The sequence below is a fragment of the Streptomyces sp. NPDC001020 genome, assembly GCF_053599115.1.
Genome location: NZ_JBSFLQ010000007.1, coordinates 205331 through 260418, shown reverse-complemented (window position 1 = coordinate 260418; position 55088 = coordinate 205331). Strand labels below are relative to the sequence as shown.

General features: G+C 69.3%; 46 protein-coding genes and 4 pseudogenes. 20 read left to right on the top strand and 30 right to left on the bottom strand.

Translation table 11 applies throughout. The features are described 5' to 3' along the window. Window positions 1-136: 136 nt before the first annotated feature. A complete protein-coding gene (gene ribA / locus ACWDEX_RS09285; protein WP_450462637.1) occupies window positions 137-793 on the bottom strand; it encodes a GTP cyclohydrolase II in 657 nt (218 codons plus the stop codon). A 52-nt stretch (window positions 794-845) separates the two neighbouring features. Between ribA and ACWDEX_RS09280 the strand changes: the two genes are divergently transcribed. Then, window positions 846-1700 carry a creatininase family protein gene (locus ACWDEX_RS09280; protein ID WP_450462649.1) on the top strand — a complete coding sequence of 285 codons (855 nt, stop codon included), beginning with the start codon at window positions 846-848 and terminating at the stop codon, window positions 1698-1700. Window positions 1701-1835: 135 nt separating this feature from the next. Here ACWDEX_RS09280 and ACWDEX_RS09275 read toward each other — a convergent pair. From ACWDEX_RS09275 to ACWDEX_RS09255, 5 genes and pseudogenes are all read right to left on the bottom strand, one after another. After that, window positions 1836-2681: pseudogene (locus ACWDEX_RS09275) on the bottom strand (lysylphosphatidylglycerol synthase transmembrane domain-containing protein); the annotation flags it as partial. Continuing rightward, entirely contained in the window at window positions 2678-3538 is an 861-nt protein-coding gene (locus ACWDEX_RS09270; protein WP_450462636.1) for an SAM-dependent methyltransferase, read from the bottom strand. The pseudogene ACWDEX_RS09275 and the gene ACWDEX_RS09270, both read right to left, overlap by 4 nt. Window positions 3539-3627: 89 nt before the next feature. Next, entirely contained in the window at window positions 3628-4836 is a 1209-nt protein-coding gene (locus ACWDEX_RS09265; RefSeq protein ID WP_450462648.1) for a glycosyltransferase family 4 protein, read from the bottom strand. A gap of 20 nt (window positions 4837-4856) precedes the next feature. Continuing rightward, window positions 4857-5255: a 6-pyruvoyl trahydropterin synthase family protein gene (locus ACWDEX_RS09260; RefSeq protein WP_450462647.1), complete on the bottom strand. Its 399-nt coding sequence runs from the start codon at window positions 5253-5255 to the stop codon at window positions 4857-4859. A 172-nt stretch (window positions 5256-5427) separates the two neighbouring features. Next, a complete protein-coding gene (locus ACWDEX_RS09255; protein ID WP_450462635.1) occupies window positions 5428-6408 on the bottom strand; it encodes an NAD(P)-binding protein in 981 nt (326 codons plus the stop codon). 135 nt (window positions 6409-6543) lie between these two features. On the opposite strand from ACWDEX_RS09255, the gene ACWDEX_RS09250 reads away from it, so the two are divergent. After that, on the top strand, window positions 6544-7296 hold the full coding sequence (locus ACWDEX_RS09250) for a CDP-alcohol phosphatidyltransferase family protein (RefSeq protein WP_450462646.1): 753 nt from the start codon (window positions 6544-6546) through the stop codon (window positions 7294-7296). 19 nt (window positions 7297-7315) lie between these two features. On the opposite strand, the gene ACWDEX_RS09245 is transcribed toward ACWDEX_RS09250, so the two are convergent. The 6 genes from ACWDEX_RS09245 to ACWDEX_RS09220 form a co-directional block, all read right to left on the bottom strand. Then, window positions 7316-7798, bottom strand: coding sequence for an RpiB/LacA/LacB family sugar-phosphate isomerase (locus ACWDEX_RS09245; RefSeq protein WP_450462645.1), 483 nt, complete (start codon window positions 7796-7798; stop codon window positions 7316-7318). 786 nt (window positions 7799-8584) lie between these two features. Then, entirely contained in the window at window positions 8585-9244 is a 660-nt protein-coding gene (locus ACWDEX_RS09240) for a hypothetical protein (protein WP_450462634.1), read from the bottom strand. 143 nt (window positions 9245-9387) lie between these two features. Beyond that, the gene (locus tag ACWDEX_RS09235) at window positions 9388-10125 is read right to left on the bottom strand and encodes a DUF2690 domain-containing protein (RefSeq protein ID WP_450462633.1); all 738 of its coding nucleotides are present in this window, start codon (window positions 10123-10125) and stop codon (window positions 9388-9390) included. 290 nt (window positions 10126-10415) lie between these two features. Next, a complete protein-coding gene (locus ACWDEX_RS09230) occupies window positions 10416-10952 on the bottom strand; it encodes a hypothetical protein (RefSeq protein ID WP_450462632.1) in 537 nt (178 codons plus the stop codon). A 194-nt stretch (window positions 10953-11146) separates the two neighbouring features. Beyond that, the gene (locus tag ACWDEX_RS09225; protein WP_450462631.1) at window positions 11147-12403 is read right to left on the bottom strand and encodes a serine hydrolase domain-containing protein; all 1257 of its coding nucleotides are present in this window, start codon (window positions 12401-12403) and stop codon (window positions 11147-11149) included. 603 nt (window positions 12404-13006) lie between these two features. After that, window positions 13007-13129, bottom strand: coding sequence for a hypothetical protein (locus ACWDEX_RS09220; RefSeq protein WP_450462630.1), 123 nt, complete (start codon window positions 13127-13129; stop codon window positions 13007-13009). A gap of 176 nt (window positions 13130-13305) precedes the next feature. Here ACWDEX_RS09220 and ACWDEX_RS09215 point away from each other — a divergent pair. After that, window positions 13306-13926 (top strand): annotated as a pseudogene (locus ACWDEX_RS09215) (glycosyl transferase family 2); the annotation flags it as partial. 315 nt (window positions 13927-14241) lie between these two features. Here the strand turns inward: ACWDEX_RS09215 and ACWDEX_RS09210 are convergent. The 3 genes from ACWDEX_RS09210 to ACWDEX_RS09200 all read right to left on the bottom strand — a co-directional run bounded on the left by ACWDEX_RS09210 (window position 14242) and on the right by ACWDEX_RS09200 (window position 16716). Next, window positions 14242-14916 carry a hypothetical protein gene (locus ACWDEX_RS09210; RefSeq protein WP_450462629.1) on the bottom strand — a complete coding sequence of 225 codons (675 nt, stop codon included), beginning with the start codon at window positions 14914-14916 and terminating at the stop codon, window positions 14242-14244. Window positions 14917-15249: 333 nt separating this feature from the next. Further along, window positions 15250-15417 carry a hypothetical protein gene (locus tag ACWDEX_RS09205; protein ID WP_450462628.1) on the bottom strand — a complete coding sequence of 56 codons (168 nt, stop codon included), beginning with the start codon at window positions 15415-15417 and terminating at the stop codon, window positions 15250-15252. Window positions 15418-16065: 648 nt separating this feature from the next. Beyond that, complete coding sequence (locus ACWDEX_RS09200) at window positions 16066-16716, bottom strand: TetR/AcrR family transcriptional regulator (protein WP_450462627.1); 651 nt, start codon at window positions 16714-16716, stop codon at window positions 16066-16068. A 94-nt stretch (window positions 16717-16810) separates the two neighbouring features. Here ACWDEX_RS09200 and ACWDEX_RS09195 point away from each other — a divergent pair. Together ACWDEX_RS09195 and ACWDEX_RS09190 are read left to right on the top strand one after the other, a co-directional pair. Continuing rightward, window positions 16811-17069, top strand: a pseudogene (locus tag ACWDEX_RS09195) (transposase); the annotation flags it as partial. Window positions 17070-17249: 180 nt separating this feature from the next. Continuing rightward, a complete protein-coding gene (locus ACWDEX_RS09190; RefSeq protein ID WP_450462626.1) occupies window positions 17250-18104 on the top strand; it encodes a class I SAM-dependent methyltransferase in 855 nt (284 codons plus the stop codon). A gap of 216 nt (window positions 18105-18320) precedes the next feature. On the opposite strand, the gene ACWDEX_RS09185 is transcribed toward ACWDEX_RS09190, so the two are convergent. Further along, window positions 18321-18794, bottom strand: coding sequence for a carboxymuconolactone decarboxylase family protein (locus tag ACWDEX_RS09185; protein WP_450462625.1), 474 nt, complete (start codon window positions 18792-18794; stop codon window positions 18321-18323). Window positions 18795-19067: 273 nt separating this feature from the next. Between ACWDEX_RS09185 and ACWDEX_RS09180 the strand changes: the two genes are divergently transcribed. Next, complete coding sequence (locus ACWDEX_RS09180; RefSeq protein ID WP_450462624.1) at window positions 19068-20579, top strand: carboxylesterase/lipase family protein; 1512 nt, start codon at window positions 19068-19070, stop codon at window positions 20577-20579. Between the two features lie 78 nt (window positions 20580-20657). Here ACWDEX_RS09180 and ACWDEX_RS09175 read toward each other — a convergent pair whose 3' ends face one another. Then, entirely contained in the window at window positions 20658-21482 is an 825-nt protein-coding gene (locus tag ACWDEX_RS09175) for an alpha/beta fold hydrolase (protein ID WP_450462623.1), read from the bottom strand. A gap of 129 nt (window positions 21483-21611) precedes the next feature. Between ACWDEX_RS09175 and ACWDEX_RS09170 the strand changes: the two genes are divergently transcribed. The 3 genes from ACWDEX_RS09170 to ACWDEX_RS09160 all read left to right on the top strand — a co-directional run bounded on the left by ACWDEX_RS09170 (window position 21612) and on the right by ACWDEX_RS09160 (window position 24107). Next, complete coding sequence (locus tag ACWDEX_RS09170) at window positions 21612-22415, top strand: SAM-dependent methyltransferase (RefSeq protein ID WP_450462622.1); 804 nt, start codon at window positions 21612-21614, stop codon at window positions 22413-22415. A 223-nt stretch (window positions 22416-22638) separates the two neighbouring features. Beyond that, complete coding sequence (locus ACWDEX_RS09165) at window positions 22639-23454, top strand: ATP-binding cassette domain-containing protein (protein ID WP_450462621.1); 816 nt, start codon at window positions 22639-22641, stop codon at window positions 23452-23454. Then, complete coding sequence (locus ACWDEX_RS09160; protein WP_450462620.1) at window positions 23451-24107, top strand: hypothetical protein; 657 nt, start codon at window positions 23451-23453, stop codon at window positions 24105-24107. The genes ACWDEX_RS09165 and ACWDEX_RS09160 overlap by 4 nt, the downstream gene beginning before the upstream one ends. A gap of 44 nt (window positions 24108-24151) precedes the next feature. Here the strand turns inward: ACWDEX_RS09160 and ACWDEX_RS09155 are convergent, their stop codons facing one another. From ACWDEX_RS09155 to ACWDEX_RS09135, 5 genes are all read right to left on the bottom strand, one after another. Beyond that, complete coding sequence (locus ACWDEX_RS09155) at window positions 24152-24943, bottom strand: inositol monophosphatase family protein (protein ID WP_450462619.1); 792 nt, start codon at window positions 24941-24943, stop codon at window positions 24152-24154. Between the two features lie 38 nt (window positions 24944-24981). Beyond that, window positions 24982-26178, bottom strand: coding sequence for a cytochrome P450 (locus ACWDEX_RS09150; RefSeq protein ID WP_450462618.1), 1197 nt, complete (start codon window positions 26176-26178; stop codon window positions 24982-24984). An 86-nt stretch (window positions 26179-26264) separates the two neighbouring features. Then, window positions 26265-27488, bottom strand: coding sequence for a cytochrome P450 (locus ACWDEX_RS09145; RefSeq protein ID WP_450462617.1), 1224 nt, complete (start codon window positions 27486-27488; stop codon window positions 26265-26267). A gap of 28 nt (window positions 27489-27516) precedes the next feature. Further along, the gene (locus tag ACWDEX_RS09140; protein ID WP_450462616.1) at window positions 27517-30621 is read right to left on the bottom strand and encodes an amino acid adenylation domain-containing protein; all 3105 of its coding nucleotides are present in this window, start codon (window positions 30619-30621) and stop codon (window positions 27517-27519) included. A gap of 23 nt (window positions 30622-30644) precedes the next feature. After that, complete coding sequence (locus ACWDEX_RS09135; protein WP_450462615.1) at window positions 30645-31088, bottom strand: pyridoxamine 5'-phosphate oxidase; 444 nt, start codon at window positions 31086-31088, stop codon at window positions 30645-30647. 458 nt (window positions 31089-31546) lie between these two features. Here ACWDEX_RS09135 and ACWDEX_RS09130 point away from each other — a divergent pair, with 458 nt between their 5' ends. Both ACWDEX_RS09130 and ACWDEX_RS09125 read left to right on the top strand, forming a co-directional pair. Further along, on the top strand, window positions 31547-31900 hold the full coding sequence (locus ACWDEX_RS09130) for a YciI family protein (RefSeq protein WP_450462614.1): 354 nt from the start codon (window positions 31547-31549) through the stop codon (window positions 31898-31900). Next, on the top strand, window positions 31897-33150 hold the full coding sequence (locus tag ACWDEX_RS09125) for an RNA polymerase sigma factor (protein WP_450462613.1): 1254 nt from the start codon (window positions 31897-31899) through the stop codon (window positions 33148-33150). Before ACWDEX_RS09130 ends, ACWDEX_RS09125 begins: the two co-directional genes overlap by 4 nt. Window positions 33151-33292: 142 nt before the next feature. On the opposite strand, the gene ACWDEX_RS09120 is transcribed toward ACWDEX_RS09125, so the two are convergent. Beyond that, complete coding sequence (locus ACWDEX_RS09120) at window positions 33293-34891, bottom strand: MFS transporter (protein WP_450462612.1); 1599 nt, start codon at window positions 34889-34891, stop codon at window positions 33293-33295. Between the two features lie 549 nt (window positions 34892-35440). On the opposite strand from ACWDEX_RS09120, the gene ACWDEX_RS09115 reads away from it, so the two are divergent. The 3 genes from ACWDEX_RS09115 (at window position 35441) to ACWDEX_RS09105 (ending at window position 38147) form a co-directional block, all read left to right on the top strand. Beyond that, entirely contained in the window at window positions 35441-36433 is a 993-nt protein-coding gene (locus tag ACWDEX_RS09115) for an RNA polymerase sigma-70 factor (RefSeq protein WP_450462611.1), read from the top strand. A gap of 186 nt (window positions 36434-36619) precedes the next feature. Continuing rightward, entirely contained in the window at window positions 36620-37606 is a 987-nt protein-coding gene (locus tag ACWDEX_RS09110) for a DUF6528 family protein (protein ID WP_450462610.1), read from the top strand. 175 nt (window positions 37607-37781) lie between these two features. Further along, on the top strand, window positions 37782-38147 hold the full coding sequence (locus ACWDEX_RS09105; protein WP_450462609.1) for a hypothetical protein: 366 nt from the start codon (window positions 37782-37784) through the stop codon (window positions 38145-38147). A 24-nt stretch (window positions 38148-38171) separates the two neighbouring features. On the opposite strand, the gene ACWDEX_RS09100 is transcribed toward ACWDEX_RS09105, so the two are convergent. Continuing rightward, window positions 38172-39293, bottom strand: a complete 1122-nt coding sequence (locus tag ACWDEX_RS09100; protein ID WP_450462608.1) for a lipid II:glycine glycyltransferase FemX — start codon at window positions 39291-39293, stop codon at window positions 38172-38174. 144 nt (window positions 39294-39437) lie between these two features. After that, the gene (locus ACWDEX_RS09095) at window positions 39438-39926 is read right to left on the bottom strand and encodes a MarR family winged helix-turn-helix transcriptional regulator (protein WP_450462607.1); all 489 of its coding nucleotides are present in this window, start codon (window positions 39924-39926) and stop codon (window positions 39438-39440) included. A 160-nt stretch (window positions 39927-40086) separates the two neighbouring features. Here ACWDEX_RS09095 and ACWDEX_RS09090 point away from each other — a divergent pair, with 160 nt between their 5' ends. Then, complete coding sequence (locus ACWDEX_RS09090; protein ID WP_450462606.1) at window positions 40087-41451, top strand: pyridoxal phosphate-dependent decarboxylase family protein; 1365 nt, start codon at window positions 40087-40089, stop codon at window positions 41449-41451. Between the two features lie 151 nt (window positions 41452-41602). Then, window positions 41603-41788 carry a DUF1737 domain-containing protein gene (locus ACWDEX_RS09085; RefSeq protein ID WP_450462605.1) on the top strand — a complete coding sequence of 62 codons (186 nt, stop codon included), beginning with the start codon at window positions 41603-41605 and terminating at the stop codon, window positions 41786-41788. A 136-nt stretch (window positions 41789-41924) separates the two neighbouring features. On the opposite strand, the gene ACWDEX_RS09080 is transcribed toward ACWDEX_RS09085, so the two are convergent. Continuing rightward, complete coding sequence (locus tag ACWDEX_RS09080) at window positions 41925-44117, bottom strand: MMPL family transporter (RefSeq protein WP_450462604.1); 2193 nt, start codon at window positions 44115-44117, stop codon at window positions 41925-41927. 439 nt (window positions 44118-44556) lie between these two features. Between ACWDEX_RS09080 and ACWDEX_RS09075 the strand changes: the two genes are divergently transcribed. From ACWDEX_RS09075 to ACWDEX_RS09060, 4 genes are read left to right on the top strand one after another with little or no spacing between them, the layout of a single operon-like run. Then, window positions 44557-45525: a D-2-hydroxyacid dehydrogenase gene (locus ACWDEX_RS09075; RefSeq protein WP_450462603.1), complete on the top strand. Its 969-nt coding sequence runs from the start codon at window positions 44557-44559 to the stop codon at window positions 45523-45525. Window positions 45526-45561: 36 nt separating this feature from the next. Further along, window positions 45562-48513 carry a TIR domain-containing protein gene (locus ACWDEX_RS09070; RefSeq protein ID WP_450462602.1) on the top strand — a complete coding sequence of 984 codons (2952 nt, stop codon included), beginning with the start codon at window positions 45562-45564 and terminating at the stop codon, window positions 48511-48513. Beyond that, entirely contained in the window at window positions 48510-49370 is an 861-nt protein-coding gene (locus tag ACWDEX_RS09065; protein WP_450462601.1) for an ATP-grasp domain-containing protein, read from the top strand. The genes ACWDEX_RS09070 and ACWDEX_RS09065 overlap by 4 nt, the downstream gene beginning before the upstream one ends. Further along, window positions 49367-51148 (top strand): RyR domain-containing protein, encoded by a 1782-nt coding sequence (locus tag ACWDEX_RS09060; RefSeq protein ID WP_450462600.1) that lies wholly within the window; start codon window positions 49367-49369, stop codon window positions 51146-51148. The genes ACWDEX_RS09065 and ACWDEX_RS09060 overlap by 4 nt, the downstream gene beginning before the upstream one ends. A gap of 440 nt (window positions 51149-51588) precedes the next feature. Here the strand turns inward: ACWDEX_RS09060 and ACWDEX_RS09055 are convergent, their stop codons facing one another. The 4 genes and pseudogenes from ACWDEX_RS09055 to ACWDEX_RS09040 form a co-directional block, all read right to left on the bottom strand. Further along, window positions 51589-52176 (bottom strand): GNAT family N-acetyltransferase, encoded by a 588-nt coding sequence (locus tag ACWDEX_RS09055; RefSeq protein ID WP_450462599.1) that lies wholly within the window; start codon window positions 52174-52176, stop codon window positions 51589-51591. A gap of 64 nt (window positions 52177-52240) precedes the next feature. Beyond that, window positions 52241-53179 (bottom strand): MerR family transcriptional regulator, encoded by a 939-nt coding sequence (locus ACWDEX_RS09050; protein ID WP_450462598.1) that lies wholly within the window; start codon window positions 53177-53179, stop codon window positions 52241-52243. Between the two features lie 227 nt (window positions 53180-53406). Continuing rightward, entirely contained in the window at window positions 53407-54291 is an 885-nt protein-coding gene (locus ACWDEX_RS09045; RefSeq protein WP_450462644.1) for a peptidoglycan-binding protein, read from the bottom strand. A 156-nt stretch (window positions 54292-54447) separates the two neighbouring features. Next, window positions 54448-54979, bottom strand: a pseudogene (locus ACWDEX_RS09040) (DUF6519 domain-containing protein); the annotation flags it as partial. Window positions 54980-55088 lie beyond the last annotated feature (109 nt).

Below are 55088 nucleotides of genomic sequence, written 5' to 3'. Positions count from 1 at the left end.
ACATCCGGCCCGACCGTCTCCCCGGCCCATTCCCCCATCACCACACCAAAGAGTCTGGCCCCGCCGCTCACGCGGCGGGGCCAGAACCCCAAGATTTTCATGAGTCTTCTAGCGGTCCGGGCCGCCGCGGGCCCGCTCACAAGGAGTTCGCCACCGTGTCCAGGTGCGGCAGGTGGTGGTCGAGCCGTTCCCGCTTGGTGCGCAGGTAGGTGAGGTTGTTCTCGCACGGTGGGATCAGCAGCGGCACCTGCTCGTCGACATTGATGCCGTGCCTCAGCAGCGCCTCCCGCTTGCGCGGGTTGTTGGAGAGCAGGCGCACCGACCGTACACCGAGGTCGTGCAGGATCTCCGCGGCGACCTGGTAGTCGCGCGCGTCCACCGGCAGGCCGAGGGCGAGGTTGGCATCGACCGTGTCCAGGCCTTCCGCCTGGAGCTTCATCGCCCGCAGTTTGCCGAGCGGGCCGATGCCACGGCCCTCGTGGCCGCGGAGGTAGACGAGGATGCCGCGCCCCTCGGCCACGATCTCCCGTAAGGACGTCGAGAGTTGGGGACCGCACTCGCAGTGCGTGGAGCCTAAGGCGTCCCCGGTCAGGCACTCCGAGTGGAGACGGACGAGCATCCCCTCTGCCTCGATGTCGCCGTACACCAACGCCACTTGTTCGTCATGGCGGTCGTGGTCGAGATAGCCGACGGCCCGGAAATCACCGTGCTCGGTGGGCAAGGGGGCTGTCACGACCCGGGTGACTCCCGAGGAGTGGGCGTTTCCGCCGAGCACGCCGTCCAAGTCTGTCATGATCTGTCTTCCCTCTGATGAGCACAGTCGGTGGACGAAGGGCCTTGGGAACATGAGCGGTTCGGGAACTGCGGACACTGCTGGGACGCGGCCGACGGACGAGGCGGTTGCCTCCGGGCCGTCGCCCGCGCACTCCGCCGGGGTACTGCCGTCGGACACCTCACAGGACGTACGGGCGCGGGCGGCGGGCCCGTACCGTCAGGTCGCCGTCCTTCCCGTGGGCAGTTTCGAGCAGCACGGTCCATACCTCCCGCTGGCCACCGACACACTGGTCGCCTGCGCGATCGCCCGCGAGGTCGCCGCCGCGTATCCGGTTCATCTCCTTCCTCCGGTGACGATCTCCTGTTCGCACGAGCATGCTGCGTGGCCGGGAACCGTGAGCATCTCCTCCGTCACCCTCCATGCGGTGGTTCGGGACATCGCCGCGTCGCTGCGCCGCTCGGGCGTCGAGGCTCTGGTGCTGGTCAATGGTCACGGAGGGAACTACGTCCTCGGCAATGTCGTCCAGGAATCCGCCGACAGCGGTGTGCGGATGGCGCTCTTCCCCGCCCCGGAGGACTGGGAAGCGGCCCGACAGCGCACCGGTGTGCGCACTTCGCCGCTCAGCGACATGCATGCCGGGGAAATCGAGACCTCCCTTCTTCTGCACTGTCATCCCGAGTGGGTCAGGCCCGGTTACGAGACCGCGGACTTCCTCGCCGACGACCGAAGGCATCTGCTCACCCTCGGCATGTCGGCCTACACGGAGTCCGGTGTCATCGGACGTCCTTCGCTCGCTTCCGCGGAGAAGGGGAAGCGACTTCTCACGGCGCTCACCGACTCCTTCGAGGCGTACTTCTCCCTGGTCGCCGCCGACGAGGCCATCGGCGGTGTGACAGGGACCACGAGCCCGCAGGGCCTGCATTGATGGTGACGTCGCCGCGCCTGTCCTCGTGTCAGGTCGCCGAAGTCCCGTGCACCACCGCGCGAGGAGTACGAGAATTCCGGGCAGGCTCGCGGTGAAGCTCAGGACGCCGTAGACGACCGCGACACCCAGTCCCGTGTCCGTGCCCAGGCCGGCCGCTCCGAAGGCCCAGGCTGCGACGCCCTCCCGGGGGCCCCAGCCGCCGATGTTCAGCGGAAGCCCCATGGCGATGAGGGCCAGCAGGGCCAGCGGCAGGAGCGTGACCAGGGAGGCGTGCGCGCCTGCGGCCCGCGCGGCCACCAGGAACATCAGCAGATGCCCGGCGAGCACGACGGAGGACGATACCAGGACGATCGGCCAACTGGGGCGGCTCAGCAGGGCGTTGTACGCCTCGGCGCATACGGCACGGAGCGCGCGGCGACTGCGGGATCGGCCGGCCGCCCTACCCTTCCGCGTCACCGCCACGACGACGAGCACAGCGAGCGCGGCCAGTGCCAGCGGGGCGGAGAAGTGGCGGGTCCCGGTCAGCACAGGAGAGGGCAGCGTGAGCAGGACCGGCACGCCGACGGCCACGAGGGCCACCTGGCCGACGGTCCGTTCCAGGATCACGGCGCGGACGCCGCGGCCGACGTCACCCGCGCTCCGCCCGTGCCGCACCGCGCGGTGCACGTCGCCGAGCACGCCGCCGGGCAGGGCGGCGTTGAGGAACAGCGCGTGGTAGTAGTCGGCGACGGCCGGGCCGAGCGGCAACCGGATGTCGAGCGCACGGGCGACGCGGCACCAGCGCCAGGCGCTGGACACGGTGGTCAGCGCGCCGATGCCGAGCCCGGCGAGCAGTGTCGGGGCGTCGATCCGCCGCAGCCCGTCGAGGAAGACTCCCGTGCCGAGCCGCCACAGGAGCACCGCGAGGATGACGGCTCCGGCGACCGCGCCGAGGTGGGCGCACAGGTGGGGGCCGCGACGGGTGGGCGGGGCCGCGGTCATGACGCTCCTCCCTTCTGTCGCGGCAGGACCAGTACGTCACTGTGGTGGACCACGACGTGCAGCCGACCCGCCGCGCAGGCCGCCAGGCGGTCGCGTAGATAGGTTTCGGCCCGGGCCGCGAGCTTTGGCCGCTGCTCCACGGCGGCACCGACCCAGCCGCGCAGCCATTTCTCGGTCAGTTCGGCCTTCTGAGCGCCGAGCCGCCAGGGGCTGGGGCGCACGCTCACGCTCGCGCCCATCCGGTCGAACGCCTCACAGGCCTTGCCCACGGCATCGGGGCCGAGGAGCTTTCCGCGCCGCTGGTGGGCGTTGAACGCCTCGCCGACCTCCCGGTCCATGGGATGCGCGGGCGTGAGTTCCACCCGGCCGACCACGGACAGCGTCAGCAGCGCCGGACATCCGGCGCCCACGCACGCCACGGCAAGCATGTCGACCTCGTCGGCGGTGAGGATGTCGAGGAGTGCGGAGGCGGTCAGCAGTGAGGCCCCGGCCAGCGCGTCGGGGCTGAGTCGGCCGATGTCGCCGCGCAGGGTGGTGATGGTGACCGGGCTGCCGTCGGCGGCCGCCGGGGGCGCCCCCGCCATGGCCATGCGAAGCAGGTCGGGGTCACGGTCGTGCAGGATCCAGTGCTGGGTACCGTCGAGGAGCGGGGCGAGCCAGCGGCCCATCGAACCGGTGCCGCAGCCCAGGTCGTGCACCTCCAGGCTGGTGCCGCGCCCGGACCGGTTGGCGAGCCGGATCCGCAGGGGGTCGAGCAGTTCGTGCGCCCGGGCCGCGGCGTCGGCGTCTTCGCGCAGCCGCAGCCACTGGGGAGCGTACCGGGAGGCTTCTTCCTCTCCGCTGCCTGGCTGGGGCATCGCGGAGGGGGCCGCGGGACCGGAGCCATCCGCGGGTGACCAACCGGTCGCTGTGTGCGTGTGGGGCTCCGCCCGGCTCGCGCTCGTGTTCACGCCGCCCTCCGGGGCTCGTGGTGCAGCCGGCTCAGCACACCGGCCAGGTCGCGGGCCGTTGTCGCCCAGCCGTCCAGCCCGGCCCGGCGGCCGCGCGCTGCGGCCTTGAGCCGGCGTCTCAGGTCGGCATCGCCGAACCAGCCGCGCAATTCCGCGGCGAGCGCGGCAGGATCACCCGGCGGTACGAGGATGCCGGGCACCCCGCCGTCGGGCGCGCGCCCGACGGCCTCCGGGAGGCCGCCCACATCGCTGGCAAGGACCGGGAGGCCCCGGGCGAGGGCTTCGGCGGCGGCCATCCCGTACGTCTCGGCGTACGAGGTGAGGACCATGAGGTCGGCCGCGGCGTAGCTCGCGTCGAGTTCGGCGCCGGCCTGGGGGCCGGCCAGGTGGAGCCGGTCGCCGAGGTTGTGCGCGTCGATGAGGGCGCGCAGGCGTGCGACGTACTCGGGGTTCCGGCCGAGGCCACCGACGCAGACACAGGTCCAGGGCAGGTCGGTGACGGTGGCGAAGGCCTCGATCAGCCGGTGCTGTCCCTTGCGCGGGGTGAGAGCGGCGACGCACAGCAGACGGGAGACTCCGTCCGTGCCGGAGGCGAGCGGCGCGATGTCGGTGCCGGGAGCGGCACCATGGACGCGCTCGGGGGCGAGCCCGTGGTGGGAGACGAGCCGGCGCACCGCCCAGTCGCTGGTGGCGATGACGGCGGGCACGGCGCGCAGGGTGGCTCGTTCCTTGGCGTCCAGTTCGGCCGCGACCCGCGGGTCGAGGCCTGTCTCGTCGCCGAGCGGCAGGTGTACGAGGACGGCGAGGCTGAGGCGCCTGGTCTCGGGCGCGACGATTTCGGGGACACCGCAGGCGACCAGACCGTCGAGCAGGACCACCGTGCCGTCGGCCAGCTCCCGTAAGGTTCGGGCGAGTTCGGCTCGGGCGGCCGGCTGCGGCCGGGGCCAGGAGCCGTCGACGATGTGCTGGTGGGCCTGCCAGCCGAAGCCGGGCAGGTCGAGGCAGACGCGACGGTCGTAGACGTTGCCGCCGCTCGGGGCGGCCGGGTCGCCGACGCCGCCCGGCATGACGAAGTGCACGGTGTGCAGGGCCATGGGAATGGTGTCGGTGTTCCCGAGAGCCTTGTCCTGGGCGGGCACGTCGTTCGGGGACGCCCGGTCGGCGGCCTCCCGCCCGGCTGCCGGGCCCGCGGTGGCCGGGGTCATGTGGTCGCTGATCCTGTCGGTCACAGGGCACGCTCGTAACTCGCCCAGGCGATGTGCGACTCGTGCAGTGTGACGGTGACGGAGGCGATCTGGCGGGCACTCTCTCCCAGTGCGCCCTTGTGGATCCGCTCGGCGAGGCGGTCGGCGATCACCTTGGCCAGGAACTCCGTGGAGGTGTTGGTGTTCGCGAAGTCGGGTTCGTTGTCGAGGTTGCGGTAGTTGAGTTCGCTCACCACGGCGCCGAGCTCCTGCGTGGCCAGTCCGATGTCGACGACGATGTTGTCGTCGTCCAACTCGGCCCGACGGAAAGTGGCGTCCACGAGGAACGTCGCTCCGTGCAGGCGCTGCGCGGGCCCGAAGACCTCGCCTTGGAAGCTGTGGGCGATCATCAGGTGATCGCGGACGGTGATGCTGAACAACGAACGACCCTCCAGGTGCGGTGCGTTGATCCCCTGCTGGGGCATGCCCTGTATTACGGCCGCCCCCTGCGCGATGTTCAGCTGCCCGGTCGCCCTTGTCTCGATGCTCCGGGTTCCCTCGAAATCCCTCGGAACCCGCCTCCGAGGTCGGGCGGCTCGGGCAGGCGGGGGCTCAGTCGGCGTCGTACCGGACTCGGTGGCACAGTCCCTTGAGCTCGCCGCGGGCCAGGCGTGGCAGCACGTCCGGGAGGTCTTCGAAGGCGGACTCCCCGGTGATGAGCGCGTCGAACACGGGGTCGGCGAGCAGGTCGAGCGCGAGCGCGAGCCGGTCGGCGTAAGTGCGGGAGGGGCGGGCACGCGGCGAGACGGTGCCGACCTGGCTGCTGCGGACGGTGAGCCGGCGCGAGTGGAAGGCCTCACCGAGCGGCAGGGTGACACGCCGGTCGCCGTACCAGCTGAGTTCGACGACTGTGCCCTCCCGGGCGAGCAGTTCCAGGGAGCGTACAAGGCCCTGTTCCGTGGCAGTGGCGTGGACGACGAGGTCGCAGGAGCCGAGGGCGTCCTCGGGCAGGGCGAAGTCCACGCCGAGCGTGTGGGCGGTGCCGGCGCGCTCGGGATCGGCGTCGACGAGTTGCACGCGGACGCCGGGATGACGGGCCAGGAGGGCGGCGACACAGCAGCCGACCATGCCACCGCCCACGACGGCGATACGGTCTCCGATGAGGGGACCCGCGTCCCACAGCGCGTTGACGGCGGTCTCGACGGTCCCGGCGAGGATGGCGCGCCCGGCGGGCACGGCATCGGGCACGACGGTGACGGCGTCGGCGGGAACGACGTAGTGGCTCTGGTGCGGATACAGACAGAACACGGACCGCCCGACCAGGTCGGCGGGTCCCCGCTCCACCCGTCCGACGCTCAGGTAGCCGTATTTCACCGGTGCCGGGAAGTCACCTTCCTGGAACGGGGCGCGCATGGCGGCATGCTGGCTCTCCGGTACGCCACCGCGGAACACGAGGGTCTCGGTACCCCGGCTGACACCCGAGTACAGCGCGCGTACGAGCACGTCCCCGTCGGCGGGCTCGGGCAGTTCGACCTCGCGTAGTTCACCGTGCCCTGGCGAGCGGAGCCAGAAAGCGCGTGCCGTGCGGTCCATGTGCGTCCCTCCTGAACGGTCCGGCGCCTCTTCCCGTAGACCCCTGCGAGAAGTCGCGCACAACGTACGCGCGAAGACCTCGTCTGTCACTTGGCCGGAGGGTGAGCGGTGGCCGTGAACCGCGCATACGCGCTGATGTACCAGGAGACGACCGTAGGGGCGGGCGCGCAGGTGCTGCTGCTGGCCCTGCTGGGCACGGCGACCGATATGGGTCCGGCCGGCTGGCTGGCCGGCCTGGGGTTCGCGGTCGCCACCTGGACCGTCCTCACCCGCGCGGTGCTCCGCTGCCGTCCGCGCTCCTTCGGCCCGGCCAACCGTGTGACGCTGGGCCGGGCAGTCCTGGTGGGCGCTGTCACAGCGCTGGTGGCGGACTCGTTCGAGGGCACGCCGCCGGTGCCGCTGTTCGTGGGCCTGACAGCCGTGGCGCTGGTCCTGGACGGTGTGGACGGCACGGTGGCCCGCCGTACCGGTACGTCGACCGCGCTGGGCGCACGCTTCGACATGGAGGTCGACGCGTTCCTGATCCTGGTGCTGAGCGTGTACGTGTCGCTGGCACTGGGCCCATGGGTGCTGCTGATCGGTGCGATGCGGTACGTGTACGTGGCCGCGTCCTGGGTGCTGCCGTGGCTGAACGGTGGGCTGCCGTCGAGCATGGCGCGCAAGACGGTGGCAGTGTTTCAGGCGGTCGCCCTGCTGGTCGCCGGGTCGGGGCTGCTGCCGTACTCGGCCCCCGCGGGGCTCGTCGCATGCGCGCTGGCGTCGCTGGTGTGGTCGTTCGGGCGGGACGTGCGGTGGCTGTGGGGTGTACGGGACGGCGCCCGGGGGCCGGTCGAGGCGTCCGGCGCAGTCGTGGCGGAGCCGACCGCCGACCCGGTGGCGGGCCGCTGACCCTTCGGCACGGGCTCCCCTACGGGACGGTTCTGCTCACGTCGAGCCGACCGAGGTGGGTCAGGTTCTCCCGGTCGTCGGCGTCCTCACTGGGCTCGGCGGCGAACCATGCGTCGAGGATCTCCCTGAGCAGCGGCTCGGACGTCTGGCGCAGGCTCAGCGCCAGCACGTTGGCGTCGTTCCAGCGGCGTGCGCCGTCCGCCGTGTACGCGTCCGTGCACAGGGCCGCCCGCACTCCGGGCACCTTGTTGGCGGCGATCGACGCTCTCGTGCCGGTCCAGCAGCACACGACCGCCTGGTCCGAGGATCCATCGGCGACCTCGCGGGCCGCCGCCTCCGAGCATACGGCCCACTGTGTGCCGTCCCCGGGGCGCAGCGCCCCGTGCGTCAGGACCTCGTGGCCGCGACCGCGCAGTTCGGCGACGAGGGCGTGGGCCACGGGTTCGTAGCTGGGCTCGGTGTCGCGGCAGGAGACGCCGAGCGTGCACTCGACGGGTTCCAGCACCTCGTTGATGGCCTCCAGCAGCTCCGGTGCGGCGAACCAGGCCGATCGGGAACGGCGCACGTCCGGGATCACTTGGCTGCCGTCGACCGTGGAAGGCGCCAGAGCACCACGAGCCGCCGCGATGGCCCGCTCCAGCAGAGCGGCCGAAGCCCGCTCCCCCAGGAAGTTGGTGATGCGGCAGACCGTGACCGGAAGCCGCCAGACCGCGTCCATGGACACACGCGACGGCTGACGGCCTGCATCGGATGTCACCGTCAAGGAGTCCTGCACTGTCATCGATTCCTGCCTTCGTCATCGAGTTGAGCAAGCCGCCAGGCACAGGACGACCCGCCCAAGGAGCGCCGGATGCTGTTTCGTCGAGCTCCCTTCAAAGCAAGGCGACGGAGTGGTCGGCGGTCAACGTTCACGGCAAGCGCACGGGCAGACCGGCCCGGACCGACCCGCCAGAGGGATCGCAGCCGTCCGCCCCGGACCATGGGCTGACTTCAGCACCTGCGCCTCACTGCTGGGACATCAACCGACCTGGCGGGCGAGCCTTGCCTACTGCGCTTCCAGCCATGCCCTCGTCACCAGACAGTGAAGGTGATCGACCGGACAGAGCCTAAGGGTCCTTGAGGTGCCTGTACGCGTGAGGACGTGCCCAAGAGCCCACCTTCTGCGCAGCCAGATCCCACCGAATAGCCGTACGCCCGGTGCAAGGTGCCCCGGAGGTCCGGGACCGATGCGGGGGCACGTACGCGGACAAAGGGTGCCGGTCCCGGAAGCGCACCGCTTCCTCCTGGACTACTGGGCCCTCTCCTGCGCGCCCACGACACGCTCCTCGTCCAAGCGGTCGGCCTCCACACGGTCGAGCAGGAACGGCACCAGACCCCGCTCCACAATGGCGCGTTCCCAGGCCTCACGGGCTCGGCATACGGCGGGGTCGTGCTCCGCACGGTCGTAGCCGTCGCGACCCCGCGCGCGGGCCACCAGGAGCCAGGCGAGATCCCCGAGGGCCGCGCCCGCCGTCACCGCGGCGGCGATCACTCCGGCCATCACCAGCCCGTCGTCGATGTGGGGGCGCACGGCGAAGGCGCGCACGCCGAACCCGCACAGCAGGAACACGCCCGTGGCCACGGCCCCGAGGCTGGGCACGAGCACCGCAAGCCCCGGCAGGAATCCGCCTTCGGTACGGCCGTCGCGGCCCGCAAGGCCATCGCCGCACAGCGACCTGTGGCGGTCGGCCGCGGCGGCCAGCAGTGCGCGATAGTGGTCGCACTCGGCGGCGGCGGTGTCGAGGAGGAGGTCACGCGCCTCCAGGGCCTGTGCGCGCAGCCTCTCGCGCGACGGCTCCGCACCGGCGAGGTCGATCACGGCGGTGATCTCCGGGGAGTCCAGGGTCTTCTCGAGTATCCGCGCGAAGACAGCGTCACTCGCTGGTGATGGCTCGTCAGGCTCCTGCACCGGAATCCCCGATCGGCAACAACACCGCCGGACGGTACGACCGGCGGGCGGACGAGCCAAAACCTACAACAGGTAGGACATTCGCCGGGTCCGGCGCCGCGACACGGCGCGCACGTGACACCGAACGCTGCCCGATCATCCGCTCAACGCGCCCCGGGGAGTTCGGCGTCCAGGCCGGTGCACGCCACCTTGCCGTCCACCACGGCACAGGCTTCCACACCTTCGGGTGATGTCACGGCAAGCATGGGGCTCATCCGGCCGCCGGAACCGTCCCCCGGGTACGACGCGGACAACACGTTCCCTCCCGAACGGACGGAGATGACGCGGGCGTGCGACGGCACCACCTGGACCTCGGCCCAGGCGGTGCCGCAGGACGGCGAGTATTCCAGCCGCACGGCGTACGAGGCGTCATGGACCATGCTCTTGACCTGTGCGTCCCGGTCGCAGGCGGAGACGTCGGGCAGCTGCCCTTGGCAGGACTCCCTCTTGCACCGGGGCGCGGCGGCGCTGAGCTGACCGCTCGGCGCACCGGAGCGGCCGGCCGCGACGAGGGTGACGGCCACCGAGACAACCAGGACGATCAGGGCGAGCGCCGACAACGGCACCCGGGAGCGGACGGTCCGTGCCGCGCGGCCGTCGTACGACTGCGTGTCCGCGGCCGGCGGGCGGTCGGCCGCCTCGGCCGCCTCCCAAAGGGTCAGTACGGGGGTCGGGTCGACGCCCGCAAGTCCGGCGAGCGCCTCCACCGCTGAACCAGGGGGTCGCTGGACGCCATTGAGATAGCGGTGCCAGGCGGACTTGCTGTAGGGGGTGCGGGCGGCCAGGGCTGCGAGACTGAGACCGGTGCGCTCCTTCAGATTGCGCAGCTCCGTCACGAACACGCCATCCGCCTGTTCGGGCGAGGCGGGTTCCGGCCCGCAGCGCCTCGTCGTTCGTGCTGCGCCGGCCTTCACGGTCTCGGTCCTTGGGACTGTCGCATGACCTGTCTCTCAACGTGGCTTCTGGTTTGGGCGGTTCGCCCTGGTTGCCGGAATGTGTTCCCAGCAATGTGGTACCACCACACATCGAGACCGGGGTGACACAGGTGAGTTGACGGGGTGAAGGGCGCGCCGACGGCCCGCCCGGGCACGCATGGGTGACCGGGCAGGCCGTTTTCGACGGAGCACGCGCGTCAGCACCAGAGCACGGCGCCTCGCGTACGGACGTAATGGGCGGAAACGTACCCCTTGCCGTGGGCGAGCCGGTACCAGTACCGGTTCCCATGGACATACGAGCCGTTCGTCCTGCAGACCATCAGCAGTCGGCCCTGGCTGTGACGATGGCTGACGGTCCTATAGCCGATGCCGGGACCGGAGCGGACGTTCAGACGAACGTGGTGCGTGGCGACGCGTCCTGCGACCCCGGCGGTATGCCGGTGGTACGCCGTCCGCGTAACGAAGTGGGTGTGACGGAAGTGACGATGGCAGTGGCGGTAGTGGCGGTGGAGGCGGTGGAGGCGGTGGTGATGGCACCGCGCGGTGCGGTGCGCGCTGTGCCGGACCGGCGCGTGCCGGACGGAGACGGGGAGCAGCGTGCGATGGTGCCGAACCGTCGCGACGGCCGGCGCCGGTGCGGCATGGTCGCCCACGGCGGCCACGGCAGCGGTAGGCACGAGGGCGAACAGCGCGACGGCGGCCAGCAGACCGCCCTGCAGTGTCCGACGAATCATAGAAACCTCCGGGCTGACATTGCCGATCACGAAGCGTGATCTCACGTCTCCCAACGTTTCCGCGCGGACGGTCATGGATTCCGTCCCGTTGTTCCTGGGACGCCGAACCACGTCCCGCGGGACGAACAGCGGACGCCGAGCGCCGTCACACGGCGCTTCCCGGTCGAGACCGCCACACCGTCCCAGCTCCTCGGCTACGGCCCCAGGGCGAAGACATGTCCCGGTGTCACGATCTTCGTGATCGCTTCACCGAAGCGGGTGCTGGGCTGCGGGCCGCCGTGGTGGACGTCGGTGTTCAGCAGCACGACGAGGGTCGCGTGCGTCGAGGGGCGATATACGGTCAGGGATTCGTAGCCCGGCAGTGAACCGTTGTGCCCGATCCAGCCCCGGACGTCGAAGAGGCCGAGACCGTAGCCGGCGCCCCGGATCGTGGTCCCGAGCATGGTGAGCCGCTGTCTCTGCGTGGCCGGGCTGAGCAGCGCGGTGCCGTCCGCCAGTCGGCCCGTGGCCACCACACGCGCCCATACGCGCAGATCCCGCAGATCGGAGATCATCGCGCCGGCCGCCCAGGCCCAGGACGGGTTCCAGTCGGCCGCGTCCTCGACCTTCCTCCCGACGGTGCGGTCCGTGTACCCCCGCGCGTGCGGGACCGGGAACTTCGCACCAGCCGGAAAGAGCGTGTGGGTCAGGCCGGCCGGAGCCAGGACGCTCGCCTGAAGGAAGTCCCCGAGCGGCCGGCCCCCTGCCTTCTCGATGACCAGGCCGAGCAGGATGACGTTGGTGTTGCTGTAGTCGTATCCCTGGCCCGGCGGGGACCGAACGGGATGCCTGAAGGAGTAGTGGAGCAACTGCTGCGGCGTGAACGGCCGCCGTGGATCGGCCGCAAGCGCCCGACGGAAGCCCTTGTCGTCGGTGTAGTCGAACAACCCGCTGCGCATCCCGGCCAGTTGACGCAGGGTGACGGTGCCGCCACCCGGGACCCCAGGGACGTATGCCCCGATGGGATCGTCCAGCCTCACCTTGTGCTGGTCGACCAGCCTCAGCAACGCCGTCACCGTGAACGTCTTCGTCTCGCTGCCGATCCGCATCCGCAGGTCCGGCGACATCATCCGGCCGCCATGCCTGTCGGCGGTCCCGAACGACCGCACATAGCTGCCCTTGCCGGGCGCCCACAGCCCCACGGTCACCCCGGGGACGTGCGCCTCCCGCATGACCCGCTGTACGACCTCGTCGAGTTGCCGCGTCACGGCCGGGGTGAGCCCGCGGAACTCACCCCGGAAGGCGGACGCGGCCGACCTGGTGGCGGGCGGTGTGTGCGGTGCGGCGGCGGTGACGGCTGTGGGGCGCCCCTGCGCCCTGAACACGGTCCCGCTCGCGACCGGCAGGACGAGCATGCCTGCGGCAGCGACGGTCAAGGCCCCCTTACGCCACCGCGTACGGGCATACGTCATGGGCGGACTCCCACGTCGGACCTGCAGGTCCAGGCAGCCCGGGCAGACCGGGAAGGCCGGGAAGGCCGGGAAGGCCGGGAAGGCCGGGCAGACCGGGAAGGCCGGTTGGACCTGTCGCACCAGCTGCGCCCGTAGCACCCGTCTCGCCAGTAGCACCCGTCGCACCTGTAGGGCCCGCAGGGCCTGCTTCTCCGGGCAGACCTGGCAGACCTGTCGAACCCGTAGCGCCCGTCGCACCCGTAGGGACTGGCTCTCCGGGCAGACCCGGCAGACCGGTCGAACCCGTAGCACCCGTAGCACCCGTAGCACCCGTGGCGCCAGCCGGACCCTCTGGACCCGTCGGGCCCGTCATACCAACCCCTGCCGGACCCGTCGGCCCCGTCGGACCCGTGACTCCAGCCGGACCCGTCGGACCCGTCGCGCCCGTGGCACCGGCCGGACCCGTCGGGCCGGTGGCACCCTTGCACTTCTCCTTGTTCTTACCCTTGCCCTTGTTTTTGCCGTGGTGGTCACCGGGCGCGGCGGCGCGATGGGGGCTTTTGTCGCAGAAGTGGCCGGTGCCGTAGGACGTCGCCGCGTTCGTGGGCATGCTTCGCATGGCCGCTACAGCAGGGGGGCAACTCCGGTAGCCATCACCAGCGCGAGCGAGCCGAGCATCCCGGCCTTCTTGAACCTGTCCCGGGCCAGCGGCCCGAACAGTGAAGTTGTCCTGAACTCCGGACCCATTTAGGTGCTCCTTGCGTCAACCGTTTCGGGCAGGTCCCCGACTCCGAGAGCGAGCTTGACCCGGCCTCACCCGACCGCTTGACCTCCCCCACCGAAACACGCAGACACATCAACACATCGGACCAATTCCCACATTCCGGTGATGCGACGATCGAATGATTGATGAGTTGTGTGATGCGCCAGGCGAGGCCGACTATCTGCTCACTCTTGACGCGGACCACGTCCTGCGCCAGGACGCCCCGCTGCCGCACCTGACGGCGACGTCGTACATGCTGCGCTACGACACCCCCCGGCACTCAGCACCGCTTCAAGCACCTCATGCGTGGCGACGTCGAGTGGCGTTACGAAGGCGTCACCCACGAGTACCCCTGCAGCGACGAGCCCGACATCCAGGAAAACCTCGACGCGCTGGTCATCGAGGACCACGCCGACGGCGGCTGTCGCAGCGACAAGTTCGAACGCGACGCGCGTCTCTTGCGACGCGAACTCGAACGCGACCCGCACAACCCACGGACGGTCTTCTACCTGGCCAACACCGAACGCGATCTCGGCCATGCGGAAGAGGCGATCGCGCTGTACGAGCGGCGCGCCGCGATGGGCGGCTGGGGCGAGGAGGTCTACTGCTCGCTACTGGAGGCCGGCGTCCTGAGAGCGGAGCAAACGGACGACTGGGCCGGGGCGATGGACTCGTTCTCCCGCGCCTGGAGTCACGTCCCCAGCGGCTCGAAGCCTGCTACGAACTCGCCTCTCGGCTGCGCCTGCAGGGCCGCTACCACAGTGCACACGCCGTCCTCGGCGCCGGCTTTCTCCCCGGCCGGCGGACCGAAGGCAACGCGTGCGGGGCGACGGGACCGGGAACGTACGTGGTGTGGCGGCAAGAAGGTGTGATGGCATGGCAACTCCAACAAAGCGGGCAGTGGTGTGAAGGTCCAGCGCACGAGAAGGCCGGCGAACTGAGCTGCGGAGCAGGCTAGGGGCGAGCCGTGACCGGCCGCGGAGCCGGGTATGGGCTCTCACCCGTCCTTGTGATCTCCTCCACGCATTCGGCCCTGGACACACCGCCCGTTGCCTCAGTCGTCATGTCCGTCCGCCCTCCCGCGCCGCCGTAGAACTCACCGGCGGCCTGAGCGTCCGTCCACGCGTCGGAGGATGTCCTCGCTGAGCCGCCACCGGTCAGTGTCGCGGCGGAAGCGGAACCCTCGCTGCGATCTGATGACTTCGGCCAGCCGCCTCAGCTCCGCCTCATTCAGATCATCGATCATCTGAGCGGTGAGCAGCATGGCGTGGTACTGCTCGAAGGGACTGTGCGAATCTTCGACAGTCGCGAGCGCGGCCTCGAAGTTCCGCAGCTCACGGCTGGCCTGCATCATGGCCAGCGCGGTGACGCGTTGTGCGTCGCTTCCCTCCCGCAGCCAACGCAGGACTTCGTCGGGCTCGAACGTCTGCTCCTCCGAGAGATGACGAGCTCGGGAGACAACCTCGTCCATCGCGCGGGTGCGCGCTCGACCGGAGCGCATCGAGCCGCGCACCGACCTGCAGTCGGCCGCAATGGGCCCCGCGGCGTCCAACAGGGCCTGTGCCTCCGCACGAAGCCGGCCCGCCGTGGTGCTGTCCCCCCGGCGTTCGGACTCCTCGGCCAGTGCGAACCTCTCCGCCGCGGCCGCACGGAGCCTCAGCGTGGCTCCGCCGAATTCGAGGCTCTCTATGCGGTTACCGAGCAGAGCGAGAACGAGCAGGACGCCGCCGAAGCCGAGCAGCACCCCCGTACCGGTCCCGTTCTGGCTCACGAACACCGCGACCGCTCCTGTCCCGAAGGACCCAGCACCCAACAGCCCGATGAGCACACGCAGGACGGGCGTGAACGGAGACGACCCCGAGCGACGATCCACCGACTTCTCCCCTTCGTTTCGGTGGCAGGAAGCTACCGTGAGCAGCGTGCCGCGGTCCGCGGGATGCTGATATCAGGACAACGGGCCCTACCCAGCGGGTCGCCTCATGGGCCATAGCTCAGTCGTTCGAGTCGTTCGACGTCAGCAGCGCCTCGGCCACATGCGTCCGGGCGTACAGCACCACACGACCGGTGCGGTGGGCGCTGACCAGACCGGCCGCGCGGAGTGTAGTCAGGTGCTGGGAGACACCCGCCGGGTGTCAGACCGAAGGGTGGGTTGCCGCTCGTCCTCGACCAGGTTGGAGAAGATGCGCGGCCACACGAAGGCGGACGGGACGAGCAGCAGCCCCTGGCCGCCCAGTCGGCACACTCCCCGCCTGTAGCGGCTGATCAGCTGCAACGCATCGTTTCCCCAGCGCAGTTAAGGGAACGAGGTCGTCGAGGAGGAGCGAGGCGCCGCCCTCGGCGAAACGCCTCGCGCGGTGGAGGATGTCGCCCTCCAGTCCACCTTGATCGGGGCCTGTGGCTCTGGCTCGCCGGCGCGGGCTGGCTCCTGCTCACCGCCAAGACCGGCGTCAACAACGTGCTCACCGTCACCCTTCGCCAGCGCCTTACCCCCGGTCCGTTGCTCGGGCGTATGAACGCCACGTTCCGCTTCATGCTGACCGGCGCGCTCGCCGTGGGCTCCGCGCTGGCGGGACTGATCGGGGGATTCGCTGGTGTGCGCACCGCCCTGCGGGCGGGAGGCTGTTGCCTGGCTCTCGGCTTCCTCCCCAATACTGCTCTCGCCCGTGCGGTTCCGCCGAGAACTGCCATTGCAGGAGAGCGCACACGAGACCGGCCACGCCACCGGTGACCGGCACGGGTAGGTGCAGGACTCATCCCTGCTGTCGTCGCCGCGCCGCCCGCACCACATGGGGGCCGTTGCGGCCGGGATCTCCGCGACAGCGGCGAACACCACCGCCTGGCGCACCGCGGCTCAGGCGCTGTCTCTCGGTCAGGATCAGCACCGGTGCGCCGACGCCGACCGACACGGACCGCGTTGCCCTCACCGGCTGAGTTGATCAGAACCCGCTGTCGACAACAGCTGAAAACTGAGGGTGTGGTATGCCCATTGCTCCCACTCGGCCGGTGGCCACGCGCGGTCGCGGGTGAGGAGCAGGAAGAGCTCTGGGCTGAGGACGGCGTAGATGAAGTCCGCCGCCTCGTCGGAGGCGATGGCGGGGCGGGCGCCTGGCTTCTTCGTCAGGGACTCAGCCGCTGTGGAGATCACCGTGTACCGCGGATCCGCCTGATCCGGCCACAACTCTCGCATCTCCGGGTTGGTCGCCGTCGCGGCGCGGACCATCTCGTTGATGGCCGCGACGCGTTCGAGTGTTCCGCGGGTGCCCGTGACCAGTGCGGCCAGTGCTGAATCGGCGGTAGGCGCGGTCATGACCTCCGCGAACCAAGGCCGATCCATCGTCGGCACCGGTTCGTCGTCACCCGCGATCGCGACGTCGACGAGTTCCTTGAGGAGCGAGGGCTTGTTCCGGAAGACGAAGTAGACCGTCTGCACCGCCACGCCTGCTCGGTCGGCGATCTCCTGCAGCTTGGTCGCCCCGTAGCCCTGCTCGACGAAGAGCGCACCGGCCGCCTCGATGATCCGTCGCCGCGTCTCCTGAGCCTTTTTGCCCTGTTTTCCCTTTCCTTCACGCATGACTGGAGTCTATATCTAGAAATTCACTCTAGTGCCAGGCCAGATTCACTCACCGGTGGCGTGTCCGTTTGATCAACTGTGTCGTTGACCAGGCGTGATGCGTGGGGAGTTGGCCGCGGTCCGGTCTGATCCAGAGGATTTCGCGGCGGAGAGATCCGAGCTGTTCGTGTGGACGGATCAGCACCGGTGGAGAGCGGTGTCTGCGGGAGCTGCCGCTGGACGGGCAGCGCACGTCGGCGGAACCGATGGCCGCGCGGCTGAGCGAGGACGGCAACCGGCAGGCTCTGGCCCACTTCACCACCACCAGCCCGTGGGATGTGGCGCATGTGCGGGCCCGCCCCGCGTGGCGGGTGACTGGCCGCTGTCCCTGGGTGCGGCGTCGGCCTGAGCCTCTCCCGGGTCGCCCGCGAAACGCAGCTGCGCCTCGCAGTCCGGACCCGCGCCTGCCCCACCTGTCACCGCGACACACCAGAAGCAATACCAACCCGACCAAGCACTACCAGGGGCAGAGCCCAGACAGGGGACGATGAGCTGTGCACACCATCGCCAACCGGCAGCAGGCAGAGGCATGGAACGACTGGGAGGGCATCCACTGGGCCGAACACCCCGAGCGTTACAACGGGATGATGGACGCGTTCAACACACGCCTGTTCGCCGCCGCGGGCATCGAGGCCCAGGACCGGGTGCTCGACGTCGGCTGCGGCACCGGCCAGACGACGCGCCTTGCGGGGAAACGGGCGTGCAGCGGAAAGGTCGTGGGTATCGACCTGTCCGCGCCGATGCTGGAACGCGCCCGCCGTGACGCGGCCGCGGAAGGTCTCGACAACGTCACCTTCGAGCAGGGCGACGCACAGGTGCATCCGTTCCCGGACCGCGGGTTCGATGTCCTCATCAGCCGTGGCGGTGTCATGTTCTTCGCCGACCATGTCGCAGCCTTCACCCATCTGGGGCGTGCACTCGAGCCGACCGGCCGCCTCGCGTTCCTCGGCCCTCAGCCCGCGGGCCCGGACAGCGCCTACGCACGTGCGACCGCCGCGCTCTCACCGTTCCTGCGCGAGGCGTCCCCCGCTTCAAGGGGTATGGGGTCGCTCCTCGACCCTGCGCGCATCCGCCAGGTACTCGCCGCCAGCGGGTTCACCGACATTGAGGTGACTCCGTTCGAGGCGCCGATGAACTTTGGCGCCACCGCGGACGACGCCGCCGAATTCCTCTTCTCGATGGGCCCGACGCGCCACAACCTGCGCGATGTCGACGCGGCAACCATCACCCGTATCCGTACCGAAGTACACGACGCGCTCGCGGAGTTCGAGACCACAGAGGGTGTCTGCATCCCCGGTGCCGTCTGGATCGTCACAGCGACCCGTGAGCGTTCCTCTTCGAGCAAGTGACACATTGCGCGCATCAGGAGAGGTGTCCGGTGCGTGCACTACGGGTCCCCCTGGCCGAAGAGCTTGGAGGAGTGCCGGCCGGAAGCCCTCGTACGGGAGGTACGTGGGCATCCGGCCGGTGCGGTGAGCAGGGGCCCCTACTCGAAGCAGGACGGGCAGACCGTCCGGCGGAATGCACCGTTCCCTGGTCCTCGTGCTTGCCGCGAAGCGGTGTCGCTATCCCCACTGGCCGGGCTGGTAGTCGCCGGCGGGCTGCTGGGTGATGACGTTCAAGCGGTTCCAGGTGTTCATGATGGCGATGAGGGACACCAGGGCGGCGAGCTGGTCCTCGTCGTAGTGCTTGGCGGCGTTCGCCCAGGCCTCGTCGGTGACGCCGCCCGCGGCGTCGGCGATGCGGGTGCCCTGTTCGGCCAGTTCCAGGGCGGCCCGCTCGGCCTCGGTGAAGACCGTGGCCTCCCGCCAGGCCGCGACCAGGTTGAGACGCACCGAGGTCTCCCCGGCGTGTGCGGCGTCCTTGGTGTGCATGTCGATGCAGTGCGCGCAGCCGTTGATCTGGCTGACGCGGATCTCCACCAGCTGCCTCGTCGTGGCCGGCAGCGTCGAGTCCCACACGACCTTGCTCGCCGAGACGATGTACTTCATGACCTTGGTCCCGACCGGGTTGCTGCGGTAGTCGAAACGAGCTTCCATGCTGATCTCCTTGCCGTGTTGGTGTTGGCTGCTACACCCCTCCGACAAGACACTTCGGCAGAGTGTGAGCCATCCGAAAGCGATCTGCCTCTCCCGCCCGCGTCAGCCCGTCGTCCAGAGGCGAGGCTTGTCGGGGTCGCGTACCGCCCGGATGGTGAGGCGGGCACGCGCGCCAGGTGGTTCTCTCGGGCCCCGTGGCTCAGAGTCCAGCCACGGCTCGGGACCAACAAGTCGCTCGCGATGCGGCAAGAGACTGTGGAAGGCTTGCGGCATATGGATGACAAGTCGTGGGCAGAGTCGGATTTCCGGACGACCAGCGGCCATGTGCGGGGCCGGCGGTTGGGCGACGGCGTGACAGCCGTCCTCGGTATCCCGTACGCCGCCGCGCCCTTCGGCCCCAACCGTTTCCGTGAGCCGCAGCCTGTTCACGGCTGGAGCGCATCGCGAGACTGCACGAGTTTCGGGCCCATCGCTCCGCAGTCGGCGGAACTGCCCGGTTCGCCGGTGTGGCACCCCGGGGACGAGGACATTCTCACCGTCAACGTGTGGGTGCGACCGCGCGCCGACAAGCCGCTGCCGGTGCTGTTCTGGATCCACGGAGGCGCGTACACCTTCGGTTCCTCCGCTCAGCCCGACTTTGACGGCACGGCGCTCGCCCGTACCGGGTTGGTCGTGGTCAGCTGCAACTACCGGGTCGGCTTCGAGGGCTTCGGTCATGTGCCGGGTTTTCCCGACAACCGGGGGCTGCTCGACCAGGCGGCCGCGTTGCGTTGGGTTCGGGAGAACATTGCCGCGTTCGGTGGCGATCCCGACAACGTCACGGTCGCCGGGCACTCCTCAGGAGCGGGATCCATCGCCTGCCTGATGGCCATGGAGCAGGCGCGTGGGCTGTTCCGAAGGGCCATCGCCCACAGCGTGCCCAATGCCTTCTTCGCGGTTGAGGTCGCCGCGGCGCTCACGTCGAGGATCGCGGCCGAGGCCGGGGTGGCCCCGACGGGCGACGGCCTGCTGTCCGCCTCGCCGCAGGAACTGGTGACCGCCTCCGACAAGGTCGCCGAACAGTGCGCCGACGACCCCGTAACGGCGATCCAGGCATTCGACCCGGTGGTTTTCCAGCCTGTCGTCGACGGCGACGTGCTGCCCGTGGATCCTCTCTCCGCGCTGGCCGCCGGCGCATCCCGTGACGTGGACCTCCTGGTGTGCCACACCCTGGAAGAGTACTGGTTCCTGCACGAGGTCGGAGGAGTACGGGAGGTCACCTCGGAGACGGAACTCGCGGACCTCGCCGAAGCCCTCCGTCTCCCCGCCCGTTTGCTCTCTGGATACAGGGCACTGATGCCCGATGCGCCGGTGCTCGACCGATACCTCGCGCTCCTCGGCGACTCGCAGTTCGGCGAGTACAGCAGTCGGCTTGCCGAGTGCCACGCGAGAGCCGGTGGCCGAGCGTATCTCTCCCGTTTCGCCCGCAGACGTGTCACTCCGGGCGGTGAGATCAGGCCCTGGCACACCGCCGACATCCCGTTCGCGTTCGGCAACCTGGACGCGCAGGGCGCCGATTTCCTCATCGGAGGCATCCCCGACGCACAGGACCGGGCCCTGTCCGGGCGCATGCTTCGCGCATGGTCCGACTTCGCGGCCTGTGGTGACCCGGGCTGGCCCGCGGTCACCGCCGAGGCCACCCCTGTGCGGGTCTGGGCCGCTCCGGACGATCACCTGGCCGACGACGACGCCTCCGCCGTACGGGCGCTGTGGCGGGGTGTCCCGTTCGACCTCCTGCGGCTTTGATCCGGGCCGGCGGCCCCACTCACACTTGTACCAGCGCACTCAGCAGATTCTTGTGCGGCTCCTGACAGGCCGTTGCGGTCAGTTCCGCGCGACGAACTCCCGCAGTACGGAGGCGAGTCGCTCCGGTTGATCCTCCGCGATCAGAGTCCGGGTGCCCTCGATCTCCACCAGCCGCCCCTGTGGCAGAAGCTCGGCGAGGCGGCGGCCGTGGGCGCGGGGCATCATCAGGTCCTCGGACGCCCAGACGACCAGCGCCGGCTTGTCGAACTTCCTCAGCCCCTCGGCGGCCTCGACCAGTTCGGTCCTGCGGATGTGTGTGTTGTAGTGGCGGAAGTCGCGCCGGACGGCCGGGTCGGTACGCAGGGGACGCAGCCAGCCGTCGACGATCTCGTCCGGCACGGGGCGCTTGGTGAGGGCACCGATGCCGACGGGCAGCCGGCGCAGCGGCTTGAGGCCGAGGATCCGGACCATGAGTTGCAGCGCACCGGGCACCTTGCAGGCCGCGACGATCATCTTGCCGGGCAGGCCGGGCGGATAGTTGTCGAAGGCCTCGCAGGAGATCAGGACAAGCCGGGCCAGCCGCTCGGGGTGCCGGGCCGCGACCGTCTGGACACGGCCGCAGTCGCTCTCCACAAGGGTGACGTCCGTCAGGTCGAGCCGGTCGAGGAACTCCCCGATCAGATCGATGACGCGGTCGGGGGTGGGCGGCTGGTCCATGGCCCTGCGGTGGGAGCCGTAGGGAAGGGTGGGGGCGATCACCCGGTGGCCGGTCCGCAGGTCGGCGGTGACCTTACGCCACACGGTCGAATCGTGGACCAGCCCGTGCAGAAGGACCACGACCGGGCCGTCGCCGCCGGTGTCGTCGTAAGAGATGGTTCCCGTTGAGAGCACGATTTCGGGCATGACGGGATGTTAGGCCGGGCTTGAAACACCCATCAAGGGATCACTGCGGCTGCCGCTACAGGCGAACAACGACGGTCCGGCGGCAAGGGAGTTGATCAAGTCATGATTGCTGTGTGCAATGCTCTACCCATGACTGATCGAAGCGACTGGCACAGCAGACTGCAGACCGATCGACCCCACTCGGCGCGCGTGTGGAACTACCTGCTCGGCGGGAAGGACCACTACCCGGTGGACAGCGAGACCGGCGACGTGATCCTGCGGACGTTCCCCGAAATCGCAGAGATCGCACGCCAACAGCGGACCTTCCTGGTGCGGTCGGTACGGTTCCTGGCGGGCGAGGCCGGGATCCGCCAGTTCCTCGACATCGGTACCGGGCTGCCCACCGCCAACAACACCCACGAAGTCGCTCAGGGCATCGCGCCCGACAGCAAGGTCGTCTACGTGGACAACGACCCCATCGTCCTCGCCCACGCCGATGCGTTGTTGCGCAGTACGCCCGAGGGAGAGTGCGCCTACCTCGACGCCGATGTGCGCGATCCGAAGAAGATCCTCACCCAGGCGGCACGCACGTTGGACTTCGACCAGCCCATCGGCCTGATCCTGCTCGGCATCATGGGGCAGATCCCGGACGCCGAGGAGCCGGAGCGGATCGTCGCCGAGCTGATTGACGCTCTGCCACAGGGCAGTTACGTGGCTCTGAGCGACGGCACGGACACCAACGAAAAGCTCAAGTCGGCCATCGAGGCGTACAACGCTCAGTCCGCCAACTCCTACCACCTGCGCTCGAGCGAATACATCGGGAGCTTCCTGCAGGGGCTGCGTCTGGTCGAGCCGGGCCTGGTCAGGTCTGCCGACTGGCGCCCGGACCCCGGCTCGGCGGAAGTCGCTCTCGACCAGGGTCACGCTGTCGGGGCGGTGGGCCTGAAGGAGTAGGCGACTTCTGTTGATCGGACTCCGCGTCGCTCCTGAGCGGCGCTTCCCGGTGCTCTCGCCGTTTGCTGGACAGGGGCGCGCGCCGCGTTGACACGGACGCCGGCGCGACGCCCCCATCCAGTAGCGTGAGCCTGGATGACCACACCGAGGAGTCCCAGTGTTGCGGTGCGAGGCGGTCAGCAAACGTTACGGCGGAGGCCGGTGGATCCTCCGTGACGTAGACATGCAGGTCTCGGCCGGCAGGGTCCTCGCGGTAGTGGGCGGCAACGGTTCGGGGAAGTCGACCCTGCTGAGGATCGTCGTCGGGCTGTCGAGGCCCACCTCCGGGACCGTGTCGGGCCGACCCCCGCTCATCGGTTACGTACCGGACCGCTTCACCGCGCACGAGCGCGTCTCAGCGACCTCCTACCTCACCCACATGGGACGCATCCGCGGCATGTCCGCTTCCGCCGCCCGTAGCCGGGGTAACCAACTGCTGGAGCGGCTGTCCCTGGTGGGCGGCCCGAACGCGTCGCTGCGCACGCTGTCGAAGGGCAACGCGCAGAAGGTGGCGCTCGCCCAGGCCCTGCTCATCCAGCCCGACCTGCTGGTCCTGGACGAACCCTGGTCAGGTCTGGACGCCTCGGCCCACGGGGTCCTGGCCGACTTCATCGGCGAAGTGGCCGCACAGGGCGGGGCGGTGCTCTTCACCGACCACCGCGAGGCGATCACCGAGACACACGCCGACGGCGCCTACGCCATCGACGACGGACAGGTCACCTGGCGCGGTGGCCGACCCGCCGGGGGCCGCGCCTCGGTCGTCGAGATCGTCCTGGCCGAGCCGCCCACGGGCGTCACACCGGTCGAGGCGAACTGGTACGAAGTGCCGGGCGTGGTGGACGCCGCCCGGCGCGGCGAGGCGATCGTCCTGCGCGTGAGGCGGGAGCACTCGGATGCCGTGCTACTGACGGCACTACAGCACCGGTGGTCGGTGGAAGGCCTGACAGGGACCGCTGACGAACCCGGGCCACGGGCGGACATGAGGAGGGCCGCCCTGTGATCGCCCTGGTCCGCTACCTGTTCTCGGTGCTGCTGCTCTCCCAGCGCTACCTCGCGCCACTGCTGCTGTTCCTCGGCCTGGTGGCCGTGCTGACCAGCAGCGACACCGGCCCGCTTGCCGCCACCTACGCCTCGGTGGGCGGGGCCTTGTTGCTGTGCGCGGTCTGGCTGACCATGGCGCTGGTCGGTCTCGAGGACCGGTCGCACCGCTCGATCATCGTCGTGAACGCCGGCAGCCACCTTCGCGTCCTGCTCGGCACGGTCGCAACGGCCACCCTGTGGTGCCTGCTGCTGACGACGGCAGGCCTGACGCTGCCGCTGATGTTCGGAACGCACGCCCCCGGCCTCGCCGACCTGGCGCTGGGGACCGAGGCCCAACTCACCTGTGCTTTCACCGGAATGACCATCGGGCTGGTCTGCTCACGGCTGGTGTTCCGCAGACAGGGCTACGCGCTGGTCCTCGCCCTGCTGCTCCTGCTGGCCGCGCTGCTGGGCAAGGGCGTCTCACCGGTCAACATCATGCTCACCCGCCTGCAACACGCGTCGAACTCGACGGACGTCCTGGTGTCCACGGGCGTCCTGCTCGCCGCGGCCGCGGGCTTCCTGGCGGCCGGAGTGGCCATCACACAGGTGATCGCCCTCAGAAAGGGGTGAGGTCCTGCGCCGACCCGCCCGTTGAGGCCGGAACAGCGCAGGCGTCAGCCGCGGATCATCGACATCAGCAGACGGTGGGTTTCACTGTCGGCGGCCACGACGAGCCCGCGGCCTTCAGGACCGATAGGGGCGCCGTCGATTCCCGTGACCACACAGCCTGCGGCCTGGCACAGAGCGATACCGGCGGCGAAATGCACGCTCCCGGACAGGTCGCCGCCGTCGGTGACGTATGCGGCGCGCTTGCCGGCGGCGACCCAGGCCAACGCCAGCGTCGTGGACACGACCCGGGGACGGAACCGCTCGACGAACCCGGGGTGGGCCAGCAACTCCACAGCCCGGAAGCCGGGCGCGTTGGGGAACGGCGGGTCGAGGTTGACATCCACGAGTCGGGTGGCGGGCGTGGGCGCCAGCCGGGCGTCGGCACCGTCGTGCCGCACCCAGGCGGTGTCACCGTCGGTGTGGAAGATCTCGCCACTGAACGGGTCCGCCACCGCCGCCGCACCGCCGCGCAGCGCCACGTTTACGGCCACCAGCATGCTGCCGACGGCGTAGTTCAGCGTGCCGCACAAGGGATCCACCAACCACTCGCGCGCGGCCTGCGCGGCACCCTGCCGCCCGCTCTCTTCGCCGAGCACGGCGTCACCGGGCCGGGCGGCGTGGATGACGTCGAGGATCGTCTTCTCGGCGTCCACATCGGCGGCGGTGGCGAAGTCCCCGGCACCCTTGTCGATACGGGCGAGCCGCTGGCCGTACAGGGCGCGCACCACGTCCGCGCCGGCCCGTGCCGCGGCTATCGCGACCGCTGAATCGTCATTCCTCGTAAGCGAGTTGGTCATGTTCCGCAGAATACCGACGGCATCTGCGACGGCCTCGGTCACCAGCTGACGGGAAGGGTGAGAGGTGACTTGCTCGGGGACTCGTCCTCCCAGATGGGGTGGTGGTCCTCGGCCAGGCGCAGGCCGGGGAGCCGGTCGAACAGTGCCTCCAGACACACGGTCATCTGGGCCCGTGCCAGGTGGGAGCCGATGCAGTTGTGCGCTCCACGGCCGAAGGTGAGGTGGGGGTTGTCCGCGCGGCACAGGTCGAGCCGGTCGCCGTCGGTGAACACACTCCCGTCGCGGTTGGCCGCTGCGAGTACGGGCAGCACGGCGTCGCCGGCTCGGATCGTCCGGCCGTGCAACTCGATGTCCTCGACGGCCTGGAGGACGACGACGCCGTTCATCACCGGTACATAGCGCAGGAGTTCCTCCACGGCGCCGGGCATGAGGTCGCGGTGGTCGCGCAGGCGGGCGTACTCACCGGGCAGCATCAGCAGGGTCAGCACGGAGTCGGCCAGGAACATGGTGCTCGTGCGGTAGCCGGCGACCAGCATGGAGAGCCCGAAGCTCACCGCGCTCTCCGGGTCCAGAGTGCCGTGCTCGCACCCGCGGACCAGTTTGGTGAGCATGTCGTCACCAGGTTCGCGCCGTTTCCGGTCCAGCAACGAGGTGATGTAGGCGTGCAGTTGGGAGGTGGCCTCGCGGCCCTCCTCCAGGGTGAGTATGGCTCCGAGCGCGGCGTCGGCCTTGGGTAGGAAGTACTCGCTGTCCTCGTAGGGGATGCCCACCAGATCGCACATCACCATGACGGGGAAGGGCTCGATGAACCGGACGACCAGGTCGGCGGGCTGGTCGCCGCTGACGAACGGATCGAGCAGCCGGTCGGCGCACTGCCGGATGCGCGGCAGCCGACTCCGGACGGACCGGATGCTGAACGGCTCGCTCAGGGCCCTTCGCAGGGCGGCGTGCCGGGGGCCTTCCAGTTCCATCATCGTGATCAGGCCCGGCTCGTCACCTGGGGCCGGGTCTGTGCGGGACGGCCAGTCGGTGATGCTCGGCCTGATAAGCCGGGAGTCGGCGACCAGTTCCTTGACGTCGTCGTAGCGGGTGGCGTACCAGGCGGTGGCGCCGACCGGCAGCCGGACCTTGGCCAGGGGGCACTCCTGGCGCAGCCGGCCGTATTCCTCGGGCGGCCCCATGGTGCCCGGCGGCGGGAGGGGCATGTCGATGACGGGTTCCGGCGTTGTGTTCACGGGTGGGCCTCCCCTGGTCGTGTGCGCTCGTGCGCGAGGGCTCGGCCGTCGGGGCTTGTCCGAGTGTGAGGGGCCTGCGGGTCGGTTCACCAGCTGACCGGGAGGGTCAGTGGTGACTTGGTGACGGATCGGTCGTCCCAGAGGGGCTCCTGTCCGTCGGCCAGTCCCAGCCGGGGGAAGCGGTCGAACAACGCCTCCAGTCCGACGGTGAGTTCGGCGCGCGCCAGGTGGGCGCCGACGCAGTTGTGGGTTCCCCGGCCGAAGGTGAGGTGGGGGTTGTCCGCGCGGCCCAGGTCGAGGCGGGCGGCGTCGGCGAACACACTTCCGTCGCGGTTGGCGGAGGCCAGCACGGGGATGACGGCTTCGCCCTCGCGGATGGTCTGCCCGCCTGCCTCGATGTCCTCGGTGGCCAGCAGCAGCACGGTGCCGTTCATCACCGGCATGTAGCGCAGGACTTCCTCCACCGCCCCGGGCATGAGGTCGCGGTGGTCGCGCAGGCGGGCCCACTGATCCGGCCGTGCCAGCAGGGTGTGCACCGAGTCGGCCAGGAAGAAGCCGCTGATGCCGAAGCCGACGGTGAGCATGGACAATCCGAAGGCCATCACCTCGTCGTGGGTCAGCACTCCTTCGTCGCAGTCGCGGACCAGTTGGGTCAGTACGTCGTCGCCGGGCCGGCTTCGCTTCTGTGCGATCAGCTCGGCCGCGTAATCGCGCAGCAGGCCGGTGACCCTGTGTCCGTCTTCGGAGGTCACCATGCCGTCGAGGGCCGCGTCCAGAACCGGGAGGAACCAGTCCTGGTCCTGGGCGGGGATACCCACCAGGTCGCACAGCACGAGCAGCGGAAAGGGTTCGGTGAATCCTGCTACAAGGTCACCGGGCCGGCCGCCTTCCTCGAACTCCTCCAGCAGGTGCTCGGCGAGTTCGCGGATGCGTGGCAGTCGGTCCCGGACGGCTCCGAAACTGAACGCCGAGGCTATGGCCCTGCGCAGGACGGCATGCCGGGGGCCGTCCAGTTCCGCCATGGTGATCAGGCGCGGTCCGTCGTCGGTGGCCTGCCCAGGACGGGGCGGCCAGTCGTTGATGGTCGGCCTGATCAGCCGTGGGTCCGCGAGCAGTTCCCGTACGTCCTCGTACCGGGTGGCGTACCAGGCGGTCGCGTCCATCGGCAGCCTGACCCTGGCCATGGGGCAGCTTTCGCGTAGCTGCGCGCACTTCTCGGGCGGCCCCATCGTGCCCGGCGGCGGGAGCGGGAAGTCCAGGACATCTGCCTCACGGCCGGGTACCGGCGCGCTGGGTGACTGTGGGGTCATACTCGCTCCTCTTCCGAGGGTGCGTCGGCTACGGGCGCTCGATATAGCCGGTGGCGTAGAAGTACTCCAGGTAGCGGTCCAGCAGTTCGGCGTCGACGGGCGGGCAGCGCAGGCCGGTGGTGGCCAGGTCACGCTCGACGTTGGCCCGTCCCACGGTCGGGAAGGTGCCCTCGAAGTACATCTCCTTGACGGACATGTCCGCCTGCTTGCATCGGTCCACGCACAACGAGACGAACGGTGCGGTGGGGCTCGTGGGGTGCTGCGCGACATGGCGGACGAGCTCGCCCACCCACTCCTCGTAGGGAAGCCGGTGGATGCGGTGGCCGCCCGCGTCCATCCGGTCGAGCATGTCGGTCAGCGTCGCCGGGCGGGGGTTGGTCATGTGGTAGGTCCGGCAGGTGGCGCGGTGCGCGGTGGCGATGTGCACCACCGCCTCGGTGAGGAAGTCCACCGGGACGAAGTCCAGCGGCAGCGGGATGTCGGGGGCCAGCCCCGTCTCGGTGATCGTCTTGAACAGCGAGCAGATCGCGGTGTCGGTGTTGCATGCGCCGGTGTGCCGGTCACCGGTGATCTCGTACGGCCGGTAGACCGCGACCGGCAGCCCCTGGTCCGCGGCATCGCGCAGCACCCCTTCGGCCACCCACTTGCTCTCGGCGTAGCCCATCGTGAGCTGGTCGGCGTGATCCAGCGGCAGGTCCTCGTCCACGTGCCGTACGCCGGCGGTGCCGAAACCGGCCAGCACCGCGATGGTGGAGAAGAAGTGCATGGGCACGGCACGCCCGGCAGCCAGACGTACGAGCTGCCTGGTGCCCTCCACATTGGCGCGGCGCAGCGCCTCGTAGGGGTAGAGGAAGTTGACCTGCGCGGCCGAGTGGATCACGAGGTCGACGGCGTCGGCGAGCTCCTCGGCGTGGCCTGGTTCCAGGCCGAGGCCGGGCTCGGCGAGGTCCCCGGGGAAGCACAGGATCCGGTCGGCGGCTTCCGTGGTGGCGAGGTCGAAGCGGGCCAGGTTCCGCATCACCTTCTGCCGGGCGTGCGCACCGTCCCGACTGCGCACCGGGCAGTGCACACGGGCGTCGGTGCGGCGCAGGAGCCGATCCAGCAGGAAGGCTCCGAGGAAGCCGGAAGCACCCGTCAGCAGCACCTCCGAGGGGTGCTGCCAGTCGGGCTTCTGACCGTGCCGCGGCGGCAGGATGGAGCCCAACCGCGCTTCGGCACGGAAGTCCACAGCGTCGGTGTCGGCAGCCCCTCCGGCCTGCCACCGGTCCTGGACAGTGGTGAGGGCGGCGACGGCGGCGGTGAAATCCTCCAGCGTGGGCGAGCGCAGCAGGCTGTGGATCAGGGTGCGGCCGTGCCGGGCGTCGAGGTCATAGGCGGCCAGCGTGCGAGTGACGACCTCGGCTGCCAGCAGGGAGTCGCCGCCGATGTCGAAGAAGCTGTCACCGGGTGCCGGGCGCACGCCCAGCACGGTCTGCCACACCTGCGCCGGCGAGTCCTGCGCGCCGGGCCCCGGGCGCTCCCTGGGCACCCGGACGGTGGCCGTCTCGGTCGCCGTCTCGGTGGCCGCCAGCCCGCGCAGCCGGGCGCGGTCGACCTTGCCCGCCGCGGTCACCGGGAACTGCGCCACCTGCACCAGCCGCGCGGGCACCGCGGCCGGTGGCAGCCATGCGGCAAGAGTGCCGCGGATGCGGTCCACCGGCAGCGCCCGGCCGGGCCGCGCCGGTGTCACGTACCCGATCAGGCTGTCGCCCTCCAGTTCGACGACGGCCTCGCCGACCGCATCGTCCGCCCGCAGCCGCGTCTCGATCTCGTCCGGCTCGATGCGGTACCCGCGCAGCTTGATCTGCCGGTCCACCCGCGCCCGGTACTCCAGTACGCCGTCCGCGCGCCGGACCACCCGGTCACCGGTGCGGTAGAGCCGCGTACCGGGCTCGAAGAGGTTGTCGACGAAGCGCTCTGCGGTCAGCTCGGGGTCGCCGAGGTACCCCAGTGCGAGCCCGTCCCCGCCGACCAGGAGTTCGCCTTCCTCACCGACGTCCGCGAGCGTGCCGTCCGCCCGCACCACGTAACAGGTGGAGTTCTCCAGCGGACGGCCGATCGGCACCGCCGTCGCTCCGGGAGGCACGTCGTGCACCAGGTGTGCGGTGGAGACCACGCTGTTCTCGGTAGGACCGTAGAAGTTGACCACGGTGGTGTCCGGACAGGCGGCCAGTATCGCCCGGGCCAGCTCGGGGTCCATCGCCTCTCCGCCGGCCGAGGCGAACCGCAGCGACCGCAGCGCCGACGGCCTGGTGCGCCCTATGTGGTGGAACACTCCCGTGGTCAGATAGGCGATGCTGACCCGCTCCGACAGCAGCCGGGATTCGAGGGCGGCCGGTGACAGCAGCTCCTCCTGATCGGCGATCACCACGCAGGCACCGGCGAGCAGCGAGGACCAGATCTCGATCGTGGAGGCGTCCGAGGACAGGCCGTACGCGTGCAGCACGTGCTCCCCGGGCCGCGGCCGCTGCCACACCAGATCGGAGGCGGCCAACCGGACCACGCCGCAGTGCGGGATCGCCACCGGTTTGGGACGGCCACTCGAGCCGGAGGTGAACATCACATAGGCGCAGTCCCCGGGGAGTACCCCGGCCTGCGGGACCGCGAGCGGCGCGGTCGGAACCGACCCGCCCACCTCGAGGCGGGTACGCACGCGCCGGATGCGGCAGACACTGCCGGGCAGCGTCACCACGGTGTGCACCCCGGCGTCCTCGGCCATCGACTGCAGCCGGCCTGGCGGTGAGGAGTCGTCGAGCGGGACGTACGCCGCACCGGCCTTGAGGATGCCCAGAAAGGCGACGAGCGCTTCCGGCGACCGGCTTCCGCACACGCCGACCCCGTCGCCGTGCCGCACCCCGGAACCGAGCAGCCGGGCGGCCAGCGCGTCGGAGCGGGCCTTGAGGTCGCCGTAGCTGATGCTGCGGCCGTCCTGTACGCAAGCGGTCGCCCGAAGGCGGAGCTCCGCCTGGGCGTCGAAGAGCTCGTGCAGACAGCGATCGCGCGGATACGGCCCCGTCCCGGCGTTCCAAGCCACCGCCACCGGAGGCGTCGTCGTGTCAGTGACCATCGGGGCGTCCCGTCGTCTCTGCCGCACGTGTTCCACCTGCTGCCCGGAGGCTAGGTGTCGAACTCCGCGGCGAAGGCGGAGAAGTCGGCCGTCCTCCATCTCTGGGGCCGCATCCGGATGAGGATGTCGTCCGCCAACTGCTCGTGGTTGGCCGCCAGGTATGCCGTCGCGGTGTCCGTGTCCAGGTACCGGTGCGCCAGTGCCTCGCGCTCGGCCGGGGGCAGCGGGTCCTCGACGCCCACCACCGGCCCCTCCACGCTCACGTAGCGGTACGGGGCCTTCTCGTCCTGCACGCAGAGGCTGAACCGCCCGGCGTCGCGGATGAGGCGGGCCTTCAGCGTCTTCCGCCCGGTCTCGATCGCCACCAGACCCCCGGGCCGGTAGGAATACCAGAGCGGAACCATCAACGGCCCACCGTCGTGCCGTGGATCGTTCACCCCCAGGATTCCCACGTGAAGGCCGGCGAGGAACTCTTCCCGGTCTTCGATCGACATCCTGAGATCCACGGGTACCACCTCGATCGGGCAAAAAATCGCGAACGGTGTTGGTCCTGGTGCGGAGGTGTCGAGCCGACGGGACGCGTCCGGCGGGCCGGCGGACGGCCGATCGAAAGCGGGCCGCAACTCTTGTGTCCCGGGCGATTTGGGCGGTCTGCAGGTTCCGGCGGCTGAACCGGCGCAGGAAGCCGGGCAGCGATGACTCCTATCAGAGTTTCATCAGATTCGGGTGGTTCGCATCCCGGGCGACCGTGAACAGGGGGGCGTCCGGAGCTTCCGGGCGGGGCGCGGCCTCTGCGCGACTCGGACGCCCCGACGAGGAAATGATGGCGCTTTGGCGCAGCCGCGCCCGCTCTCCCCCACATTCACGAAAAGATTCTCCGGTCGTACTGTCGATTCTCCTTCCGGCCGTTCGTCATACCTGCGCAACCAACCCGATGCACGAGGAGCGCACCGTGAAGTACCTGCTGCTGATCAACACCGCCTCGCCCGACTCCACCGAGGAGCAGCCGGCCGAAGGGCCGACCGTGGAAGAGTTCATGGTGTTCGACAAGGCCGTCTCCGATGCCGGCGTCAAGCTCGACGGCAACGCCCTGGACAACTCGAACGCGACCACCGTACGCGTCCGCGTGAACGGTGAGCGGGTCGTGACGGACGGTCCGTTCGCCGAGACCAGGGAGATCGTCGGCGGCTACTACCTGATCGATGTTCCCCACCTGGACGCCGCGCTCGACTGGGCGGCTCGGTGCCCCGGGGCCCGGTACGGCACCGTCGAGGTCCGCACGGTCTGGGAGCCGGACCAGTCTTGAACGAGCAGCGAGCGGCCCGCTCCGTGGAGGCGGTGTTCCGCGAAGACCGGAGCCGGTTGCTCGCCCTGCTCGCAGCCCGGTTCGCGGACCTCGACCTGGCCGAGGAGACCGCCTCGGACGCGATCGAGGCCGCGCTGGAGCGGTGGCCGGTCGACGGCGTGCCGGACAAACCACTGGCGTGGTTGCTCACCACGGCACGCCGCAAGGCCATCGACCGGATCCGGCGCGATCGCGCGTACGCGCAGCGGCTGGCACTGCTCCAGGTGGAGAGTGACCGGGCCGCTGTCGCGGTCCCTGCCGAGCCCGGCTTCGACGACATTCCCGACGAACGGCTGCAACTGTTCTTCACCTGCTGCCACCCCGCGCTCTCACCGCAGGCGCAGACCGCGCTGACACTGCGTTTCCTCGCGGGCCTGACCACACCCGAGGTCGCCCGGGCATTCCTGGTGCCCACCGCGACGATGGCCCAGCGCATCGTGCGCGCGAAACGCAAGATCCGCAGTGCGCGCATCCCGTTCCGCGTTCCGGGGCTGGACGAACTGCCCGCGCGGCTGCCCAGCGTGCTGCGGGTCGTCTACCTCATATTCACCGAGGGGTACGCCGCCAGCTCCGGCAACGACCTACTCCGCCCCGACCTGGCCCAGGAAGCCGTCCGCCTCGCCCGGATCCTGCACCGGCTGCTCCCCCGAGAACGAGAGGTGACCGGGCTGCTCGCGCTCCTCCTTCTCACCGACGCCCGGCGCGCGGCCAGGATCGACGCCGCGGGAAGCCAGGTGCTGCTCGAAGAGCAGGACCGCGCTCTGTGGGACACCGACCTCGTCACCGAGGGGCAGCGGCTTGTCGTGCAGGCCCTCACCGGTGCCGGCGCCGGACCGTACGCGGTGCAAGCGGCGATCGCGGCGCTGCACGACGAGGCGACCAGCTTCGAGACGACCGACTGGCCGCAGATCGTCGCGCTCTACGACGTGCTGCTCCGGATCGAGCCGTCCCCGCTCGTCGCACTGAACCGGGCCGTGGCCATCGCCATGCGTGACGGCCCCGAGGCGGGACTCGCCCTGCTGGACGACCTCACCGAAGCCGAGGAACTGCGCGGCTACCACCTGCTACCCGCGGCACGGGCCGATCTGCTGAGAAGACTGGGCCGCACCACCGAGGCGACCGTTGCCTATCGGGCCGCCCTCGACCTCGTCGGCAACGAACCGGAGCGAGCCACACTCGTCCGCAGACTCGCGGAGCTCACCGATCGCTGATCAACACAGCTCGCGCTCGGCAGGTCTCCCACACGTCAGGCCGAGGCCCCACCGTCTCCCCGACCCGTTGCGGCCATCACCGACATCAAAGGGTCTGGTCCCGCCACTCACGCGGCGGGACCAGACCCCTGGATCATGCCTTCTAGGCCGCATGGACCGACGCCTGGACGGGTCCGGCTTCGCGGTCACCGTCCGCCGGGCCCACCGCCGCGTCGGCCTGCCGGCCCGGCGCCTTGGCGTTGATGAAGACGCCCGCGACCACCGCGGCCAGCAGCATGATGCCCGCGGAGATCCAGGTCGCCACGGAGTAGCCGTGCACCGTCGCCTCCGCCAGTGCGGCCTTCACCTGCGGCGTCCGCTGGGCGGGGTTGACCCGGTGGTCCGTCAGCCAGCCCGTGGTCGCGCTGGCCGCGATCGTGTTGAGCAGCGCGGTGCCGACCGACCCGCCTACCTGCTGCATGGTGTTGAGGGTCGCCGAGGCCGCCCCCTGCTCGTGCGGGGCTACGCGGCTGGTGGCCGTGGAGATGGCCGCCATGAAGGTGACGCCCATGCCGAGGCCCATCATGGAGATGCCAGGCAGGACGTGGCTGGCGTAGGTGGCGTCGACGTCCATGGAGGCCAGGAAGGTCAGGCCACCGGCGGCCAGCGTCAGGCCCGGCATGATCAGCGCTCGGGTCGGTACCTTCTGGAGCAGCCGCGCCGAGATCTGCGTGGAACCGATGATCATGCAGGCGGTCATCGGCAGGTAGGCCACACCGGTCCTCAGCGGCGACCAGCCCTTGATGACCTGCAGGTAGTAGGTCAGGAACAGAAAGACGCCGAACATGGCGATGGTGACCAGGGCCATCGTCAGGTAGGCGCCCGCCCTCTGGCGGTCCTTGACGATGTGCAGGGGCAGCAGCGGCGTCCGGGCGCGGCTCTGCCGCAGGGAGAAGAACCCGAGGACCACCACGCCGCCGAACAGCAGGGTCAGCACCCGGGTGTCGCCCCAGCCGCGGGACTCGGCCTCGCTGAAGCCGTAGACGATGGACAGCACGCTGGCGGTGCCCAACACGGCACCGAGGATGTCCAGCCGGGCTCCGCTCCTGCGGCCGGGGTCCTTGAGCATCACGATCGCGCCGATCACCGCGAGGGCGGCCACCGGGGCGTTGACGTACAGGCACCAGCGCCAGTTCAGGTACTCGGTCAGGAAGCCGCCGATCAGCATGCCGATGGCGCTGCCGGCGCCGGCGATGGCGCCGAACACGCCGAAGGCCTTGCCGCGTTCGCGCGGGTCGGTGAAAGTCGTGGTCATCAGGGACAGCGCGGCCGGGGCCAGCAGCGCGGCGAAGACGCCCTGCAGGGCTCGGGCCGTGAACAGCATGCCGGCGCCGGTGGCGGCGCCGCCGAGCGCGGAGGCACCGGCGAAGCCGATGAGGCCGGTGATGAAGCTGCGCTTGCGTCCGAACAGGTCGCCGATGCGGCCACCGAGCAGCAGCAGGCCACCGAAGGCGAGGGTGTAGGCGGTGATGACCCACTGCCGGTTGCCGTCGGTCATGCCGAGGTCCCGCTGGGCGGACGGCAGGGCGATGTTGACGATGGTCATGTCCAGCACCACGATCAGCTGGGCGAGGGCGATGACCACCAGGCCCCACCAGCGGCGGGGATCGGGAGGCGGCGGGGAGCCTCCCCTCTTGTCCAGGGATATGCCGGAGTTGACGGGGCGTTCGGTGCCCCTCTTGGGCAGGGCTGTGTCGGCCATGTTTCGGGCTGCCTTCTACGTGCTCGGGGTCGGTTCGGGTCGACTGCGGTGGGTCGGCGCCGCGCTGGCGGCACCGTGTGGCGCGTCGGCGGCTATGCCGCTCAGCGCCGGACGGGACGAGCGAGACCGGGTGCCGGGACTTCGTCGGGCGGGCGGCCGATGGTCGACTCCGTCCGTGTCGAGGTTGGGAGTTGAGCCACTCCTGTGCCCTTCCTGGGTGCGCAACGGTGTTTGACTGGTACGACGTCACAACCGCCCGGAATGTGACGCGCCACGCCGAACTCGCAGTTCGGTGCGATGTCCCGTCGAACGATTGGGGCGAGGTGTCCGGACACGGCGAGGTCGTCCCCCTCTCGAACTCGACTCGTGGTGTTGCACGCCACCCGGATCGTCCACGCGGCGTCCTGACGAACACGAGACGCCGGCGTCCCGGGCCTTGTGACAGATTGGTCATGTGACGTGGGCCACCGCTCGGGGATGTCACAAAGCGGCTGGAACCGGCGTCTTGTGCGTGTGGCAGTGCTGAGGACGAACAGGCGGGAGCCGGGCATGAGTGAGCGCAGCGAACGAACCACGCACCCGGCCGAGCCGCTCGATCGCGCCGACCACAGGGACGCCGCGGACTCCCCCGACGCCGTGGGCTCCGTGGACTCCGTGGACTCCGTGGACTCCGCCACCGAGGTGTTCATTGCCCACCGAAACCTGCTGTTCACCGTCGCCTACGAGATGCTCGGTTCGGCCACCGACGCCGAAGACGTCCTTCAGGAGACCTGGCTGCGGTGGGTGGGCGTCGACCTCGACACGGTGCGCGAGGAGCGCGCCTACCTGGTGCGGATCGTCACTCGGCAGGCGCTGGACCGGCTGCGTGCGCTCGGTCGGCGTAAGGAGTCCTACGTCGGGCCGTGGTTGCCCGAGCCGTTGCTGACCGCGCCTGATGTGGCCGAGGATGTCGAGTTGGCCGACAGCGTCTCGACCGCGATGCTGCTGGTGTTGGAGACGCTGGGGCCGACCGAGCGGGCGGTGTTCGTACTGCGCGAGGTGTTCGACCTGGAGTACGACGACATCGCTGAAGCCGTCGACAAGACCCCCGCCGCCGTGCGCCAGATCGCCCATCGAGCACGGTCACACGTCGCCGCGCGCCGACCACGCGGCACCGTATCCCCGGCCGAGGCCCGAGCCGCACTCCACGCCTTTCGACGAGCGGTCGAAACCGGCGACCTGCAGGGCCTGCTCGACCTCCTCGCGCCGGATGTCGTCGCCCTGAGCGACGGCGGCGGAATCAAACATGCTCTGCTGCGCCCCGTCGTGGGGGCCGGCAAGGTGGCTCGTTTGCTGGCCGACGGCTGGTACAAGCGCGACGTCGGATGGTCGTTCGAGCCAGTAGAGGTCAACGGCGGCCCGGGGCTGCTCGTTCGACTCGACGATGAGATCGACGGCGTGTTGGCAGTGCGGATCGAGAAGGGCCAGGTCACCGGCCTCTACCACGTGCGCAATCCTCAGAAGTTGTCGCGTGTGGGGCGGGAGACTGCCGTGAGCCGCTGAGGCCGGAACGAGCTGCGGCCGCTGTGCCCCGGAGGGCCGGCGGCGGGGACGGTGGTCTCGTCGTGCGTATCGCTGGTCTGAGGGGCCGGAGGTGCTGGGCAGACGGAGGGAACCCCTCCACCGATGTTCCCGTCTCCGGTTCGGGGGCGCCCGGCCGGGTGTCCCCGAACCGGAGGGGGACGACTGATGGAGAGACGGAGCCTGTTGCGCGCGGCGGCCGCCGGAGCGATGGCGGTGCCGATGGGAGCACCGTTGCTCGAGGGGACGGCCGAGGCCGCCACAGCCTCGTACCGCGTGCTGGTGACGCGGGTGGACGGGGCCAACAATCGGGTGATGGAGTTCGACCGCAGCGCGCCGAGTTTCACCAGCCCCTATGTCAAGTGGGAGCTGCGGCCGGGCTGGGGCGACGTCCTGGAGGCGCGCTATCGACACATCTCCACGGATGGCGACCTGGTACTGGTGGCCGCGGGTGACAGCCCCTCCAAGGGCCGGGTCGGCATCTACCGCAAGCAGGACAAGAAGCTGCTGTGGTCGCACGCGGTGACCAACTACCCGCACAGCATCGAGCGGGTGCCGGGCTGCGGCGCGGTGATCGTGGCGGGGGCGGGCACGGCCCGGCCCGCGGCGGACAAGCCGCGACCGAACGGCAGCCTCCATCTCTACGGCCCGAAGGACAAGCACATCGCCTCCCTCGGGTACATCCGCTCCTACGCCCTCCAGGAGGCGCACGGGGTGCTGTGGGACCCGCTGTACAAACTGCTGTGGGCCATCGGGCGCACGGAGGTGCGTCGGTACCAGGTCAACGGTACCTACCGTGGCATATCGCTGAAGCAGGTCGCCACGGCCATCCGGATCGCCGGCAACGGTCACGACCTGCAACCCGACTACACCGACAAGCACCGGCTGCTGCTGACGGACACCAACCATGTGTACGCGCTGGACAAGCGGACGCTGAAGGTCACACCGGTGGACAAGGTCCTGGGCAACTACCGCCATGTGAAGTCGATCGTGCGTCACTCGTCCGGGGAGTACGTGTGGGCCGGGGTGCCGACCGGCAGCAACAGCTCCTTCGGCGGCCCCGATGTGCACTTCTACCCGTCCGGCGGCAATCGCAACTGCGGCACCGGCGCGGTGACGTACAAGGCGCGCATCGCCACCAACGACTACCAGTGACAGTGCGTCGGATCCGTCGGCGCTGGTAGTGGGCGAGTACCAGGCTTCCGTCCCGCACCGGTCTGCGGCACCCAGTGCCGCAGACCGGTGCGGGACATTCCGGCCACGACCGCAAGGCGCCCATGAATGAGCCGTCTATGCTGACCCACAGCGGAACAGGGGGAAGGGGCAGCGGGTGCACTGGATCTGGTGGGTTCTCATCGTCTTCTGGACGGGTGGCTTCGCGTGGGTGGCCGACAACGTCCGCACCGCTTTGCGCAACCGGCATGAGCGCAAACTCCAGTTGTTGGAGGCGGCGAAGCAGGAACGTCTGGCCCTCCAAGCGGCGCACAAGCCGCCGGAGCCCGTGTGCGGATGCACGCACCACCTCGCCAAGCACGACAAGCAGGGCCGCTGCCACGAGCGCGTCGAGGTGCCGACGGCCTGGGACGAGAACAAGAAGCCGCTGCGCTACGAGACCGGCCAGTGCAACTGCCAGCAGTACGTTGGACCGCAGCCCCTGTCCCAGGTGTTCGCGGAGGACCTGACGGACCTCGCCTGATCAGAACGCGCCCTCCCCCGCGGGTTAACGGTGCGCCATGTAGAGGTCGAGCGCCTTGTGCAGCACGCGATTGAGCGGGTAGTCCCACTCGCCGAGGTACTCGACGGCCTGGCCGCCGGTGCCGACCTTGAAGCGAAGTAGTCCCAGGAGATGGTTCGACTCCTCCAGGGTGTCCGTGATCCCACGCAGATCGTAAACGGACGCGCCGAGTTGATGGGCATCCGACAGCATCCGCCACTGGATGGCGTTGTTGGGCTGCACTTCGCGCTTGCGGCTGGTGGAGGCACCGTAGGAGTACCAGACGTGTTCACCCACCGTGAGCATGGTGGCGGCGGCCAGGACGTCCCCGTCGTGGTGGGCGAGGTAGAGCCGCATCCGGTCGGGATGTTCAGCCGCCAGCGCGTCCCACATGCGCTGGAAGTAGGCGAGCGGGCGCGGGATGAACCGGTCGCGCTCGGCGGTCTCGACGTACAGCGTGTAGAAGGCGGGCAGATCCTGCGGGCCACCACGCACGACGTGGACGCCGGCCTTCTCGGCCTTCTTGATGTTGCGCCGCCACTGCTGGTTGAGTCCCCGGTGGACCTCCTCCAACGAGCGTCCCCCCAGCGGGACTTGGAAGACATAGCGCGGCTGTCCCGCGGCGAAGCCGTCCTCGCCGCCTGCCTCGGTCTGCTGCCAGCCCATACGGCGCAGCCGGTCGGCGATGTCGAAGGCGCGCGGCTCGTACGCGGTGGCCTCCACATCCCGAAGGCGCCGGGCGGCCGGGTCGGCGATGGCGGCCTTGACCGCGTCCGCGTCCCAGCGCCGCACGACGACCGGCGGGCCCATCTTCACCGAGAACGCACCCTGCGCCTTGAGTCGGGCGAGCAGCGGGCGCAGCCACTCCTCCAGGTCGGGCGTGGACCAGTCGATGACCGGCCCTTCGGGCAGATAGGCGAGGTACCGCTTGAGCTTCGGCACCGGCCGGTAGAGCACGAGACCTGCACCGACCAGCCGGTCCTGCGCATCGAACCATCCCAGGCTCTCCGCCTTCCAGTCCGGCTTCACCTCACCCCACGACGGCACCTGCATGTGGCTCGCGGACGGCCGGGAGGCGACGTACGCAAGGTGTTCTTCACGGGTGATCGGCTCGACGCGGAAGGTCATGCGCGGGGGCTCCTCAAGACGGGGGCACGTGGCCTGGATGTGTTGTGGGTGACGACTGGCGTTCCGCACACCATGATCCCTTGGATTGCGCCCGGTGGCGCTCCGCTCGCGCGGCAAGCGGAGCGCCACCCGCGACACGGCGATTCAGTCGGTGCCGTCGCGCAGTGCCTGGTGGATTTCGTGCAGCGAGTCGGTCAGCCGGGTGTAGTCGTCGCGGGGTACAGGCGTGACGAAGTACCGCTCGACGACACGTGCGTGAACATCCACGGCCCGGAGGAACACGGCACAACCCTGGTCGGTCGGTTCCACCAGGACGCTTCTGCGGTCCTCGGGAGAGGGCACACGGCGGACCAGACCGGCCTCCTCCATGCGGTCCACCAGGCGCGTGATACCGCTGCTGGTGAGGGTGAGGTCGTCGGCGAGCGCGCGCTGCGAGACCTTTTCGCCCGGCTGCCGGCAGAGCCGGATGAGGACCTCGAACATCGTGTGCCCGATCCCGCAGTCCTGCCGCAGGGCGGTGTCGATGCGCTGTTCCAGACGGGTGGCGGCCTTGATCAGCAGCCCGAAGTCGTGCACGAGTCGGCTGTTGGCAGCGCGGGCTGCCTGGTCGCCCCGTCGGGTCGCGGCATCCACCTGCGTGCGTCCTCTCGCTTGTCGCCCCTTCCTGCACCTGCCGGGGGAGTCTACTGCCGCATCATCTACCGACAACTCAATTACTGATCAATCAATTGCTGACCAGTCAACAAAGCTCTATGGTGTGCGAACCCCGCAGCAGCCGGAGAGAGGGAGAGCAGTGGACCTGCAGCACTGGCTCGGCCGAGCCACGCACGCGATACAGGAGTGGGCCGACACCTTCGGCCCCTACCAACCGCACTCGGCGCTCCAGATCGACGACGACCGCTTCGCCGCCGCCTTCGAGGAGTTCACCGGCCGGCTGCAGGACAACTACCCCTTCTTCCACCCGACCTACGTGGGCCAGATGCTCAAGCCCCCGCACCCCGCGGCCGTGGTCGGCTACCTCACCGCCATGTTGATCAACCCCAACAACCACGCGCTGGACGGTGGTCCGGCCACTGCTCGCATGGAACGGGAGGTCGTCACACAACTCGCCGCGATGTTCGGCTACGACACCCACCTCGGGCACCTCACCACCAGCGGTACGATCGCCAACCTCGAAGCCCTCTTCGTCGCCCGGGAGCTTCATCCCGGACGGGGCATCGCCTACAGCCAGGACGCCCACTACACCCACGGCCGCATGTGCCGCGTCCTGGGCATGGAGGGCCATCCCGTCCCCACGGACGACCGGGGCCGTATGGACCTCGACGCGCTGGAGGCCCTCCTGCGGACCGGCCGGGTGGGCACGGTCGTCCTCACCGCCGGCACGACCGGGCTCGGGGCCGTCGACCCGATCCACGACGCCGTTCCCCTCGCAGAGCATCACGGCGTCCGTATCCATGTCGACGCCGCCTACGGTGGTTTCTTCACCCTGCTCGCGGGTGCCGACGGCCCCGAAGGGCTGACGCCGGAGCCGTGGCGGGCGATCTCGCGGTGCGACTCGGTCGTCGTCGACCCCCACAAGCACGGGCTCCAGCCCTACGGCTGTGGGGCGGTCCTCTTCCGCGACCCCGAGGTGGGGCGCTTCTACCTGCACGACTCGCCCTACACCTATTTCACCTCCACCGAACTGCACCTCGGCGAGATCAGCCTGGAATGTTCACGCGCCGGCGCCTCGGCCGCCGCCCTGTGGCTCACTTTCCAGCTCATCCCGCCCACGCCGGACGGTCTCGGCACGGTCCTGGCGGCCGGCCGACGAGCCGCGCTGAAGTGGGCGGACCTCATCGACGCATCCGACACTCTGGAGCTTTACCAGCGGCCCGAGTTGGACATCGTCAGCTACTTCCCCACTGTGGAACCCGCCTGCTTGTCCGCCATCGACGCGGCGTCCGCGCGCGTCCTCGCGGACGGCATGACCGGAACCGACCCGCTGTTCCTGAGCACGCTCAAGGCCGACCGCGAGGCGTTCACGGCCCGCCATCCGAAGATCACCGCCGACGCGGACGGGGCCCGCGTCCTGCGCAGCGTCCTGATGAAGCCGGAAGCGGAGCACCACGTGGAAGGCATCCACACCCAGGTGGAACAGTTGGTCCGGGGGCGATGACCAGCGCGGGGGGTGAGGGCCGTCGGCCTCGCCCCCCGGAAGCTCAGCGGAGTGGAGCCAGAACCTCTGTGAGCAGACGCGCCTTGGGGGCGACTGACTTCGGGACATGCCGACCCGCCGCCTTGGCGGTGCGTTTGAGATCCTTCTCCTCATGAGCACACCACCAGACGGATTGCCCCTCTACCGAGTCCTGACCGGAGCGGACGACGCCACTTTCTGCCGGCGTGTGAGCGAAGCGATCGGGCTTGGCTACGAACTGCACGAAGGCCCCGCCATCACCTTCAACGGCGAGAGCGTCATCGTCGCCCAGGCGCTGGTCTGGCCGGTCCGGCCGTAGGGGCGTTACGCGTCGGCAGGGGCGTTGCCCCGTGGTTTCCGTCTTGCGGCGCAAGACACGACAGACCGCCACCTCCTAGGAAGTGGCGGTCCGTGTCGTTCCCGTCCCCGGGGCACCATGCCTTTGGGGACGGGCCCTACCTGCGGTCTCCCGACAGATCGTGCGCGGCCGTGTCCCCGTCTTCGTCGGCGACCGACTCGGAACCGGCGGATTCGGCGCCCGTGCCGACTGCCGCTCCCTCGGCCCGGTCCCCGTGCCCCGGCCACCAGGCAGCGTGGCCGATCAGCGCGGTGAGGCTCGGAGTGAAGAACATCGCCATCACGAAGGCGGCGATCGCGATACCGAAGGAGACCGCGAATCCGATCTCCGAAAGCAGCGAGTTGCCCGCCAGCATCATCGTCGCGAAGGTTGCCGCGAGGATGAAGCCCGCAGCCGCCACCGTCGGCCCGGCGTGCCTCAGCGCCATGCCGGCCGCCTCACGCGAGCTGCGGCCCTCACGGGCCTCCTCACGCAGCCTGGCGATCATCAGGATGTTGTAGTCCGTCCCGATGGCGACCACGAAGAGATACATGATCACCGGGAGCATGAACATCAGGCCCGAGTGCCCCTGCCCCTTCTGGAAGATCAACACGGTGGTACCGAGGGTGGCGCTGAAGCCGAGCCCCACCGAGGCCATCAGGTACCAGGGGGCTACCACACTGCGCAGCAGCAGCCCCAGGATGACCATGATCAGGACGGCGGCGACGGGAAAGACCGTCCGGTAGTCGTGGTTGACTGCCGTGTGGATGTCCTTGTAGACCGAGGACATTCCGCCGACGACGGCTTCGGTGCCGTCAGGCGCGTTGGAGTGCGCCACATCGCGCACCCGGCCCACGGCCTCGATCGCCTTGTCCGTCGAGGCCTCGTACTTGAGCGTGACGGTGAAGTCCGCGGTGGTACCCGCCTTGTTCACCTGGGCCATACGGGCGCCGGCCACGCCGTCCACGGCACCGAGTTTGCTCGCGTACGCGGCGAAGGCGGTCTTGTCCAACGGCTTGCCATCGGTGCTGGACAGGTACACATCGGTGGGAGCGGCGGCGCCCGCCGAGTACGCCTTCTGCATCTCGTCCTGGACGACCATGGACTCCTTCGTCTTGGGCATCGAGCCCGACGCCAGGTCGAACGTGGCGCTGAAGCCGAGCGTACCGAGCGACAACGCGACCAGGACGAGGCCGGAGGCAGCCGCGGTCAGCGCCGGGCGACGCCGCACGCCGCGACCGAGGGCGGCGAAACGGGCGCCGGTCGGCTCCTGCTTCCACGACTTGGAGGGCCAGAAGACCTTCGGTCCGATGAGTGAGACCACGGCCGGGATCAGGGTCAGGCCCGCGACCAGGGTGGCGGCAACCGCGATGGCGAGCGCCGGGCCCATCTGCCTGAGGAAGCCGAGCGAGGACAGCACCAGCGCGAAGAAGGCGATGATGACCGCCCCGGCGGCCGAGGCGATGGCCTCGCCGACCCGGTCGACCGCGTTGACCATCGCCTGCTTGGGCTCATCACCGGCGCGCAGGCGTTCCCGGTAGCGGAAGATCAGGAAGAGGAAGTAGTCCGTGCCCACGCCGAAGAGCACGACGATCAGAATCGACGAGATCGAGCTGTTGGCCTGGAGGCCGAAGATCTTCGTGGCGTACGCGATCAGTCCGTTGGCGACCGCGGAGACCACGCCGATCAGGACCAAGGGAAGCACGGCCAGGATCGGTGCCCGGAAGATGATCAGCAGGGTCACCAGGATGATCACGAACGTGCCGATGCCGATCAGCGCTTGGCCGCGCTTGGACGAATCCTCCTGGTCGAGGGCCTGCGCGGCGGGGCCACCGACCTTGACGCCGAGATGCGTACCCTTGGTCAGCTTCTTGACGTCCTCACGTAACACCTTGGCAGCATCGCCCTGTTTGGGCTGGCCGGCGGTCTTGGGGTCCATCTGGACCAGGGTCATGGTGAACTTGCCGTCCTCGGACGGCGGACCGGGGACGACCTTCTGCACCTGGTCGATGTGCTTCTTGCCCAGCTCGGAGGTGATCCGGACGACATCCTGCTTGTCGGCGGCGGTCAACGCGCCACCGTCGGTGCGCTGGTACAGGGCGATCACCGAGGGGGTGAAGGCGCCGGGAAACGCCTCCTGCTGGATGTCTGCTGCCTTGATGGATTCGTAACTCTTGGGCAGGAAGCTGCTCTCATCGCTGTTCGAGGGAAGACTCGGTGCGGTGGCGACGATCGCCACCGCCGCGATGAGCCACGCCACGATCACCCAGATGGGATGTCGGACAACAACGTGCCCAATACGTCGGAACATGCGGAGGTCCTCTTGAGTAGGGAGATCACCGCAACGCGGGGAACGGACCCCGGCATCGGCGACCCTGACCGGCATGAATCACCAGGCCGGTCGAATGGTTGTCTTGAGAGGGTCGGGGTTGGCAGGCATCAGGGGGTCACATCAGACGTCCTCTGACGCGAGAGTCCGTTGTCCTTCGATCACGACTCCCGTCGATGAAGTGAAGTCGGCCTGGTTATGGGGCAGTTGCGGCACCCCGTGGGCAAACGATCGATTCCTCGATGGCCTACAACAGAGCCATTCGATCCTACAAGTAACTAGGTCTGACTGCGGACTTGAATTCAATCCGCCTACGGTGAGGGAAGTAGCCGCCGGTGAACCGGTTGGCCATGCATGTCCCCGTTGTTTCGGCTAGATTGACGGTCCAGACAGGGGACTTTCGTGGTGGCGGAGGCTGGACGTGGACGTGCGGCGCATCGGAGAGCGGGAGCGCGCAGTGGTGCTGGTTGACCCAGCGCTGGCGGAGTCCGTACTCGAAGCGCTGGAGAAGACCACTGGCCGTGCGGCAGAACGCTACAGCGAGACGGCCTCGCGTGGTCACGGCGACCACGTCACCGCTGACGCTCCCGTCATCTACGTGGGCCCCGATCTTCCTCAATCCTTGCGTTCAGGACGGCTGTTGTGGATGCACAGCACCAATGCCGGGATCGACGCGCTACTACGCTACGCCTCCTGGCCAACCGGGGCACTGCTCACCCGCACGGTCGGGCGCATGGGTGAGAGGATCGCGCAGTACGTCCTCGCCTGGATCCTCGCGGAATGCCAGAACGTCCCGGACTTCCTCACCCAACAGCAGCGCGCCGAGTGGCGGCGTCTGCCCTCCGAACTCGCGGCAGGGCAGACAGCGTTGGTCTATGGAGCCGGACGCATCGGTACACGCGTAGGCACTCTGCTGCGCGGCTGCGGCATCCACACCGTAGGCGTGGCTCGCACGGCCCGAGCCGCTGACCCCGGGTTCGACGAGACGGTGGACATCGACACGGGCGACGCGCTACTTGGACAGGCCCGCTGGGTCGTTTCCACGCTGCCGCTGACATCGGAGACAGAAGACTTCTTCGGTCCCGACAGGTTCGCCGCCATGCGCGGATCCACCTTCATCAACACCGGTCGTGGCGCCACGGTGAACCTCCCGGCCCTCGCTGCGTCGCTCGACAGCGGCGCGGTGCGCGCGGCTGTACTCGATGTACTGCGTGAGGAGCCGCCCCCATCCGACGACGCGGTGTGGCGGTTGCCGCGCACAGTCATCACCTCGCACTCCGCAGGCATCACCACGGCAGAGGACGTGTGCACAGATTTCGCCGCCTGTTGGGAGGCGTTGAGCGAGGGGCGCACTCCCGAACTCGCTGTGTCGCCCGCTCGCGGCTACTGACAGCTTTCCCACTCATCTTGCCCTGGGGGACCACCCATGCAGGCGCACCACGGCGCCCGGCGCCTGGAAGACACCTGGACACTGACCGCCAAAGGCGAGGTGATCACACGGGTTGCCTGGTCACCGCAAGGGGATCTGCTCGCCGTACCCACCCAGTCCGGCACTGTCCACCTGACCACTCTTGAGGGCGAGGTGCGGGCACGCCACTCGGTCTCGCACAAAGCGCTGTGGACCGCCGCGTGGCGCGGCGACGGCCGTCAACTGGCGCTCGCCGGACGCGACAACACCGTACACGTCATCGATCCGGCCACCGGGGTGGAGGAACTCACCTTGGCCGGCCACATCGACGACGTGCACAGCGTCGGCTGGGCGGCGGAGCACACCCTGATGTACTCCGTCAGCTACGACGGCACCCTACGGGTGTGGGCCGCCGACGACGGCAGCGAAGTGCGCGCCATCCCCGCTCATCAGGGACGTATCGAGGACGCCTTGTGGAACGGTGACGACCGGCTGGCCTACACCGCAGGACGCGACGGCCTGCTACGCGCCTGGGACCTCGAAACCGGGGAGCTGGCGCGTGAGGTCACCGCTCACCAAGGTTTCGTACTGCGGGTGATCGACAATCCGACCACCGCCGTCCTGCACACCGCTTCGAGCGACGGCACCGTCCGGGTCTGGGACCGCCGCGAGCTGCGGCTGCTGCACACGGTGCAGGGAATCACGGGCACCCCGCACGATCTGTCGCTGTCGCCGGACGGTCGGCTGCTCGCTGTGCAGGACGACCGGACCCACCTGTGGATCTATCGCGCCGACAGCATGGAGCTCCTGGACGTCGTCGAGGACGTCGCCGACCATCACCACTGGTACGGCAGCGCACGGTTCCACCCCACACTGCCGCATCTGGCCAGCACGGGCGGCGAGGACCGGGTGCTCACCCTCCGCACCTACGACACCGCCCTCGTCGAGAACCTGGCCGCCGAGTCCGACGCTGTCCGCTACGCCAACTGCCGAGTTGCCCTGCTCGGCAACACCGGCGTCGGCAAGACGGCCCTGAGCCGTGCTCTGTGCGGCAAGGAGTTCCACGCCACGGAGTCGACCCACGGTACCCAGGTTTCACTCATGGACCGCAGTGTCGTCGACGACCACCTCGGCACCGTCGTGCGTGAGGTCTTCCTGTGGGACTTCGCGGGCCAGTCGGTCTACCGACTCGTGCAGCCCGTAGAAGCCGTCGACATCGAAATCGCCTTGCTTGTCTTGGACAACCGCAATGCTGGCGACCCCCTTGGCGAGATACGTGAATGGGAGACGCTCCTGCGTCTGGGTTCCCCTTCCGGGGACGGCCCGAAGCGCATCGTCGTCATCGCCCGTGCCGACCGTGGCGGTCTCAGCCTGGACCTGTTGTCGGAGGAGGGCGAGGAGGAGATTATGCGGCACATCGGCACCGTGCAGACCAGCGCCAGAGACGGTATGAACATTCAGGCACTGCGTGACCTGATCCTCGGTGCCATCGACTGGGACACCGTGCCGACGCTCACCTCCAACGCGCGTTTCCAGCAGTTGCGTTCCTATGTGCTCCAGCAGGCGACCGCAGGCCGCGTGATGGGCCAGACCCGCAGCTTGTACCGGGAGTTCTGCCAGTCCTGCGCCCGTTCCGACCTGCCCGAACCGACTCTCGACGAGTTCCGCACCCTGCTGGCCGGCCTCGACACCGAAGGCCTGCTGCGTCGGCTGCGCTTCGGCGACCTCGTCCTCCTCCAGCCCACGATCGTCGGTGCATACGCCTCCATGTTGACGATCGCCGCCCAGCAAGTAGCTGACGGAAGCGGCTCTCTGGCTGAGGACGACGTTCTGGCGCTACAGGTCCCGCTCCTGGAGCACGACAGGGTCGCCGACCGCGAGCATGAGGAGGACATCATGCACGCGGCGATCGAGGAGCTGCTGTCCAGCGGTGCGCTGGTGCGTGACGAAACGGGGGGTCTGCTCCGCTTCCCGAGCGCCGTCCGACGCCGCGCGGACGACTCCGTGTGGCGGGAGCTGAAGGGACGGACGGTGTTGCGTGCCCGGGCGCTCACCGATCACGCGTACGCCTCGGTCGTGGGAGCACTTCTGTACTCCAGGCTTTTCACTGACTGTGAGTTGTGGGCCTCGCGAGCTCGTTTCACCCGGCCGAGCGGCGGCTCCTCCTGGATCTCCGTGCACCCGGACAGCGGGGCCTGTATGCGGTTCGAGCTGCGTCACGACACCGGCGTCAGTAATGCCGAGTGCGCGCTGTTCGAGGAGCTGTGCAGATCCCAAGTCGGCCGCCATGCGGTGGGTGAGACGGTGGAGGTCGTAGAGCAACCCGTCTGCGACGATTGCGGTACCGCTGTCAGCGCGCAGCAGCAACAGCGACGCAGAGAGCGCGGATTCGATTGGATCACCTGCGGGGTCTGCGACAACCGCGTAGAACTGGGCAATCACGCACGGCTGTTAGACCGGCCCGCCGAGGTACGGGCCATCGAAAGCGCGGCCTCGCACACCCGCACCGCTGCCCTGCACTCCACTGAGTTCGCCCTGAAGGAGAAGAGACAGCTGTACGACGTCTTCATCTCCTACAGCCACGAGGACGAGGGCGTCGCGGCCCTGCTGGCCCAACGGCTGCGGGAACAGGGCATCCGGCCCTGGATCGATCTGTGGGAGACCTCTCCCGGAACCCCCTGGATCGCCGCGATCCAGGAGCAGCTGGAGACCATGCCGTGCGCGGCGGTGCTGGTCGGGCCCAGCGGGGTAGGTCCCTGGCAGAAGGATGAGGTGTGGTTCGTACTGCAGGAGTTCCTGGGGCGTCGCTGTCCCATCATTCCCGTGCTACTCAAGGGGGCCAAACTTCCCGTGATGCCGCCGCTGCTGCGTAATCTCCAGGCTGTCGACTTCAACAGAGAACTACCCGACCCCATGCATCTGTTGCTGTGGGGCATCACAGGGGTCCGACCGGAGGAGAAGACCGCATGAGCATTCGGTCGGTTGCCGTGGTCACAGCCACCCGCCTACCGCAAGGGATGGAGGACACCGAAGGGCTGCTGGCCGCCCTGGCGGCGCGAGGCGCACGGGCGGATCTGGTGGCCTGGTCAGATCCAGAGGTGGCATGGGAGGACTACGACCGGGTGCTACTGCACGCGCCGTGGGACTACTCGGAGCATGTCGCCGCCTTCGAGAATTGGCTGGCGCTGAAGGTCGGCGACCGTCTGGTGAATCCGCTCTCGCTGATGCGGTGGAACACCGACAAACGCTACCTGTGCGAGCTGGGCGCCCGCGGGATCCCGGTGCCCGCGACGGTCACCATCACGGAGCCCTCGCAGGTGAGGGCGGAGCAACTGGCGGCCGAACTCGGCAACGGGCCACTCGTCGTCAAGTCCACGGTCGGCGCGGGAGGCCGCCGCACCTGGCTGCTGGAGAGCGCGGGTGCAGTACAGGAGTTCCTCCATCAGGGCGGCGTGCAGGTGCCCAGTCCCGTCCTGGTCCAGGAGTACGTCCCATCCGTACGGGGCCAGGGCGAGTACTCGGCAATCCAGCTCGGTGGACGGCTCAGCCATGTCGTCCGCAAAGTGCCTGCCGCCGGGGAGTTCAGGGTGCAGCACCACTACGGAGGCACGGTGCTGACCGAGTGTCTCCAGCCCTGGATGGAAGACTTCGCGACCAAGGTCGTCGACTCCCTGCCCCAGCAGGCCAGCTATGCGCGCATCGACTTCGTGATGAGTGAACGGAATATTCCGCTACTCATGGAGGTCGAGGTGATCGAGCCCGATCTCTTCCTGCGCTACGGCGACGGCGCGTACGACGCCTTCGCGGCGCTGCTGACCACATCGTGAGCGTCGAGCCTGCACACCAGCAGGAGGGGAACCGTGGCAGCGCGCGGCCGCGTGCTGTCCCGGCCGGAGGTGCGGTCGCGGGGGCGCTGGCCCTGGTCGCCGTGGCTTTCGGCCTGGTCGGTGTCCATCAGCAGCTCAGCCAGCATGCCGGCGCCCGACAGGACGTCTGGGAAGTGCTCTTCCGCGTCCTGCAGTTGTTCGCCCTGGAGTGGGACGAGCCGGGCCAAGCGCTGCCGCTGCCCTGGCCGCTGCAGATAGCGCGGTTCCTCGCACCCACGGTGACCGTGTACGCCGCTGTAGAGGCCGGGCGGCGGCTGTTCGCCGACGAGCTGCGGCAGCTGCGGGTGAGCCGACAACACGGCCACGCCATCGTGTGCGGTTCGGGGCCGGGTGCGCGCTCTCTGGCACGGGACTTGACCGCGTCGGGCCAACGGGTGGTGATCGTCAGCGAAGACGCTTCCCAGCCCGCGGCCCGGTCAGCGGACGCCCTCGTGATTGTCGGCGACCCCCGGTTTCCGACGGCCCTGGCCGCCGCGGGCCTGGCCGGGGCAACCGCCCTGTATGCCTGCGACGAGGACAGCACCCGCAATCTGGCAGTGGCTCTGACCGCTGCCGGCGCCGTGACCTCAGAAGGTCTGAGGGTCCAGGCGGAGATCCGGGACCCCTTGCTGTGCCGCGCCCTGCAGGCGCGCTGGTGGAGCGGGAGCGAAACGCGCCGTGTGCGGCTCGACTTCTTCAATCGCTACCAGGTAGCCGCCGCCCGACTCCTCCAAGAAGAGGCCGCACACCTCTCGGACGGCAAGCCGAGGGAGGTGCTCGTCGTGGGCCAGAGCTCTTTCGCCCGGGCCTTCATCACCTGCCTGGGCCGCTTCGGCGTGGATCCTGCCAGCTTGACGATCACCGTCGTGGGCGAGAGCTCCGAGCAGACCGTCGAGGATCTCGTCCGCACCTACCCCTACCTGGTCGACACCTGCACGCTGCGGCATGCGCATGCGACCTGTGCGGAAGCGGTCCGGCAATCCGTGGGGCGCGGCGCGGTGGCCCGGGTCTACCTCTGCGCGTCCGAACAGGATCAGGTGATCCGACAGGCCCTGTTGGACACCGACCTGTGGCGGGCGAGCCCCGAGAAGGTGACGGTCTGCATGGACGATGTCATCGGCTACGGGGAGGCCCTCCAGCGATCCGGCATGATGACGGCTCCGGTTGACGACATGGGCGGACGTCTGAAGCTGTGGAGCGTCAAGGCGGCCGCGTACCGTCTGGATGCCGTCGGCGAGGACTTCACGGAGATGATGTCCCGGGCGGTGCACGAAGCGTATGTGCGGCGCCAGGTCAGAGAACGCGCCGCCGGTGTCGAGACCAGCGGTACGTTCGTCGCCTGGGACGAACTGTCGGAGGACCTGCGCAACGCCAACCGCAACCAGGTGCTGTCCTACGGACAGAAACTGGCCGAACTCGGCTGTGTACTCATGCCCAGGGACGGCCAGGCCGCCCCCTTCTCTCTCGACGACGATGTCGAGGAGCGGCTCGCGCAGGCCGAGCATCTGCGGTGGATGAATGACCGGCTCAGGGCCGGCTGGTCGTATGCGCAGGTTCGTGACGACAGCGCCCTGCACCACCCGAACCTCGTGCCGTGGTCGGAGCTTTCAGAAGCGGACCGGGAGAAGGACCGTGAGGTGGTCCGCGGCATGGGCGCCGTCCTGGCCGACGCTGGCTTCGACGTCGTGCGCGTCACGGATACGGAGAGCCCCGTGGTGGTTCCGGGTTCAGGGGGTTGAATGGGCTCCGAGGGGGCTGAATGAATGAGCAGTGGCTGTCCGCAGCAAGTGCATGGAAGTACCTGATCCAGACACTCACCATGCTCGCCGTAGACGCGAGGGAACAGACAACATGGCTCGACAAGTACCGCCTCGAAACGGACGACTTGGCGTTGGACTTCGAGAACGCTCGGGGTGCCATCGTGATCCTCGCCGAGGCTGGTCGTATCGACGTCGCCATGGAGTCGCGACTCGCACACATTGACGCGACCCTCGACGCGATGAGCGGACCGGAGCACGCTTCCAGGTGGACGTATGAGGCACTGGCGGCCGACGCAGGGTGGCTCAATGTGCGCCAACTCGCACGCGAGGCACTCAGAGAATTGGCTGGTACTTGGCAGCAGCCACTGCCCACCATGACGACCTACGGGAGTTGCCGATGGCACTTGGCAGCGCTTGACTCATTTCTTTTCACCGCTGCCCAAATCACGGGCGGCAGAGCCTTGCCGGATAATTACCTTGCTCGGGCATTCGTGGGCGAGTAGACCGAGGACGACTTCGTCGGTGAAGTCGCCGTTCACCCAGGCCGCGCGTCGCAGTGTGCCCTCGATGACGAAGCCGGCGCTCTTCGCCGCCGCGAGCATCGAGGTGTTGTCGGCCAGCGTCTCCACTTGCAGCCGCTGCATTCCGCGGACCACGAACCCGTACTCGCACAGCACGCGGACGACGTCCGTTCCGAGTCCGCGACCGCGGCAGGAGGGAAACAGGGAGATCCCCAGGTGCGCCGTCCTGTTGTGCGCGTCGATGCCCCACAGCAGTGCCGCGCCGGCCAGCATCTGGGATTCGAGTTCCACCACCGCGAAGGGGGCGGTCTTGTCCGATGGCTCCGACAACGCGAAAGGAGAGTGTGGCGACTCGGCGGAGATCGGCTGCCAGGGCCGTGGGTCGGTGCGTGACCGTGCCACCACGTCCTCGTAGAGCTCCCTGTGCAGTACTGGGACGTCCGCCTCGTGCCGGGCCCGGAGCCCGATCTTCTCGCCTCGTATCACCCGGCCTGACTACCGTACGGGGATGAGGGGGAGCAAGCAGTTCCACCCGCTGCCCCACGCCCCCTCACTGCTTTGTCCGGACGCGCAGTGCCTGGACGGACCACTCGAGCACGGGCGTCAGGCTCTCCGGGGGCGGCCAGCCGTTGACCACCGCGAGTAGCTGGAAGTAACGCTCTCTGCGAGGGTCGTTGATGTTCTCCAGCCGAGTTGCCAGTCGGCGGCGAAGGTCGATGTCGTCGGGGTGGCCGAGTAGGTGTGCGTAGTGCGCCGTGAGTGCCGCAACGATCGGGTCGGCCTGGGGCGAGGCGGGATCGATATGGGTGGACAGGGCCGGTGCGACCAGGTCATGGGCGGTTGCGGCGATGTCGCGGTGTGGGGCCTGCGTGTCGCCATGGCTCTGTTCGGCTGCCTGGTCTTCGACCATCCGCCGCACGTGGGCGCGGAAATCCGGGTCCAGGGAAAGCTCGGCCAACTCCATCCACGCCTGTACTTGCTCGGCCTCGGGGTCGTCCGGCAATTCGGGGGTCATCGTGCGCATGACGCCCGCGAATCCGGGGGTGGTGTCGAGATCACCGAAGACCGTCTCCAGGAAGTCACCGATCAGGCGTCGACGCTCGTCCTCGGAATGCTGGGCCAGTTGGTGCATGAGTTCCGTCTCCTCGGGGGTGGACCCGCGCTCGGCCACCGATGTCAGTACCGCGTACCGCATGCGCAGTACGCGGATCTGCACGGCCAGTGCTTCGGCGTGCGCCGAGGCGACCTCGCGAAGCGACAGTTCCCGGTCCACGACCTTGCGGATCGTGGGAAGGTCCAGTCCCAGTTCGCGCAGGGTCCGTACGAGGTCCAGGCGTGCTACGGCGTCGGCGTCGTAGCGGCGGTAGCCGGCCGGGCTGCGGTCTGTCGGCGTCACGATTCCGCGATCGGAGTAGAACCGGATGGTCTTGACCGTAAGACCGGTCCGCCGAGCGAGCTCGCCGATCGAGTAAAGCGTGTCGCCGTCCATGCCCCCCACCTTCGAGTCTCCCCCTACGGGAGACTCAAGCCCGGTGACGGCGCCACGTGCGCAAGCCGCGTGCGGTGGCCTCCTTGGGCTGCTGCCTCAGCGGGACCCAGGGGGCCACCGCCCTGACGCCCGGTGCGCGTTGCCCACTTGGTGCGCCGAGGCGGGGCTGATGGCCCGCCCGGGCGCGTTCCCTTCCGCCGAGCGGGTCGGCGGCCCGTCGGAGCGGCTCAGCCGCCGGAGGGCACCTTCAGTCTGTCCCAGCTGCTCTTGCCCGGGATGCCGTCCGCGTCCGTGCCCTCGAAGCCGAGCTTGTGCTGCCAGGCAGCGTAGGACTTGCGGTCGGCCTCGGTCCACTCGGGGCCGGGCCCCTTCTCGTAGCGGCCGCAGCCCTCGGCGACAAGTCGGCGGCCCATGGCGGTGATGAGGGGCGACTTCTGTCCGACGTGGAAGAAATCGCTGCCCGGGAACGGCGCGTAATTCGGCTTGGGCGCGGGCTTACCCGGGCCCTTGCCGCCGCCCTTCCCGGCCAGCCGGTCGGCGATCCGCCCCCGCATCGCGTCCATGGTGAAGCCGCGCGGGTCCTGCTTGCCCGGCTGCCACTCCTTGTGGCCGATGACGGAGCGCTCCGACCAGCCGTGGTGCCGGCAGATCGCGGCGGAGACCTTCTCGATGGCCTCCTTCTGCGCCTCGGGCCAGGGGTCCTTGCCGACGCCGAGGTTGATGCACTCGAAGCCGTAGAAGTGCGGGTTGCCGTCGACATCGGCCTCGTTGTCGGGCGGCAGCTTCGTCTCGTTGACGACCGCCCGCAGCACGTCGCTGTCGCCGAGGCCCGCGTGGTTGGTGCGGCCGTTGCCGACGAGGTGGACGTGGCCCTGCTTGTCGATCACGCCATGGCAGAGGGGGCCGGGCAGGCCGGAGTAGCCGTTGTAGCAGATGTTCACGGAGCTCTCGGTGCCCGAGGTGACGGCGTGGTGGATCGTCACGCCGTTCACCGGACCCCGGGGGCCTTTCGTGTTGCGGTTGTGGTGGCGCCAGTCGCGCACCTCGTGGACGGTAAGGCCCTCGGCGCGCAGGGCCTCCAACAGCTTCGACGCACTCATCGGCGTAGCCATCACTTGTCTCCTTCCGCGGCGGCCTTGGCCGCCTGGTCGACCGGGTGGATCTCCGTGACGGGTGGGGCGAAGGCGTACCGCAAGGTCGTCGGTGCTGCCGTCGCGCTTGACCAGGGCCAGCGGAGCGAAGTGCCGGGCGATGCCTGCCGGGGTCTGAAGCAGCGGGCGGCGGGCGGCATCGGTGGCCCACTCGACGCTGCCGGTGGCTGTGCGGGCGGGGATCAGCCAGTGGTCGCCGGTGCGGTAGGAGCCGTCCTTGGCGAAGTAGACCTCGACCCCGTCCTCCAGCGGCAACCACTCCCCCTCGGTGACGGGCACGGCACCGCCCTTCAGGGCCGTCGTGCGGCCCTTGTGCCGGGGTGCCTCGTGGTGGTCCCAGCGGCGCAGGAACGGGTGCAGGTGCGGCAGCCGTCCGACGTGCTGGTCCGGCTCGGCGGAGAGGCGGACGCGGCGGCCGGGCAGGTCCAGTTCCTCGACCCGCAGGAAGGGCCTCGAGGCGTGAGGCGTAGGCCGTGTCGGTGAACTCGACGTGGTCGCCGACCTCCAGGTCGAGCTTGGTGTCCTGGCCGAGGGTCGTCAACTGAACCCAGGTGCCGTCCAGTTCGTCGACGGGAAAGACCACGGAGCCGTTCTCCCGGGACCATTTGAAGGTGGCGTTCTTCGCCTCGCCGCCCGCGTGGATCTCCACCCGGTTCAGCTGGTTCTCCGGGCGTCGGCTGCGGCCTGAAACCACGGCCGGAACGCTGCGGGGCCGACACGTCCTCAACGTCGTCGGCGACCGGCCTCCGCATTTGATC

Coding starts and splice junctions, on each gene's coding strand:
- ribA (WP_450462637.1), bottom strand. CDS start 793: ATGACAGACTTGGACGGCGTGCTCGGCGGAAACGCCCACTCCTCGGGA.
- ACWDEX_RS09280 (WP_450462649.1), top strand. CDS start 846: ATGAGCGGTTCGGGAACTGCGGACACTGCTGGGACGCGGCCGACGGAC.
- ACWDEX_RS09270 (WP_450462636.1), bottom strand. CDS start 3,538: ATGCCCCAGCCAGGCAGCGGAGAGGAAGAAGCCTCCCGGTACGCTCCC.
- ACWDEX_RS09265 (WP_450462648.1), bottom strand. CDS start 4,836: ATGACCCCGGCCACCGCGGGCCCGGCAGCCGGGCGGGAGGCCGCCGAC.
- ACWDEX_RS09255 (WP_450462635.1), bottom strand. CDS start 6,408: ATGGACCGCACGGCACGCGCTTTCTGGCTCCGCTCGCCAGGGCACGGT.
- ACWDEX_RS09250 (WP_450462646.1), top strand. CDS start 6,544: ATGTACCAGGAGACGACCGTAGGGGCGGGCGCGCAGGTGCTGCTGCTG.
- ACWDEX_RS09230 (WP_450462632.1), bottom strand. CDS start 10,952: ATGATTCGTCGGACACTGCAGGGCGGTCTGCTGGCCGCCGTCGCGCTG.
- ACWDEX_RS09225 (WP_450462631.1), bottom strand. CDS start 12,403: ATGACGTATGCCCGTACGCGGTGGCGTAAGGGGGCCTTGACCGTCGCT.
- ACWDEX_RS09220 (WP_450462630.1), bottom strand. CDS start 13,129: ATGGGTCCGGAGTTCAGGACAACTTCACTGTTCGGGCCGCTGGCCCGG.
- ACWDEX_RS09200 (WP_450462627.1), bottom strand. CDS start 16,716: ATGCGTGAAGGAAAGGGAAAACAGGGCAAAAAGGCTCAGGAGACGCGG.
- ACWDEX_RS09185 (WP_450462625.1), bottom strand. CDS start 18,794: ATGGAAGCTCGTTTCGACTACCGCAGCAACCCGGTCGGGACCAAGGTC.
- ACWDEX_RS09180 (WP_450462624.1), top strand. CDS start 19,068: ATGGATGACAAGTCGTGGGCAGAGTCGGATTTCCGGACGACCAGCGGC.
- ACWDEX_RS09175 (WP_450462623.1), bottom strand. CDS start 21,482: ATGCCCGAAATCGTGCTCTCAACGGGAACCATCTCTTACGACGACACC.
- ACWDEX_RS09170 (WP_450462622.1), top strand. CDS start 21,612: ATGACTGATCGAAGCGACTGGCACAGCAGACTGCAGACCGATCGACCC.
- ACWDEX_RS09165 (WP_450462621.1), top strand. CDS start 22,639: ATGCAGGTCTCGGCCGGCAGGGTCCTCGCGGTAGTGGGCGGCAACGGT.
- ACWDEX_RS09155 (WP_450462619.1), bottom strand. CDS start 24,943: ATGACCAACTCGCTTACGAGGAATGACGATTCAGCGGTCGCGATAGCC.
- ACWDEX_RS09145 (WP_450462617.1), bottom strand. CDS start 27,488: ATGACCCCACAGTCACCCAGCGCGCCGGTACCCGGCCGTGAGGCAGAT.
- ACWDEX_RS09135 (WP_450462615.1), bottom strand. CDS start 31,088: ATGTCGATCGAAGACCGGGAAGAGTTCCTCGCCGGCCTTCACGTGGGA.
- ACWDEX_RS09120 (WP_450462612.1), bottom strand. CDS start 34,891: ATGGCCGACACAGCCCTGCCCAAGAGGGGCACCGAACGCCCCGTCAAC.
- ACWDEX_RS09115 (WP_450462611.1), top strand. CDS start 35,441: ATGAGTGAGCGCAGCGAACGAACCACGCACCCGGCCGAGCCGCTCGAT.
- ACWDEX_RS09110 (WP_450462610.1), top strand. CDS start 36,620: ATGGAGAGACGGAGCCTGTTGCGCGCGGCGGCCGCCGGAGCGATGGCG.
- ACWDEX_RS09100 (WP_450462608.1), bottom strand. CDS start 39,293: ATGACCTTCCGCGTCGAGCCGATCACCCGTGAAGAACACCTTGCGTAC.
- ACWDEX_RS09085 (WP_450462605.1), top strand. CDS start 41,603: ATGAGCACACCACCAGACGGATTGCCCCTCTACCGAGTCCTGACCGGA.
- ACWDEX_RS09080 (WP_450462604.1), bottom strand. CDS start 44,117: ATGTTCCGACGTATTGGGCACGTTGTTGTCCGACATCCCATCTGGGTG.
- ACWDEX_RS09070 (WP_450462602.1), top strand. CDS start 45,562: ATGCAGGCGCACCACGGCGCCCGGCGCCTGGAAGACACCTGGACACTG.
- ACWDEX_RS09065 (WP_450462601.1), top strand. CDS start 48,510: ATGAGCATTCGGTCGGTTGCCGTGGTCACAGCCACCCGCCTACCGCAA.
- ACWDEX_RS09050 (WP_450462598.1), bottom strand. CDS start 53,179: ATGGACGGCGACACGCTTTACTCGATCGGCGAGCTCGCTCGGCGGACC.
- ACWDEX_RS09045 (WP_450462644.1), bottom strand. CDS start 54,291: ATGGCTACGCCGATGAGTGCGTCGAAGCTGTTGGAGGCCCTGCGCGCC.